Here is a 48,579-nt window from a genome sequence, read left to right as displayed (position 1 = left end):
AGCTCCTTCTGGATCAGGCCCTCCTGCAGGCCCACCAGCGCGGTGGCGTGCGTCAGGTTCGGGAAGTACCCGATCCGGACCTCGGACGCCGACAGCTTCTTGCCTTCGGCGGCCGCGACGTTGGTCTTGTCGTCTTCCTTCTTCGCCTCGGATCCGTAGCCGCAGGCCGTCAGGAGAAGGGGGAGGGTCGCGGTGAGGGCGATGGCGCGCAGGGTGATGAGCGGTCTTGCGGCAGACACGGAGGTGTCCTTTCACGGGTGGGTGTGTTCGGGGAAGCCGAAGTCGGAGAGAGCCGGGGAGCAGGTGCCGGCGACGCGCGGCGCGGGGCCGCCGGCAAGCGCGGCACCTGCGGGCGGCGGGTGGTGGGAACACGGCGTCGACGCGGAAGCGGATCGGCATGGTGTCGCCGAGGCCAGGGGGACCGAGGCCCGGACTGCCCCTACGGCACACGCGGAGCGCGACGGCAGGGGGGGCAGGGGAGGTCGGCCCGGGATCAGCCGTCCGGCAGGAGGAGGGCGAGCGGAGCGGACTGCGGGCAGTGCGTCAGACGGGCTGACAGATGGCGCTGGACGTACGGGCCAGGTCGATGTGCCGGCGGGTGGTGAGACGGGGCAGGGGCGGACCTGCGTGATGCGGCGTGCGCATGGTCGGTCACCTCACCCCTGTCATTCCTACTTTTCCTACCCGGCTGGTAGGCATAGTGGCAGACGACGGCATCCGCCCCAAGAGGTTGACCGCATTCTGGACACAGCTGTCTTACGGCGTGAGAAAGCGCAGATGAGGGGCTCCCCCGGGAAAGAGGCCTCGGCCGGGTCGTGCGGCTCGCGGTGCCCGGGGCCCGTACGCGTCAGGGATTGGTCCAGGCGTCCGGAACGCGGGTCAACGCCGACACCTCGGCCGGGAGCGCAGAGGCCGCGACGTCGGCCAGCGTCACTCCTTCGAGGATCTCGCGCACGTTGGACCGCAGGGCGATCCACAGGGGGAGCAGCGACTCGGCGGGCCCGGTGTACGACAGGTCCGGCGGACGGACGCCCCGCACCGAGACCAGGGGCCCGTCGACGACGCGGATGACGTCCGCGATGCTGATGGAGTCGGCGGGCTTGGCCAACCGGTAACCGCCGTTGCCGCCCCGCTGGCTGAGGACGAGGCCGCCGCGGCGCATGTCGTTGAGGATGCCCTCGAGGAACTTGTGCGGGATGTCCTGCGCGTCCGCGATGGCTTCGGCCTTCACGGGCCCGTCGTCCTGGGACGCCGCGAGCTGCAGTGCGGCCCGTACCGCGTAGTCCGCCCTGGCTGAGATCCGCATGCGCACATTATCCCGTACGGCTCCGGTCCGCGTCCCGCCGGTGAGCGGCGACCACCGGGCAGGCGCACGGCCCGGCGGTACGGAGGGTCCGCCCCCGGGCGGCGGCGCGGCCGCCCCTGTCGGGCCGCATGCACGTCAGTGGAAGGCCGCCGCCACCGCCCGGTGCGAGCCGTTGAGGTAGTGCTCGCCGATGGAGCGCAGGCGGTGCGCCGCCGGGCGGTGGGCCGTCAGGACGCGCGCGTTGCGCCAGAAGCGGTCCAGGCCGGGCGCGTCGGCGAGCTCCAGCACCCGCGTGGTGATGTGCAGGGCCACCCGGGACGTCACGGTCTCCGCCGTGGCCGCGAGGGCCGCGACCCGCGCGGGCTCCTCGGTGTCGAGGTGGGCCCCCGCCTCGAGAGCGCGCGCCAGCGCCTCGGTCGCCCGGTCGACCACGGCGATGGCCGTATGGGCGGCGGAGGCCAGTTCGCCGTAGGTGAGCAGGAGGTCCGGGTCCTCGCCGGGCAGCCGGTGCGCCCGCCCGCCCCTGCTGAGGTCACGTGCCTCGGTGAGTGCGCCCTCGACGATGCCGAGGGCCACGTGGCACAGGGCGAGCCGGAGCGTCGGCTCGGCCAGCGCGGTGAAGGGCGCCGTCGACTCCTCGTCGTGCGGGCGACGGCCCAGCACCTGGCCGGACGCCACGGTGACCCCGTCCAGGACGACTTCGCCCGCGCCGGCGGCGCGCTGGCCGAGGCGGTCGGGGGCTGCCTCCACGTGCACGCCCCGCGCCCGCGGAGGGATCCGGACCACCAGGACGTCGCCGGTCACGGCGCAGACGGCGTCCAGCACGATCTGGTCCGCCACGGCCACCGCGGTATCCACGGCGCGCTGCCCGTCCAGAACGTAGCCGGTGTTGCGCGGCCGCAGTGCGAGGTCCGGCTCGCGCCCGTCTTCCTCGGGCGCGGGCGGGCGTACGGCCCCGGTCCACAGCCACTGTTCGCGCACCGACGCCTCTTCGAGCACGGCGGCCTCGTGGTCACGCGCGTAGAAGCGGCCGCTCCAGGTGTGGACGTAGTGGCGCGCGAGCACGTCCCCCACGGAGCTGTCCGCGGCGGCGACCTCCCGTATGACGGCGCATCCGGTACGCCAGTCCGTGCCGCGGCCGGGCGCCGGCGGGGTGAGCGCCGCGAGCAGCCCGGCCTCGCGCAGCCGGGTCCGCTCGTCGGTGGGCGGCCGGCCTGCCTGCTCACGGGCTATGGCGTCCGCGGCGAGGTCGTCCGCCACGTCCCGGGCGGTGCGCAGGAGCGCGCGGCGCACGTCGCCCGGCCGCTGTGCCGTGCCGCCTGCGCCCGGTGGCGTCGGCACGGACGTCACCGACATGCCGGGGCGCCGGGGAGCGGTGCGGCGGTGGGGCGGACGGCGGGGCCATCGGGGACGGCGGTGGTCATCTGGGCTGCTCCGGAACGGTGTCGGGTGGCCTCGGCCGGTTGCCGGGCGCGGTTCGGTAAGCACGGTGGACCGGTCGTGAGGGGGGACGGGGTGTTCGGAGTGCGGCGGCACGGTACGGCTGCCGTTCGGCACCGGTGACGACGCACGTCAACCGGAGGGCACCCGACCCCGCTTTCCCTACTGGATTGATAGGAATGCTCGCCGAAGGTGGCCGCCTCGGCAAGGGTCCGCCCGCATCCTGGACACGTGCGTCTCGGTGGGGGAGACGTGCCCCGGCGCGGCCGTCGCGGCGTCAGGTCGGCGACTGCTCACCCGCGTTGCCGCCGCTGCCCCGGCCGCGCCCGGCCGCACCGTACGGGCGCAGATGGAACGGACCGCCGCGGGTAGGGGAAGAGGGACCAGGAGGCCGGAAGGGCCCAACACGAAAGGCGTACCGCGCATGAGCCAGGACACCGCGGCGGACGAACCGAACGCGCCGCACGAACCGACCCCTGAGGAACGCGCGGCCCGCGACCGGGTGCGCCGACGGGCGACGGGCATGACGCACCACCGCACGGCGCAGGCACTGGAGGCCGCCGAGGACGCCGCGGGCGACGTCGACGCGGCGGACCCCGGCACCCGCGCCGAGGTGGCGGAGTGGCGCCGCATCACCGATCTGCTCTTCGACCACGGCGGCCCCTACAGCCCGGACGCCGACGCCTACGTCCAGGGCCAGCTCACGGCCCGCAGGAACCACCGGGACCAGGAGCAGCGTCCTGCGTCCCGGCGGAGCTAGGGGGTGGTGCGAAGGTCCCGCACGGCGCCCACGGCGCCCGGCACGCACGCTCGCCGCACCGGCCGTAGCCCCGAGTACGCCCCGTACGAGGGCCTTCGCCCGGCACGCCGAGAGCACGCACCGGACACCGCGGGCACCGCACAGGACTTTCGCAACACCCCCTAGGAGCGGCGCAGGCGGGCGGCAGCCGCTTCCGCGTCCCGGACGACGCGGTCGGTGTCGATGCCGACCAGCCGGCCGTCGAGCTTGAGCGCACGGCCGTCGACGAACACCGCGTCGACGTTCTCGGGACGGCCGTTGAAGACGAGCTGGCCGACCCAGTCGAAGCGCGGTGCGAAGTTCAGGGCGGCCGGATCGACCACCACGACGTCGGCCCGCTTGCCGGGCGTCAGGGAGCCCACCCGGTCGGCGATGCCCAGCGCTTCCGCCCCGCCCAGCGTGGCCATCCGCAGGACGTCCGCCACTTGCGGGAAGACCCCGGCGTCCGTCGCACGGACGCGCTGCAGGCCGACCGCCGTCTTCATCAGCGCGTAGAAGTCCGAGCTGTCGTTGGTGCCGCCGTCCAGGCCGAGCCCCACCTTGACGCCGCGCCGTGCGCACTCGGACAGCCGCATGATGCCGGACGCCAGCCGCATGTTGCTCAGCGGGCAGTGGGCCGCCCTCACGTCGTGCTCGGCCAAGCGGGCGATCTCGGCGTCGGTGAGGTGCACGGCGTGGTTGATCAGCAGCCGGGGACCCAGCGCGCCGATGTCGGCGAGGACCCCGACAGGGTCGTCCGCGCGCTGTTCGGGGCGTTCCAGCACGTGGGAGTTGAGCATGACGCCCAGGTCGCGGGCGAGCTCCCAGTGGGCCCGGTTGAGGTCCTGGACGGACCGCGCCGCGTGCGTGGCCACCTGGAAGGAACCGAGGGGCACCGGGTCGACGAGTTCCTTCTTCACCTTCGCGACCAGCACCCCGTCGGGCCGTGGCGGGTACATGGCGTAGGTGAAGCGCACCCCGGTACCGGCCAGGGCCCGCAGGTAGCTTTCGACGAGGTCGAACGCGAAGATGTCCACCCAGTCGACCAGCGTGGTGACGCCGGACTGGACGGCGTCGAGTGCGGCGAGCCGTACGAGGCTGTGCACGGCCTCGGGCGTCAGCCGTCCGCGTTGGGGGTGGGTACACCCGGCGAACCAGCCGAACAGGTCGCGGTCCGTACAGCCGCCCCGGATCGCCGCCTGCCAGAGGTGGGTGTGGGTGTCCACGAAGCCCGGCATCACCACTTTGCCCGCGGCCTCCACCACCCGGGTGCCGGGCGGCCGCGGGAGGGACGGCCCGACGGCCGCGACGGCGCCGCTGCGCATCAGGACGTCGGCGTTCTCCAGCGCTCCGAGGGGGCCGCCGCTGCCGGCGGCCCGGTCCATGGTGAGGACGAGGGACGCCCCGCGGAGCAGGACCGCCCCGCCGTTCGGCGCGGGTCGGCCGGACGGGTCCTGCGGGGACGCGGAGCGGGCCGTGCTGCCGAGCAGGAGGGGTGCGGCGGCGGCCAGACCGAGACCGGCGAGGAGGTCGCGTCGACCGGGGGCCGCGGAGGGGGTGGAGGTGGACTGCATGGCGTGGTACCTCCCGAGAGCGCGAAACGGAAGGCCCGCCCGGGCGGCGCCGTGACGGGGCGTCGGCCGGGAGCGGGGGATCACACGCAGCATTCCCGGCGAACGGCTCCGCGATGGGCGGCAGCGGAAAACATTTTCCGTTGCGGACGGGCGCCAGACATGTACCGGCCATGTTGCAGTCCGCGCGACCGGGGCACCGGGTTGCGCCGTCGGGGTGTCGCAGGAGCGGAGGAGGGGCCGGACCCGTCATGCCGACGGGTCCGGCCCCTCCTCGGTCTGCCGCGGTTAGGCACGCAGGTCAGGACCTGCGCATGCCCTTCTTCGCCCGGTCGGCGGTCTCCGAGGCCGTCTGATCGGCCTTGCCGGCCATCTGTTCGGCGGTGCCCTCCGCCTGCATGCGCTTGTCGTCCATCGCGTTGCCCGCGGTCTCCTTGAGCTTGCCCTTGACCTGCTTGGCCTTGCCCTTTGCCTTGCTCATGACGAGGTACTCCTTGAGTGACTCGAGTCTCGGGTGAGGGGAATGCACTGCCCACCATGCGTCGGCCAGGAGTGCTCCGCAACGCGCGGTGGACCGTCCGGCGGGCCCTGCGCCTGTGCCCGGCAGGACGGCTTCCAATCCATTGCGGCGGATCGCGTACCGGCACAGATAAAGACGGCGTGAGGGGGCACACGGCCTGTGAAGCGCCACGGCGGACCCAACCGGTCCGCCGATACTCCAACGAGAACGAGGTAGTCATGATTGCCGTCGGTTTGATCCTCCTGCTCATCGGTCTGCTGACCGGGGTGTCCATCCTGTGGACCCTCGGGGTCATCCTGCTCGTGGTGGGTGCGGCGCTGTGGATCATGGGAACGGCCGGGCACGCGGTCGGTGGCCGCCGCCACTACTGGTAAACCCGGAAGTGTCCGAATCAGGCCTGTCCGGTCATCCGACCGGACAGGCCTCGCCACGTCCCCCGCTGTGGCTCAACGGCCCTGCCTGACCAGGTTGTAGAACAGGATCAGGATCGCGGCCGCCATGACGGCCAGGTGGACCCAGACGGGGGCGTCCACGACGCTGGCACTGGCATGGGCACTGGCACCGGTACTCGCGATCATCGCGGTAGCCTCCGTTCCCCGAACGCGTCGATCCGCTGTCGGCGTGTCTGCTTGCGTTGTGTCGTCATGTAGCGCGCCTGCCCGCCCTGTGCCCGACAACGCCCTGCGGAACCCGAATTCACGTCCGCCGCCCGCCCTTTGGGCCGCCCACCGCCCCCTCGGCCGCCCGCATCGACAGCGGCGGGACCCGGCCCAGCGTCACCAGCCGGTGCCGCACGGCCATGACGGCCACCGCCGCCGCGGCGATGACCGCCCCGCCGAGGCGCAGGACCACGTCGTAGGCCTCCTCGGGCGGTCGCTGCGGGGTCATCGCCGAGATCGCCGCCGCCGTCCCCGCCAGGGCGATCGCGCCCAGCGTGACCAGGAACGTCAGCAGCACGCCCGACGCCTCGCCGGCCCTCGACGGCGCGACGACCTGCTGCGTCGCCACGCTGGAGAAGGTCCAACCCAGCCCCAGGCCAAGGCCGCACCACGCGAACACCGGCACGTACAGCCACCAGGAGTCGACCCCGCCCAGCGCGTACATCCCCGTCCCCGCGACCGCCCCGGCCAGCGCCATCACCGCCGTCGCCTGCATGTGCCGCGCCAGCCGTGCGCCCAGGGGCCCGCTCAGCGCCACCAGCAGGGCGGGCGCGAGGAACACCGTGCCCGCCACGAGCGGCGAGAGCCCCCGTACGTCCTGGAGGTAGAGCGTGGCGAGGAAGACGGTGACGCCGTAGCCCATGTTCGTGAGCGAGCCCATGCCGGTGACCAGGACGTACGGGACGTTGCGGAACAGCCGCAAATCGACCAGCGGGTGCCGGGCGTACCGCTCCCGTACGAGGAACAGCGCGCCGGCCGCCACGGCCCCGGCGAAGCAGCCGAGCGTACGGGCGCTCTCCCAGCCCCAGGCGTCCCCGCGCTCCACGGCCAGTGTCAGGGCCGCCAGCGAGCACACGATCAGGGCGCATCCGAGCAGGTCGAGCTGCCGCGGCGCCGACGCGTCGCGCGAGTCCGGTACGTACACGAGGGCGATCAGCAGGGAGAGGAGGCTCAGCGGCGCCATCATCCAGAAGATCCACCGCCAACCGGGACCCTCGGTGAACCCCCCGCCCACGAAGGGCCCGAGAGCCGTCCCGATGTTGGCGACGCCGAACACCGCGCCCAGCGCCCCGGCGCGGGTCCGCTCGGGAAAGGTGTTGGTGATCACGGACACGGACACCGGGAAGACGAAGGCCGCGCCCACCCCCTGCGCGACCCGGCCCGCCACCAGCGGGCCGAGGCCGGGAGCCAGCGCGCAGGCCGCGGAGCCGGCCGCGAACAGGGCCGTTCCCGCGAGCAGCGTGCCCCGACGGCCGAATACGTCGCCGACCCGGCCGCCGACGATGAAGAAGCACCCGATGGCCAGCATGTACGCGGAGAGGGTCCACTGGGCGGCCGACACCGTGACGCCCAGCTCCGCGCAGATGCCGGGGACGGCGAGGTTGAGCGCGAAGAAGTCGAGCTGGATGCAGAACAGCGCCAGTGCGACCGCGACGAAGGCCCCTTTCCGGCGCGCGGCCGGCGAAGACTCAGCGCGCATGGGGGCGTTCCTCTCGCCGACGGAGCCCGACACGGCCGCGCGACCCCTACGGGGCGGCCGACCGCCGACCGGTACGCATCTCCTGCCCCCATTGTGGAACGGCCCCCGCCGCCGCGCAGTCCGGACCGGCGGCACCCGGGGTCGGTCCCGGCAGTTGCCGCCTGCCGGAGTCCGACTGCCGCCCTCAGTGCAGGACCAGGGCCCAGGCGAGGAGTCCGAGGGCGACCGTGCACAGCACGGCCCGCCACACGTTGGCGCGTACCCAGGGTGCTTCGAAGGCACGGCGCACCGCCGCCGGGTCACCGATGCGATCGACCGGGCCGGCCCGGTCCAGCGCGTTGTTCAGCGGGATGTTGATCCCGGCCGTCACGCCCATCGCCGCCAGGTACGCCACGAGCGCGCCGGCCAGCGGCCACAGCGCGTCCCGGCCGCCGCTCCCGACGGCGTGCAGGACCACGGCGGCCGCGGCGAAGACGAGGCCGCCCACGTAGCCCAGCAGGAACCAGCCGTTGAGGATGGCCGCGTTGATCCGCTGCATGGTCTCGACGGCCGTGCGGTCGGCGGCCACCCGCAGTCCGGGCATCACGGACACGGCGAAGCCGTAGAAGAGGCCGCTCATCCAGCCGATGGTGATCGTCGCGGCGATCGTCGCCGCCAACCGCGCCGTTTCCACAGGTGGTTCCCCCCGATCGACACCAGGTCGCGGACTGTCCTTCGAACGGTCCGGTCCCGGTGATCATAGGGTGCGGCGGCCCGGTCGGAGCCGCGTACGCTGGCCGCCGGACCGCACACCATCCCGCCGAACGGAGTCGCCCGCCATGCTGACCGCCCTCACCGGTGTCCACGGGGACCGCGCGGACGCCGTCACCGTCGCCGGCCGCACCGCCTCCTACGAGGAACTCCTGGGGGCCGCCCGCCACGTGGCCGCCGACCTCGCCGACTCGGGGACGCCGGCGTTCGCGGTCACCGCAACCGCCTCGCTGGAGACCGTGGCCGCCGTGGTCGGCGGGCTGCTCGCCGGCGTGCCCTGCGTCCCGCTGCCGCCGGACGCCGGTCCTGCCGAGCGCGGACACATCCTGCGCGACTCCGGCGCCCGCCTCCTCGACGTCGACTTCGCGCGCCGCTCGGACCGGACCCCCGCCACCTCCACGGCCGCCGACCACCCCGCGCTGATCCTGTACACCTCCGGTACCACCGGCGCCCCCAAGGGCGTGGTCCTCAGCGGCGCGGCGATCAGTGCCGACCTGGACGCGCTCGCCGAGGCCTGGCAGTGGAGCGCCGAGGACACGCTGGTCCACGGACTGCCGCTGTTCCACGTGCACGGACTCGTCCTCGGGGTCCTCGGGGCGCTGCGCACCGGCAGCCGCCTGGTACACACCGGCAGGCCGACGCCCGAGGCCTACGCTGCCGCGGGCGGAAGCCTGTACTTCGGCGTACCCACCGTGTGGTCGCGCATCGCCCGGGAACCGGACGCCGCGGCCGCCCTGTCGGGGGCCCGGCTCCTGGTGTCGGGCAGCGCTGCTCTGCCCGCCCCGGTCTTCCGGGACATCGAGCGGGCGAGCGGACACCGCATTGTCGAGCGGTACGGCATGACGGAGACGCTGATCACCGTGAGCGGCCGGGCCGGCGGCGACCTCCGCCCGGGTACGGTCGGCACCCCGCTGCCGGGCATCAGCACCCGTGTCGCGGCGGAGGACGGCGCCGACATCGGCGAACTGCAACTGACCGGGCCCACCCTCTTCTCCGGCTATCTGGGCCGGCCCGAGGCGACGGCCGCCGCGTATACGCAGGACGGCTGGTTCCGCACCGGCGACATCGCGGCCGTCGACGAGCAGGACGGCGTGCACCGGATCGTGGGCCGCGCCTCCACCGACATGATCAAGTCGGGCGGCTACCGGATCGGGGCGGGCGAGGTGGAGAACGCGCTGCTGGACCACCCCCGGGTCCGGGAGGCCGCCGTCGTCGGCGTCCCCGACGCCGATCTCGGCCAGCGGATCGTCGCCTTCGTCGTCGCCGAGGGAGTCGCCGGGGCCGAGCTCACCGACTTCGTGGCCGCGCACCTCTCGGTCCACAAGCGCCCCCGCGAGGTCCGCTTCGTCGAAGCGATCCCGCGCAACGCGATGGGCAAACCGCAAAAGCGCCTCCTCCTCGACGGCGCCACCCCCGAGGCGCCCCTGACACCTCCGACGCGACCGGCCGGGTGACCCCCGGCCCGCCGGCGGCCGCGTACGGGGCCTGCGGGCACGCCCGCGCGCGAGGATGCACGGGCTCGTTCCCCGCGAAGGAGGTCCACGATGCCGACCGAGGGTTCCGCGCAGCATCCCCGCACCGAACTCGACGCCCGCTACAGCTCCGCGCTCAACCCGCGCCCCGGGGCCGCCGACGTCACCGCCACCGACTGGGCACAGGCACGTCGGCAGCTGGACGCCGCCGAGATCTTCTGGCTGTCCACGGTCCGTCCCGACGGGCGCCTGCACGTCACCCCGGTGATCGCGGCCTGGCACGACGGGGTGATGTACTTCTCCACCGGCCCGGAGGAGCAGAAGGCCAGGAACCTGGCCCACGACGCCCACTGCGCCCTGACCACGGGCGGGAACTCGCTCACCGAAGGGCTCGACCTCGTGGTCGAGGGCAGGGCGCAGCAGGTCCGCGACCCGGCCGCGGTGGAGGAGGTGATCACGGCGTACGAGGCGAAGTACGGCGCCCACATCACCTCTCCGGAGGGCACCTTCCACGGCATCGGCGACGCGTTCCGGCAGGGTCACGCGGTGGTGTTCGCGGTGTCCCCGACCACGGCGTACGGCTTCGGGCGCGACGACGGTGTCTACAGCCACACGCGCTGGACCTTCTGACCGAGGAGTCCGGCGGTCCGGGGCCCTCCCGCGCCGCCCGGTGCCAGGTCACGCGGATCAGCGGGAGGGGGCACGGCAGCCGCGGACGCTGACGCGGTCCCCGGAGGCGACAGGGCGGGGCGGCTCGCCGCCGAGGGAGCGCCGGTGGCAGTCCACCACGGCGGCAACGACTCGGCCGCTGCGGAAACCGTGGCGCGGATCTGCGAAGCCGGCGGCCGGGCGTTCGCGGTGCAGGCCCGCTTCGGCGAGGGCGGCGCCCGTGGACCGGCTGTTCCAGAAGCTCATCGCCGGGCTGGCGGACGACGGCGCGGACGGCCTGGACATCCTGGTCAACAACGCGGGGATCCATTCCGTCAGTTCGATCGGACAGCTCACCGAGGACGAGTTCGAGCGGCTGCTGACGGTCGTCAACACGGGCTCCGCGGCCACCCGGATCGCGCAACCCGGGCAGATCGGTTGCACCGTCACCAAGGCAGCGCCGGCGGCTCTCGGACCGTCGCTCGCCAACCAGCCGGGCCCCCAGGGGGCGCGTACACGGGCGTCGGCGTCGGGCCGCGACCCAGGTGTTCGAAAACGCGAGTGCGGGTGCTCGGGCGGTCTGGGAGCATGCCCGGATGGCCCACCCTCTCGAATCCCTGGTGCTCCGACACACCCACCACCTCCCCGCCCCCTCCGGGCCGGCCGGGCAAGGCGGCGCCGCGGCGCGGCAGTTCGACGCAGCGCTGATGTCCGTGGGCTTCAAGCTCTCGGGGGACCTGTTGGAGCGCCTCTCGGGCCTGGCCGAGGAGACCGTCCTCGACACCGCGCAACGCACGCTCGACACCGTCCGCGCGATGGTCGGTGACCACGTCCAGCACAACGCCTACTTCGTCGACTTCCCCGCCAACGTGCCGGACACCCTCGACTTCTGGATCCAGTGCATCCGCGAGGCGCTCGACAGCGACGCCTCCCGGGCCGGCACCCTCGACCAGCTCCGGTCCGGTGTCATCGACCTGCTGACCCTCCCGACGTACGGCGACTACCAGCACACGTACGCAGAGATGCTCACCGCGCACGACGAGCTGATCGCCGCCGTCGGCGACCGCATGACGGTCCTGCACGCGGGCGGCACCCCCGAAGCCGAGGCCACCGCCCTCTACCTGGCCCTGGCAGGCAGTGCCACGCCGCTGGGCGAGGAGGACGTGCGCGACCTCGCGGTGCTCGCCGGGCACTGCGCCGACGGCCCCCAGCCCGCGCAGATCCCGGTCCGGGAGAACCGTGCCGTCGTCAACCGCGCCCGCCTCGACCGCGGCGCGGACCTCCTGCTGGACACCGTCACCGACGCCCTGCGCCTGGCCTGCGCCCTGTCCGACGGCGACGTGACCCTCGCCGAACCGACCCGCTTCCGGTCGCTGCCCCGGCCGGTCCGCCGCGCCCTCCTCGCCGGCCTCGACGCGGTCGTCGCCGCGTCCCCCGCCAAGCTCGCCGACGTCACCGCGCACCGCGAGGCGTTCAAGCGCCTCGGCGAGCGCCTCCACCCGCACGAGTACCCGCACTGGCCGCACGCCGCCGACGTCTTCGCCGTCGCCCGCGGCGATAAGGAGGCCCGGACCCTCGACAGCTGCGTCGAGGAACTGCTCGGTGCCGACGACGTCACGGGCGCGGCACTGCTGCTGGCGTCCGCCGCCCCGGGCAAGCTTCTGCGCTCCCTGGACCGGCTGCTGCGCGTCTGCCCCGGGCAGGTGGAACGGGACGCGGTCACGGCCGCCGCCGAGGCAGCGGCTCCGCAGGTCTCCGGCCGGGTCCTGCTGTCGGTACGCGAACACTTCCACAACCGCACCCGGGAGCAGGTACCGCGCCCGCGCCGCTTCTTCGTCAACCGCGGCGGCCGCGCCTGGGTCAGCGCGGACACCCGCCCGCCCGTTCCGGAGCCCGAGACCAAGCGCCTCGTCGCGGCCCTGGACGCCGAGACGCGGCGCCGGCTCCCGGAGCCGGGGCACCTGCTGGTCGACCCCGCCGTCCTGGACGTCGCACTGCCGCTCAGCGGCAAGGCGACGGCCGCCGGGTTCGGCGTACTTCCCCGCGGCTCCCTCTCCCCGGTCGACGGGGAGCTGCTGCGGTTCTTCGTCCACTGGCGGCAGACGCAGCGCAGCACCGACTTCGACCTGTCCGCGCTCCTGCTGGACGGGTCGTACGAAACGCTGACCTGGCTGTCGTACACGGCCCTGCGGGACCTCGAAGGCGAACACTCGGGCGACATCACCGACGCCCCGGCGCCCGACGGCGCCTCGGAGTTCATCAACCTGCGCCTGGACGCCGTACGCGGCGACTTCATCGTTCCGCAGGTCAACATCTTCTCCGGGGAGGGCTTCGAGGAGGTCGCCGAGTCGTTCTTCGGCTTCATGCTGCGCGACGCCGATCAGCAGGGCCGCCCCTTCGAGCCGCGGACGGTCCGCATGAAGTCGCAGATGCGGGGGACGGGCCGGGTCGCCCTGCCCCTGGTGTTCCTGCGCGGGGACGACGGCAGGTGGCGCGCCAAGTGGCTGCACCTGTACTTGAAGGGCAGCCCGAGCGCCAACCGGGTCGAGGGGAACAGGGTGTCGGTCGCCACCCTGGTGCGCGGCATCGTCGAACGCGAACAGCTGACGGTCCGGCACCTGGTCGGCCTGATGGCCGGCCGGGCCACGGCCACCACGTGGTGGGACGGTACGCAGCTCCCGAACGGGCCGGTCACGTACATCGGCCTGGAGCGCCCGGAAGGACTGCACCCGCAGTCAGTGGTGATCACCCCGGAAAACCTGCGCGCGCTGATCCCGGCCTGACTGCTACCGTTGGCCCCGGCGAGGCCATGGGCGGACTTCCTTCTCACCACTCCACTGAACTAGTCCCCCCGCTTTCCTCGCCGTCGACGGCGAAGCCGGGACGTCCTACGGGCGCCCCGGCTTCGCCGCTTCCCGCCCGACGGTCGGCGGCGGGTCCTGCGCAGGTCCGGCCTGCGCACGATGTGCCCGGTGCCGCCGCGCTGCCGGCGTCGGGCACGGCGAGCCTGCCCCGGCGTTCGGCGGCCGAGAGGCGTCGGCCCCCCTCCCGGAACCCGGTGAGTAGCGCGACTTCCGAGGGGTAGGCGCGCGTTACTGTTCGCGAGTGGAGGAGGACCCATGACGGCCCTGTCCGGCCCGGAGTACGGAGTACCGCCTCTACGCGACACCGTCCTGGGCGGCCGTTATCGGCTCCAGGGCCCCCTGGGGTCGGGCGGCACGGCGGACGTGTTCCACGGTGTCGACGAGGTACTGGGCCGCGAGGTGGCCGTCAAGGTGTTCCGCGCAGGCACGGACACGGTCACCGCCGACCGCTTCTGCGACGAGGCCCGCACGCTGGCCCGTCTCTCCCATCCCGCTCTCGTCACCGTTTTCGACGCCGGCCGACACGGCCAAGGCGCTTTCATGGTCACGGAGTTGATCCGCGGCGTCACCTTGCGCACCCGCATGGACGCGGGCCCCCTGGGACCCGTCCAGGTGATGCGGATCGGCGCCGACATCTCCTCAGCCCTCGACCACGTGCACGCCCACGGCGTCATCCATCACGACGTGAAACCCTCCAACATTCTCCTCGGCGAGGAGGGCTCGCCCCACCTGGCCGACTTCGGGCTGTCACGGACCGTCCACGAGCGCACCCGCAGCGCGCCCGACACCCTCGTCGGCACCGTCGCCTACATGGCCCCGGAACAGTTCCTGGGCGAAGGCGCGAGTACGGCCAGCGACATCTACGCCCTGGGAGTGACTCTCCTGGAGGCCCTCACCGGCCGGCGCGAGTACCAGGGGACTCCGATGGAGATCGGCACCGCCCACCTCCTGCGCCGGCCCCACATACCCGAAGGACTGCCGGAAGACCTCGCCCGCCTGCTCGCACGGATGACCGACTATGAGCCTGCGGCCCGCCCCGACGCTGCCGCAGTCCACCAATGCCTGCAGGACATGGCGAAGGCACCGCGACGCCGCACCCCAGTCGGCGCCACGCCCCACGGCACCACCACCCACCGCTCCCCCTTCTCGCCTGCCGCCGCTGCTGCCGTGCCAACGACCGATCCGGGCGGGGCTGCCCGAGGGCGCCGTCCGCTCTGGTGGACCCTCGCGGCGACGAGCCTCGCGGGCACGTGCGTGCTGGTGATGGGGGGCATGCAAGCGGGCAACAACCCACCCGCCACCGCTCCCACGCACGAGCAGCCCGAGGCCTCGAAGAACTCCGAGGTGACAGCCCCGACAGGGTCTTCACCAGCAGGGACGCCCGCGCCCCCGCTTCCCGCAGCCGTGACGTCCACCCCGCAGTCGCCGGCCGCAGCGCCCTCGACTCCAGAGGACCTCCAGAAGCCCACCGGTCCCTCTTCGGTGCTGCAGGTCGCAGAACACCCTTCGAAGGCTCCTGGGGCGGCGAAGGCGGAGGAGATCCCCGGAAAGGCCAAGGGCAGGAAGGGCAAGGGGCGGTGATCCACCGCCCCTCCGGGAGCCCCCCGGAAGCGCACCAATACGAGGAACTGCTGTGCATCCCCGACTGCTTGTGTCAGGCAGCCTCGTAGACCCGACGGAGCGTATCCGCGTGCGGGACCGCGGAACCCTCACCTGCTTCCCGCGCCCTGGCAAGCGGCCACGGCGGCGCCTGTGTGACTCCTGAGCGCGTCCGCGCCCGGCTCCACACAGGCGCCTCGCGCCCTGAGCGCTCAGCTGCTGACGCGCGTATAGGTGAGGAAGACCGCGCCGCTCTTGAGGACGGTGTGGTCTGCGAGTGCCCAGGTACGCGGGTCGAAGGCGGCCTTGTGGGAGAACAGCGGGATTCCGTTGCCGATGGTCAGCGGTCCGACCTTGACGATCAGCGTGTCGATCTCGGCATACAGTGAGCTCGCAAGCTGGGCGCCGCCGAGCAGCCAGATGTCCTTGCCGTCCTGCTGCTTGAGTTCCCGCACGGTCGCCACCGGGTCGTCGGAGACCAATTCGACGGCCGGGTCCGGGCTCTCGGTCAGGGTCCGGGAAAATACCAGGTGACGCAGGTGCGGGTAGGCGTCGGGGATACCGGCCGCAAGACCGATCTCGTAGCTGTGCCGGCCTTCCAGCACCGTGTCGAAGTGCGTGCCCTCCGCTGTGACGGACAGTGCCTGCCGCGCCTGGACGGGCAGCGTCTCCGGGTACTCGGCCACGAGGTGCTGTATGTAGTCCCCCGGTATGGGCCAGAAGCCGTTCGGACCGGTGGGGTCCCCGCCGTCCGGGCCTGCGATGAAGCCATCGAGGGTGGTGGCGATGTAGTAGACGAGTCTGCGCATGCCGGGTCCCTTTCGTCGGTCCTGCTGTCGGGTGCGGCCCGGGGCAGCACGGATGGCGTGCGAGGCGGGCCGCAGAGCGATCATGGCATCCGGCCGACGACGCGAGCACCGTCCCGTCACCTTTGGGCACCAGCTGCGGCTTCCGGGCCGCGCTCGCACGCTGGCGCGCCAGTAGGCTCTGATCGGCCTCGGTGGACAGCGGTAGGGGCGGTTGTCCGCCGAATGATCAAGGTTGGCCGGCGCAGTGGTCCACTCCACCGCTGAGGGCCTGACCGCCCCCGTTGTCCTCGAACAGGTCTCGGGTACGGCGCAGCAGCGCCTCCCGTACGCGGTCCGGTGACAGGACCCGCAGCGTGGTGCCGAGGCTGAGGAGGTATGTGACGAGCTGGTCGGTGTCGTTGCCGCCGATTTCGACGATGGTGGCATCGGGGCCGTCCGGGTGATGGGTGCCGATCGTGGGCGGGACCAGCCGGAGCGCCTGGTCCATGGGGCGCGCCAGCCGAACTGTGACGTAGAGCGGGTACACCACGCCCGCGGTGGATCGAGAGACGAAGAGCGCCGGGTCGGGCGGGTCGACGAGTTCGACGGTGTGTCCGGTCGGCTCTACCCGTACCACCCGGTCGGCCCGGAATGTCCGCCACTGCTCCTTGGCCACGTCCCGGGCGACGAAGTACCAGCGGCGGCCTGTGTGTACCAGGCGGTAGGGGTCGATGTCCCGGACAGTGGCCTTCCCCGCGTGGTCCCGGTACGAAAGGCGGGTGCGCTCGCCACGGCGGCAGGCGGCGGCCAGATCCGGCAGCACGCCGGGCGGGACCTGATGTCCTTCGGGCCTGGGGGTGTGGACGAAGGTCGCATCCATGTCCCTCAGCCGGTCCGCGATCCGGGGCGGTAGGACCTGCCGAAGTTTCAACAGCGCCGACAGCGCGGCCTGGTCGCTGCCCAAGACGCCGCTGAGCGCGGCCTCTCGCAGCGCGACGGCCACGGCAAGCGCCTCCTCGTCGTCGAGTATCAGCGGTGGCACCCGAGTGCCACCGCCGAGGCGGTAGCCGCCCCACGGACCGGGGTCGGACTCGATCCCGTAGCCGAGTTCCCGCAGCCGGGCGATGTCCCGCCGGACCGTGCGGTCGGTGACCGCCATTCGCTCGGCCAGCTCGCGGCAGGTCCACGTCGGTCGAGTGGACAGCAGCGAGACCAGTCGCAGCAGTCGGGCAGAGGTGCTGATCACATCCCGAAGTGTTCCCCATGACCAGGACCGGACCTGTCCTGGTCCCGTCCTAGCGTCCTCCCCATGAGTACCGAACCCACATCCGAACCCACATCCGGACCCGCGATCCGCCTGCTGTCCGTAGACTTCGACTGCCCCGACCCCGCCGAGCTGGCCCGCTTCTACGGCACCGCGCTCGGCTTGCCCGTCATCCACTCCAGCGACGACTTCATCCTGCTCGGCCGCGACGGGACCCCCGGACTGGGCTTCATCCGGGTGGCCGACTACCGGCGTCCGACCTGGCCGGACCCGTCCCAGGGCAAGCAGGCGCACATGGAACTGGGCGTCGACGATCTGGACGCCGCCCACGCGCGGATGCTGGCACTGGGCGCCTTGGAACCCTCCGTCCAACCGCACCCCGATCAGCGGAGGGTCTTGCTGGACCCCGCGGGCCACCCCTTCTGCATCTCCACGCAGGACTGAGCAACACCGGTCGGCCGACGCCGCCGTCGACGGAGCGCAACGCGAACCGTCCGTCGGGCCGGCGGATCCCGGACGAGGTGCTGCGCCGACAGCACGGCCTGGCACGAGCCGTCACGGGAAAGCTCCCTGATGCGAGCTCGGCCAGGCCCTCCCGGGCGGCGCGACTTGGTCGATCTACTCCGTGGGGGTTGCACCGGAAGGCTTCTGGACAACGCACACAGTGCCGGGACTACCGGGCAGCACCCACGGGAGTGGTCCGGTCGAACGGCCCGCTCGCCGCGGCTCCCCGCTCGTGCGCCACAGCGCCGCAGCGCCGCCCGGCCCACGGGACTCCGTCTCGGAACTGGACATGATCCTCCTGTGCTCGTCGCTCCCTGCCCGGGATCTCGCCCCCGGAGGAATCGGGCGGCTTTCGAGCCGCCGAGAAAGAAGAGGGCAGCCCTGGGCCGCTTCGTCGATGCTGTTCGCTCCTGCTCCTGAGTCGCGGGCCTGGCAGACCGAAGAAAGACGCCGGCGACGGAGAGCCCGGACAGGTGGATGGTGCGGTCCGTTCGTAGCGGGTGGCGATACCCCCCACTGCTTCAGGCGGTTGATGCAGCGTTCGACGGTGTTGCGCTGCCTGTACGCCTGGCGGATCACTCGGGGTGAGTAGGCCTGGTCGGCCAGGATTGACCAATCTGCTCGACCCGGTGACAGCCGGCGCTCACCCTGCTCACGGACGCAGGTCGATCCCGGCCCCGGCGAGGAGCGCGGCCAAGTCGTCGGGGATCGGCATCGGCGTGGTGAGTCCGGCCCGGGTGCGGCCGGTGTTGCCGTCCGGGTACTTGCCCGCCGCCGAACCGGGTCCGGCCACCACCATGCGCACGAGCTGGCCGAGGACTTCCCGCAGGTCCCGGTCCCGAACGGCGAGGCGGACCATCACTGCGTGGGTCCGGGTGTGGGCCATCGGCCAGGGCTGGGACAGGATGTGGGCCCGCTCCGCGGCCCGCCACCGCTCCCTCATCGGCCCCGGCGCGCGAGCGGAGGCCATCTCGGCGGTGAACGCGGCATGCAGGGCCAGGGACATCGGCACGCGGGGCAAGGCAGACCTCCAACTGTTCAGGATCCCGTGGATTCAAGCATCCGTGTATCGTTCTGTCCATGCCGACCCTCGCCACCGAGCTCGATGTCCTGACCCGGTTCGGCCGGGCGCTGGCCGATCCGATCCGCTGCCGGCTGCTGCTCGCCCTGCGCGAGGCACCGGCCTACCCGTCCGACCTCGCCGAGGCGCTCGGCGTCTCCCGCACCCGGCTGTCGAACCATCTGGCGTGCCTGCGCGACTGCGGCCTGGTCGTGGCCGTTCCCCAGGGCCGGCGGACCCGCTACGAGCTGGCCCACGAGCGGCTCGGGCACGCGCTGGACGACCTGCGCACCGCCGTGCTCGCGGTCGAGGCGGACAAGAGCTGCGTGGATGCCGCGGAGAAGGGCTGCTGCTGACCCTGGCCGGGTTGATGGTTTCCCGCCGCGGCGGAAGCGGATGAACCGTGGGCGCAAGGGCCTTGACCAGGCGCCATCCGAAGTGGCCGGGGGAGTTCGGCGCGTGCGGCCGCGTAGGGGGCGGCGCAGGGAGCGGTCGGACCCCTTCGATGGTGATCCGGCCGGGCCGGTGGTGGATGTCGAAGCCGGTGACGCCCCGCGTGCCGGATCGCGAAGGCGACGAGTTCGCTGACCACCGTCCGGCACCAGCGCCGGGGATGCGCCGCAGTCGCCCAGCACGCGGCGGGGCCTACTCCCTGGCCCGGCCGCAGCTCATTCAGGCCGGGGGGGACCCGGAGTGCTCGATCGGAGGCCCCGCAAGGTGTGAGGTTCGGCGAGGAGGCGCAAGGCGTCCGGCCGGGTGCGTCCCAGGACGGCGGCACAGGATGCGCCAGGCAGCATCCTGGCCCGATCCCGGCACGGGGCACTTGCTCTGGAAGGGTTTGGGGTCCGCGATCAGAACCATGGTGGCGATGCTGCGCCGGCCGCGGTATCCGGTTTCGGTCCCGGAGTAGGCCGGTCCGAACTTGGTATCGGGGCCCGAGCTCGGCCCGCCGTCCTCGGGCTTGGGGCTGACGGGGTCGCACGGGGTGTGGCCGTTGATGAAGCGGGCCGCAGCCGCCATGGTGCCGGCCTTGGGCAGCTTCTGGAACGCGGGTCCCGTCCTTCGGTGCGCCGCTGACTCCGCCGTTCCTCGTAGGGTTCTCCAGGGTGCCCTCCCATGGTGGTCGCCCGAACTGACGCCTTCTCTCGGGAAGGTGATCGGCTGAGCGCTCGGGGGATTCGTGGACGCAGAAGCGTCCGACCTGGGCTTGGACAGCCTCGTGACATTGGCGGTCGTACCGGTCACTATGCTGCCGGGATGACTGCGCAGTCGCCCCCTCCGCTGACCCTGGAAACCGCCAGGGATCTTCAGCGCATGCTCCGAGCCGAGATCGGGCCGGGCCTCAGCGAGCGGGAACTCGACGCGGTCGAGGCACCGTTCGGCTTCACCTTCTCGGCGGACCACAGGGTCTTCCTCGCCGCCGGGCTCCCGTACGGGTCACGAAGCTGGCCCGACTGGCGCAACGGCGACCCCGAGGACCTGGCCGAGCGGCTCGCCCAACCGGTCGAAGGTGTGCTCTTCGACGTCCAACACAACAACTTCTGGCACCCCGCCTGGAGTCCGAGGCCCGCAGAGACATCCGATGCGCTGCAGATCGCGCGGTGCGAGTTGGCGACCGTGCCGCAGCTGGTCCCCCTCTACAGCCACCGCTACCTGCCTGGCACAGCAGGCGAATGCGGGCACCCCGTGTTGTCCGTCCACCAGACCGACATCATCATCTACGGGAACGACCTCTCCGACTACGTACGGCACGAGTTCACCGGCCGCGCGAGCAGTCTCCCCGCCCACGCGACTGTCGGTTTCTGGTCCTACTTCGTCAACGGCGGCCCCGGCATCGACGTCACCGCGCCGACGCCGCACACCCCTTACGCCACCAGTGCTCAGGAGGCGATCGAGTACCTGGGGATGCTGGCTCTGGAGCGCCTGATCGGCCGACAGCACCACACGCACCAACTGATCGAAGCAGGGCTTACGGCACTGGTTCTCGGCGTCGAGACGGAGTCGCTTCCGCTCCTCGCCGGCCTATCGCGCACGGAGCATGAGAGCGCCGAGGCGCTCTTCGACCAAGTACTGGGCGAACTCGGTCTGCCCGAGGGCCTTCCCGGCGATGACACCGATATCCCGGGGGAGGCGGCACGCTGGGAGCTCGTGCGCTGGTGGCTCCGGCTGATCGTGAACGGGAGTCTGGCCCCCGGAGCCGGCGGTGACGTGATCACGTACGAGGGCTGGAGCGCATTGGCCAGGCCCCAGTCTCTTCAGCCGCTTGTCGACAAGGTCGACGCGTACAACGAATGGGGCGCCATCGGGCGCAGAACACGCGAGCAAGCGATCGTCACTGAAGCCGAACGGTTGCTCGCCGGTCCCTGGCCACCGCTGGACTGAACTCGGCCCCCGGCGGGCTGTCGCGCATGTCCGCACGATTCTGGGGCCGCTTCCGCCTGATGCGCCCATCCTGGAAGAGGGGCGACCGGTGAGGGAGGCCCTGTGACGCTGCGATCGCCCGGTGGAGTCGATGCCGGCGCAGGCGGCCGGCCGCCACGCTGTCGGAGGCGGTGTACAAGCAGAGGCTGGACGGTCACCGGGCGCTAGTCTTCAACACCGGGGCCCCCTGGCGGCCGCCTGGTCCTCGACGGCGAAGTCGTCGTCTGGGACAGAGAGGCCGAGCCTGTCCGAGGCGTTGCAGCGGTTGTCCGGCTGCCCGGCTACGGTGCGGGCATGGTGAATTTCGTGCTGGTTGCAGGTGCACGGCTCGGGGCGTGGGCGTGGGACGAGGTGGTGCCGTATCTGCGCGCGGCCGGCCACGGCGTCTATCCGTTGACGCTGTCCGGTCTTGCTGACAGGCGGGGTGTACCGGCGGGGCAAGCGACTCACGTCCAGGACATCGTTGCCGAGGTGGAACGCCAGGATCTGCATGATGTAGTGCTGGTGGGTCACAGCTACTCGGGCATCCCGGTCGGGCAGGCCGCGGAGCGGATCGGTGACCGACTGGCCCGCGTGGTATTCGTCGACTCAAGTGTTCCGACCGACGGCGAGTCGTTCGTCTCCGCCTGGCCGGACGGCGGGGCGGCAGTGGAGGCATCGATCGCCGACAACGGAGGGTTCTGGCCGCTCGCGCCAGCCGCTCATTACGACGGCGAAGGTCTCACCGATGAGCAGATCGCACGCCTTGTGCGTGGCTCGACGCCTCACCCAGGTGCCACGCTGACCGAGCCCGCTGTGCTGGCGGGGCCGCTCGGTGAACTTCCGGCGACGTACATCCTGTGCGTGATGCCGGGGGCCGAGCCTGACGACGCCGAGCCCGACGAAGTTGTGGCCGACCTGCTGAACAGCAAGCGCTGGCGGCTGGTCACCATGGACACCGGCCATTGGCCGATGTTCTCCCAGCCGTGCGAGCTGGCGCAGATTCTCCTCAATGCTGCCGCGGAGTGAGAGCCCCCCATGCCTGCGGGCTGGTCTCGGACGCACTTGTGTGCTGGTCGCAACCACGTTCGCCGATGGCCGCCCAGCGCACCTCCCCCAGCGGTTCCGCCGGCGCGGACGCCCACCACTGGCGCCGCCGGGCGCGAGGAGACTGGCACATGCAGGGACTTCCCACCGTACCCGCTGCCCCGTTTGCCCCCCGCCTTCGGCCCCGGAATGAAGAGCCCCCGGCACTGTGCGCCGGGGGTCTCACCTTGATGCCGGTCCGAAGGGCCGAGGGGCGCTGTGCGGTCCAGAGACGGCAGGCGGTGCGGCCGCAGCAGCCGGCTCGGGCCGCGGGTGCGTCAATGCCGGCTGGACTGCCGGACGCGGAGCAGCTCGGTCCGTAGCACAGGTGTGCCGTCGACCGGTGCCGGGTTCTCCGCGGTCGGCTCGATTCCTCCGGCGGCGGTTTTGTCGAGGGTCGCCAGGCCCTCGGGGCCGACTGTGCCGAACACCGTGTAGTTCGGTCGCAGTGCGGAGTCGCCGTAGACGACGAAGAATTGTGAGCCGTTCGTGCCCGGACCGGCGTTGGCCATCGCCAGCAGGCCGCGCCCGTACAGGCGGCGCGCGCCGGTCGGATCGGTCGGTGCGGGTGGCAAGTCCACCGGCAGCTCGTCCTTGTACTTGTATCCGGGTCCTCCCCCACCGGTACCGGTCGGGTCGCCGCACTGCAGGACCTTCAGCGTCGGATACGCCGTCAGGCGGTGGCACACCGTTCGGTCGTAGAAACCGTGCCGTGCCAGGTGCAGGAAACTCTGGACCGTGCACGGCGCCTTGGCCCGGTCCAAACGCAGCGGGAGCGGGCCCTGGCTGGTCGGAACAGCCATGTCGACGGTGCCACGGCTGGGGGTGCGCCGCGGGTCGGGCGGCAGTGGAACAGGGCGCGCGGCCGGTTCGTCCGGGGTCTGTGTGTACTGGCACGGGCCGTGCGTGGTGCGCGGCGGAACGCCGTCGGAAGCCGTGGCGGCACTTCCCCCGGACACGACCAACGTCACGGCCGCGAATGCACTGAACAGTGCGCGGTTCATCTTGCGCGCCCTCCTGATGATCGCCAGGTTCTGGAGCGGTCGAAGTCTAGGGCGTGGCCTGCCCGGCGGGAATGTCAACGGCAGGAGGCCGACGCGGTCTGACCGAAATCCCTGCCCTCCAGTGGCACGGCCGGCCCTTCGGCCGGCCTGGCGGATCCTTCCTGACGCCCCGGAGCCCCGGAGCCCCAGAGCCCCGGATCCCCGGACCCACTGCCCCCGCGCCCGCTGTCAGAGCCGCCTGGCAAGATCACACGTATGACCAGCAGCACCGGAGCTCCCGTCCCGCTCCCCGCCAATCACCGCATCTCCGAGACGTACGCCGACTGGGCACGTACCCAGGGACCGGGCGTCGAAGCCGCCGCCCGCGACACGCTGGAACGGGCGGGCAGCAGCCGGCACCGGGCCTGGGAGAAGCCCGGCCGGTTCGTGGACGACGCGGAGCGCCTGGCCCGGGGCCTGCCGGCCGCCCACCTGCCCTGGTTCTGGGACACCATCGGTCACTGGATGCTGGAGACGCACCGCCGCTCCGCCGCCCGCGCCTACACGCAGGCCCGCACCGCCGAACGCACCCACGCCCTGCCGGTCGATCCCGACTGGCGGCGGGCCAATCAGCTGCTGTTCGCCCGCTTCGGCGCCCTGCCCGCCAGCGAACTCAGCGGAGCGCCGGCCTGGTTGGCCGGCGTGCTCGAACCGGACGACGCGCACCACGAGTTCGTCCGCCTGCTGAACGCCTGGGCGGCATCCCCCGGCGAGCTTCCCGCCGATCTGGCCCGCCGCATCAGGGACTCGGCCCGCGCGGCCGGGCTAGGCAGCGAGGAGGAGGCCCGGGTGCTGGGCGGGGTGCTGGCCGCGGCCCGCGGCAAGGCCGTCCCCGACCGGCTGCTCGACGCGGCAGCCGGCCTGCTCGGTGACCACCCGCCCGCCGACGAGCAGGCCACCGCCCTCCTCGACCTGTTTCCCGAGTCGAAGAACGACGCGGCCGCATGGCTGCGGCTGCTCATCGCGTGCGGTGCCGCCGACGCGGCCGCGGCCGGGCGGATCACCCCGGAGGGCGGCCTCGGCGACTGGCTGCGCCGGTACGCCGCCGGATACTCGCACCGCACGGTCAGCGGCGGGGGAGTGACCCGCCAGCCCATGCCTGCGGAACTCTTCGACCTGGTGCGCCGGTTCGCGCCGCTGCTGCGCGCGCACAGCACTCCGGTCCACCTGCACGAGGACCGCTACCGGTGGCCGCATCTGGACGCCGACCTCCTCGACCTCTGCCTCGCCGAAGGCATACCCGTCCACGACCCCGGTGCCGCGATCCGCCTGGAGTTCTGGGGTGAGCACTCCCAGCGCGACCTCAAGGCACTCGCCGCCGATCCGGTGTTCGGCCCCCGGCTGGAAGGCACCGTGCACGCAGGCCTCCGCACCTGGGGCGGCGCTGCGATCAGCGGCACTGCGATCAGCCGGCTCCCGCACAATCCGGGCATCACGGCCGAGGTGCACGCCCGCGTCGAGAAGCTGCTCGACGCCCTGCGCGGCGGGGGGCTCGCCGCCGCCGACGAGGCCGTCGACGAGCTGCACGGCCTCCTCGACCGGCCCACCGCCATCGCGCTGGACGGCATCGAGGAGGCCCTCGACGCACTCGACCTCACCGGCCCGCTGGCCCGCTCCCTGCGGGCCGGGCTTCCGGAGGAGCTGGGCTGGCCCGCCCTGGACCAGGCCCTCGCCGCGTTCCGGCCCGACGGAACCGTGCACGTCACCTGCACCTGGCCGGTACTCACCGTGTACGGCGAGACCCGCGCCCTCGCCGTCGACCACGCCGGGCTGCGCGCCGACCACACCTTGGAGCTGCCCGACGGCGCACGCGGCCACACCGTGCACTGGGTCGGCGGCCAGTTCCTCGTCGCCTGGAATGAGCAGCACCAGGGGAACCCCGGTACCACCGCCTACTGGTCCGACCACCCGGGCGAGAGGTTCGAACCGGAGGAGACGTACGGACTGCGCCCCTACGGCGGCAGCATCCAGGGCGGCCTCGGCTACCAGTTCGAAACCCCGGACGGTGGCGGCCGGTTCGACGGCGAGCGCGTCCTGCGGGCCGGCGGCCGTGAGGGCATCGGCCACCGCGACTACCAGATGTACGACGGCCACGACTTCTGGAGCACCGAGGTGTTCAGCGAAGACCGTAGCGGCTGGAACCGCCTCGACCCGGCCACCGGCGTTCCCACCGCCGACCGCACCCTGCCCGCCTTCCACGACCCCGACCGGTCCCCGCCCGGCATGAAGCCCTTTCCCGACCACCGCATCCTCGCCGCACTGCCGCCCGGCGCTCCGCCCTCCCCGCTGGGCCAGGACGGGACGCTCACCGGCTGCCGGGTCGAATACCGCACCCCGTACGGGGGTCCCTCGCCCCGCGAGTTCGTGCTGGAGTGCATCGACGGCCGCACCGCCTCCTACCGCAGCAACAACTGGGGTCGGCGCCCGTGGGGAATCCTCGCCCTGCCGCTCGGCGGTGAGGACGCCGTCCTTGCTGGAGGAACGACCATCCGCTGCCATGCCGCCGGCGACAACTCGTTGCTCTGGCAGGTCCAGGGCTTCCCCGGCAGCCGCGACAGGACCCGGAGCCGGGCCACCCTGGGCGAACTGGCCGGGCCGGTGCCGCCACCTGCCTTCTGGCACTTCCTGACCCCGCGCGACGCACCCTCGTCCCATGTCCTGCGGACGGTCACGGACAGCGCGGTGCGCGAGCTGCTGCACCAGGGCACCGGGCACGCCCTGCCGGGAGTGACCGACCCGCGGGTCCGGGAGGGCGTCGACCGCGCCGTCCGGCTTGCCGCCGACGTACTGCGCCGCCGCAAGGAGTTGTCCCACCGGGTCGCCGTCATGCGGGCCGGGCCGGTCGTCGATCTGCCCGACCCCGCGCCGGACAGCCGGCTCGTCCCGGCCCTCCACGGCCTGCTGCCCCAGCTGCGCGGCTACGAGCAACGGCAGCCGCAGCCACAACCCGCTCTCCTCACCTCGGTCGCCGCCGACGGCCGGTACCTGCGCGGCGATATCGACGACGAGGTGCGGGTCCTCGCCCTGCCCGCGCCGCCTGCCGAGTGGGCGGTGCTGACCGGCCGGATCGATGCCGTGGCCTGGCGGACCGTCGTCGCGGCCACCCCCGACGAGCACCGCCAGGCGCTCGCGGCACTGCTCGGGGTATGGAGCCGGCAGCCGTTCGCGGAGGCCGAGAGTTCCTGGCGGACCGGCCGGGCCCCGGAGCAGCGGATCGCCGCACTGCGAGCGGACGGTTTCGCCGTGGCCTCCGGCCCGGAGCGCAGCGGCCTCGCCCCCTTCCTCCAGCGAGCCGCCGATCCGGTGCCCGACGATGCCGAGGAGTGCGCCACGCACACCGTCGCCGCCGATGACACCAGCCGGCTTCCCCGCCTGCTGGCCCTGCTCGCCGGACAGGGCCCGCTGCCGGTGCCCGAGGAGGCCGTGGACCTGTTCCGCTGGCGCACCGGGGTGCCGCGCCCGATCGCCGCCCTGGTCCTCGACGGTTTCGCCGGCAGCGACGACTACGGCGCGCACCGCAAGCTGGTCCGCTCCAAGCCGTACAGGGCCGACCAGAACACGCTCCACGCGTACGACGAGTTCCAGCGGCGGCTCGGGCCGGCCGGTCGGCGCACCGTGCTCGCCGCCGCTCTGCCCGGCGACCCGGCGGAGCTCTGGGCCCCCGGCGGGATGACCGCGGCCGCGCAACGCATGGCCGTGGCCTGGAGCCGGCTGCTCGGCGCCGGCCCGTACACCGATGACGGCAGCCATGCCGCTGCCCTCGCCGCGGACCACGGACTCCCGGAGATCTGGGCCACGGCCCTGCTCACCGGCCGCCTCCAGGAACCTCTGAAGGCCGACGGCATGCAGGCCGCCGCCACCGCTGTCGCCTGGGCTCTCGCCGAGCGCCCGGTGGGAGACCCTGCGGCGCAGGGTGCCCGCGTCCTGCTCGACGGGCTCACGGACCTGCCCGCCGACCTGCTCACCGCTCTGCGCAGGCTGGCCGACCGGTCCGCCACTACCCCCGTTCCCCCCGGCCAGTACGAGACCAACCCGCTGTTCAGCGTCCCGGACCTGGTGGACGAAGTGGCGGCGGCTCTCGGTGTCAGCCGGGACGCGGCCGCCCTCCAGCTCCAGCTGCACGCTCTCGACCGCCCGGCCGACCGCACCGTCCGCCGCTGGAACTCCTGGTCCATCGATCACCACCGCACCGTCCGCAAGGAGCTGACCGCCGCGAAGGCCCCGCGCCCCAAACCCGCCGCCCCGGCAGAAGCCCCCGCTGCGGTCCCGGCACCCGCGCACGAGCGGTTCACCCGCGCCTGGGCGCGGACAGGTGCGGCACGGCCGGAAAGGAAGGCGTGATGCCCTTCGATGCGGGGGCCTGATGGGTCGGGCACAGCGCCGTAAGGCAGTGAGCCGCGTACGGCCGACGGCGGTGGCGAACACGTCCGTGTTGCGCCGCATCGCTGCCACCGTCCTGGCCGCGGGCGGAGATCAGCCGGGTCCGGCCGGTGGGTCAGCCGAGCGTCCACTTCTGGTTGGCGGCGCCGGTGCAGGTCCAGGTCTGCAACCGGGTGCCGTCGGCGGAGGAGTTGCCCTTGGCGTCCAGGCACTTGCCCGCACCGGTGTTGGTGAGGTCACGGGCGGCGGTGTAGGTCCACTTCTGGGCGTTGGTGCCGTTGCAGGTGTAGAGCTGGACGACGGCGCCGTCGGTGGTGGAGCCGCCGGCGACGTCCAGGCACTTGCCGAGGGCGCGGACGGTGCCGTCGGCCCCGATGGTCCACTGCTGGGCCGCGTTGCCGGTGCAGTCGTGCAGTTGGATGGGGGTGCGGTCGGCGTCGGAGCCGCCGGCGACGTCGACGCACATGCCGCCGATGCCGCGGATCGGGCGTGCGGCGGGGGTGTCGGCGGCGGTAGCGCGGACGTAGTCGACGGTCATCGTCTGCGGGAAGGACGTGGAGGCGTCCGGGCTGCCGGGCCAGTCCCCACCGACCGCCAGGTTGAGGATGACGAAGAACGGGTGGTCGAAGACCCACTTGTTGCCGCCGGTGTCGGCCGGTGTGAGGGTCTTGTACGTGGTGCCGTCCACCGACCAGACGAGGGAGTTCGGGCTCCAGTCGACGGCGAAGACGTGGAAGTCGTCGGCGAAGGCACGACCGCCGGGCAGGTGGTACGCGGCGCCGAGGCCGCCCGCTCCGGAATAGCCGGGGCCGTGCACCGTACCGTGCACAGTGTTGGGTTCGCGGCCGATGTTCTCCATGATGTCGATCTCGCCGCTGTGGGGCCAGCCCACGCTGCCGAGGTCGTTGCCGAGCATCCAGAAGGCGGGCCAGATGCCCTGGCCGCGCGGGATCTTGATGCGGGCTTCGAAGCGGCCGTATGCCTGGGTGAAGGTCTTGGCCGTGTTCAGCCGGGCCGAGGTGTACTGGCACTGCCCGTACCAGCAGCCCAGGCCGGCGTCGGTGTTCTTCCGCGCGGTGATGACGAGGTTGCCCTGGCCGTCGAGCGCGGCGTTCGAGGTGCTGTTGGTGTAGTACTGCAGCTCGTGGTTGCCGAAGCCCGAACCGCCGGTCTCCAGCGTCCACTTGGCGGCGTCGGGGGCGCGGCCGGCCGGGCCGTCGAACTCGTCGGACCAGGTCTGCGCGAGAACTGCTGCGCCGGCGGGCGGGGCGACCGAGCGGGTGAAGGACATGAGCACCGCCGCGACCAGGGCGGTGGTCACGAGGAGCACCACTCCGCCGAGAGAGCGGCGGCGTGCGCGATGAGCAGCAGCCATGGGCATGTTTCCTTGTCCGGGTGGGGGAGGGGGAGGGGTGGGCCGGGCGAGCCGTGAAGAACGACAGGAGGGGGGAGAGCGCGCGTGATGCAGAGGTGTGTGCATCGGAGCCTCAGGCCTTCCGGGTGCTCGCGCCCGGAAGGACCTGGAATGGCATCGACCTTAGGCGGGTGCAGGGTCAGGCGGTGTGCAGCGTCAGGCCGTAGCGGCCGAGGATCTCGTTGATCGGCTGAAACCACGTCTGGCCGCCGGACGAGCAGTTGCCCCAGCCGCCGGAGGTGACGCCCTGGGCCTGGTCCCCGCTGAGGAACGAGCCGCCGGAGTCGCCTCCCTGGGCGCAGACGCTGGTCTTCGTCATCTGGTGGACGGCGCCCTGGCTGTAGTTGACGGTCTCGTTCTTGGCGAGGACGGTGCCGCAGTGCCAGTGCGTCGTGGACCCCGACCGGCAGATCGAGGCGCCCACGGGTGCCTCGGCGGAGCCGCGTACCAGCTGGTCGGGGATGGTGCCCCAGCCGAGCACCACCGGTACGGTCCACCAGCCGCTGTGGATGCCGACGTACGCGTAGTCGTCGCCGGGGAACGAGGATCCCCGGAAGGTGCCCATCGCGGACCCGTCCCAGCCGCGCACGGCGGCCCCCGCCTGTCCGCAGTGCCCGGCCGTCACGAAGCCGCCGTGCACGGAGAAGCCGATCGAACAGCGCACGTTGCCGGTGTAGTACGGGTCGCCGCCGACCGTGCCCGCTGCGTACGTACGGGGCGCCTGCGCCGTCTCGGCGACGGTGACGGGGCCGCCGGCCCGGGCCCGCTCGACGAACGCCCGTACGGCGGGGGCTTCCTGCTCGGTACGTACGACTGTGACGACGACGCTGTTGGTCCGCGGGTCGACGTGCCAACCGGCCACCCCGGGGGGTGCGCCCAGGGTGTCCAGGCGGGCTTTGGCGCGGTCCAGCGCGGCGGCGCTGTGCCGGACGAGGCGGGTGTCGGCGCCCAGTGCCCGCACCGCGGACTCCTCCGCGCGGTCGGTCACCGCGACGACGAGCCGGCCGGTGGACGGCTCGTACCAGGAGCCGCCGTATGCACCACCCGCGGCCTGCCGTGCGGTCTTCTCCAGGGCCGCGGCGGCCTTTTCTGCGCTCAGCCGTTCCTCGGCCTGGGAAGCGGTGAGCCCGAGGTCCCGGCGCATCGCGTCGAGCAGTCCGGCCGAGGCGGACGGCGCTGGGGCGGACGATGCCGCGGCGGGTTCCGCGAGCGGGACGGCACTCGCCGCGCCGGTGTGGGCGGCGCCCAGGCCGACGGTCAGGAGCAGGGCGGCGACGGCGGCCCGTAAGGGGGTGGTGTGGGGCACGAGACCTCCTGGTGTGGGGGGATCGAACGCTTGAGAGCGCTCTCAGAGATGTCGGGCGCTACGCTAGCGGACCATTATTTGTCAGGTCCATACCAGGTTCCGCTTCTGCTGCGGCGGGCCTGCGCGACCCCCTGGCCGCGCTGGGGCCGGTGCCTGCCCCGACGAGCCGGCGCGGCCTCGCCCGGGACGGCGTCGGCGCGGCGCCCGCACCGTGCCGCTGCGGCGGGGGCGGAGCGGGCGGCCGCTTCCGGGTGCCGGCCCCACTGACGGGGGCGGTCCAGGGCGGCGCTGCCCGCATAGCGGACGGAATGAAAGCTTCCGCAGGAACATGATCACGGATGAGCCTTTTCGGCCAGGATGGAATCAGTTACTCAGGGTAAGGGTCGCCGCTTCACCTCCTCGTCCACCCCTGGCGCACCCCTGACCCCCCTTGGCCCACTCGCCTCCCACCGCCGTGGAGCCGACCTGGAATTTACGTGCCGGTACCCCGGGTAGCGCGAAGGATTTCCCGAGCCGTGTCCGTGGAGCCGCAAAACAAGACCGAAACTGACAGGTTTGCTTTGACTGTTGCGCGATTAATCGGTGAATGTCGTTCACATGTCCGACACAAACCGCGCCGCTCCCGGTGGCACCGGTGGCCCCCTGCGCTTGCGTGACTTCCGACTGCTGCTCGCGGGAGCCGCCACCGGACAGTTCGGCGCCCAGGTGACTCTGGTGGCGCTGCCCCTGGTGGCCGTCCTCGAACTCGACGCCCCCGCCTTCCAGGTGGGGCTGCTCACCGCCGCGGAGACCGCCGCCTTCCTGCTCGTCGGGCTGCCCGCCGGCGCACTCACCGACCGCTTGCGCAAGCGGCCCCTGATGATCCGCGCGGACCTGGTGCGCGCCGCCGCCATGGCGAGCATTCCCGCGGCCGCCCTCGCCGACGTCCTGACCATGGTCCAGCTCTACGCCGTCGCCCTCGTCACCGGTGTGGCCACCGTGTTCTTCGACGTCGCGCACCAGAGCTACCTGCCGCAGATCCTGCCCCGCGACCAGCTCGTCGCGGGCAACGGCGCACTGGAGACGGTCCGTTCCACCGCCCACGTCACCGGGCCCGGCATCGGCGGCGGGCTCGTCCAGCTCGTCGGCGCGCAGTTCGCGGTCGTCGTCGACGCCGTCGGCTACCTGCTCTCCGCGCTGTTCCTGCAACGTGTCGGGCGGACCGAGGAGGCACCCGGGCCCGCCGCGGCCGGAACCTCGCTCCGCAAGGAGATCGGCGAGGGCGTCCGCTTCGTCTTCGGCCATCCGCTGCTCCGCGTCATCGCCCTCACCACCGGCCTCGCCAACCTCTGCACGGCCGTCCTGATGGCCACCCAGACCGTGCACCTCGTCCGCACCGTCGGCCTGGGGGCCGGCGGGCTCGGGCTGGTGCTGTCCGCGTCGGCCGTCGGCGGCCTCCTCGGCGCACTCTGCGCGGGCCGCCTCGCCGCCCGGCTGGGGCAGGCACGGGTCATCCTCCTGTCCCTCCTGGTCACCGGCCCCTTCGCACTGGCCTGGCCCCTGTCCGGGCACGGCCTCACCGGGGCGGTCCTCTTCGCCACCGGATCCGCGGTCGTCTCCTTCGGCGCCGTCGTCTACAACGTCGCGCAGGTCAGCTTCCGCCAGTCGATGTGCCCGCCCCGCCTGCTGGGCCGGATGAACGCCACCCTGCGCTTCCTGATGTGGGGCACCCTGCCGCTCGGCGCGCTCATCGGCGGAGCCCTCGCCCAGACCTACGGGTCACGCGCGGCGCTCGCCTGGTGCGCCGCCGGCATCATCGCCGTACCCCTGCCGCTGCTCCTCTCCCCGCTGCGCCGGATGCGGGACCTGCCCGGTCCACAGGAGGGCGGCGGCCCGGACGGTGCGGGCGCCACGGACGGCACCCCCGGCACCGACGGCACCGACCGCACCGCGCAGGCCACGGCCCGCGCCGACGACGGCGAAAGCCCGGCCCCCGCATCCACCCGCTGAACCTCACCCGCGCCACCGACCACACCGTCGCGCGCGGCCGCCGCCGCGGCCACGACGAATGAGGACCCCGTGCTCAGCATCACCAGCCAGTACCTGTCCCGCCACCGGCGGCTCGCCGCCGACCACCCCGACACCCTGCTGCCCGTCACCGGAGCCCAGCGCCGCTTCATGCTGGTGCGTTCCCTGGACCCGTCCGGTCGCCCCGACGTGGTCCCCATGTTCTTCGCGTTCCCGTCCGGCACCATCGACCCCGAACGCCTGCGGTCAGCGGCCCACCGGCTCGCAGCCCGGCACACCGCGCTGCGTTCGCGGCCCGAGATCGTGCGGGGCACCCCCCTCCTGCGCGTCCCCGACCCCGGCGCCCCGAACGACCCGGACACTCCCGACGCCACGTTGACCCGGCCCGCCCCCACCCCGGGCGAACAGCCCGCCGACACGCTCCGACGCGCGCTGGCGGCCTGGGAGCCGCAGGGTCCGCCGATGCGCCTCTTCCTCGTCCCTGACGTGCAGCGCGACGAGGACGTCCTCGCCGTCGCCCTGGACCACGCCGTCTGCGACGGCCGATCGCTGGCACGGATCGTCGACGAACTCGGAGCCGCCTACGGAGAGGACGCCACCGACCCCCACGCGGCAGCGGCGGAGACGACCGCCGAACTCGCCGCCTACCGGGACGCCGTCCTGCGCCAACTCGCCGCCGAGGAACGAGCGGAGACACCCGAGGCGGCCGCCTACTGGGCCCAGCGACTGCGCTCGGTGCACACGCACGCTCCGGCACCCCTTCCGGCGCGGTTGCCCCACGGTGCACACCCCACCGGCGCGGCGCAGGCCCGGCTGCCCGCCCACGACGGCGGCGTCTCCTTCCCCGAACTGCTCGACGCCTGCCGCTCCGCAGCCCGGGAGCTGTACGGCCCGGACCGGGCGGTTCCACTCGGCTACCCCTGGGGCGGCCGACCCGCGGAGGCGGAGCCCGTCGTCGGCTGCTTCCTCAACACCCTCGTCTTCCCCGCCGACACCGGCCGCGGCCCCGGCTCCGAGGCGACGGCCGACGCCTGGTGGGACGACCTGGACCGGGCCGACGTACCGTTCGACGCGGTCGTGACCGCGGCCCGAGCCGCCGGAGGGGGCTGGAGCGGCGGCCTCGACGGACTCCTGACCGTGGACGACGACAGCCGTCGACCGCCCCTGGTCCTGGCCGGTGTCGAGGGACGGGAGGTACACGTCGACGGCAGACCCGTCCGCGGCCCCTTCGCCGTCTCCGTCACCCAGGGGGCGGAGCTCCGCCTGCGGATGGTGTGGGACCGCGCCGTCCTCGACGACGAGACGGCGCACCGGGCCTTCGCCGCCCTCACCCACGCGCTGCGCCCCCGGGGGCTGCCCGCGACGTAGCGCAAGCCCGCCCGGCAGGACGGCGGCGTACCGCGTTGCGGCCGTCCGCCGCCCGCCGCCGGACACCGGGCCTCGGCGTCGACGCCGCCCCTCCGCGTCGACACCGGCCTCCGCCCCTCGGTCCACGGGCCACACCGCCCGGGCTTCCGGCGTGCCGGGGCGGTGACCCGCCGCGCAGTGGGCCCAACCGGCCCCCACGCAACATCCGGCCCACGCCGAAACAGCGACTTCCGCACCCCGGCCCCCACGCCGACCCGGCCCCCCATGCCGCCCCGGCCCCCCCCGCCGGCCCCGGGACCCCGCCCGGCACCCCAGCGCGCGCCCACACCGCCGGGCCGCGCCCCCGAGCATCCCCCCACAGCACAGCACGCCCCCCGCACGCCCCGCAGGGCACCGGCACCGCGCGACCCGCGAAGCCGCCCGCACCACCGCCGGACACGACCGTGACCGGCACCGGAAACCGACCCGACAACCTCAGGGATCGCCCATGCTCCCCCTCTCCTCCTCGCAGGAGATCGTCTGGCTGCACGAGCAGATGCAGCCCGGCAGTCGCGCCTACAACTTCACCGCCTCACTCGACCTGTGGGGCACGCTCGACCCCGAGGCCCTCCACCGCGGACTCGCCGCCACCCTGGCGCGCCATCCCGGCCTGCGCCTGCACCTCGTCGCCACCACCGGCTCCGTACCGGAGCAGCAGGTCGCCGAGCACTGCACACCGCGGCTGCACACCGTCGACCTCAGCACGGCGGACGACCCCGAGGCGGCGTTCGCCGGCCTCCTGCGCACCGAGGCCGAGACACCGCTCGACACCTTCGAGGCGCCGCTGATCCGCTGGACGCTCGTCCGGCTGGCCGAGCACCACCACCGGCTGGTCCACGTCGAGCACCACCTCATCCACGACGGCCACTCCTTCGCGATCCTGCTCGACGACGTCTTCCGCGTCTACCGCGCCCACGTCCTCGGCGAGCCCCTGGAGCTGTCGCCCGCATCCTCCTACGCCGACCACGTCCGGGAGCGGGCCGAGGCCGGGTACGCCCCCGCATCGCTCGACTTCTGGCGCACCGAACTGCGCGACCTCCAGCACGACATGCCGCTGCCCGGCGTGACCCGCCCGGGCGCCCGGCGCAAGCACCACGGCGGACAGCTGCGCCAGACCATCGGCGCCGACCTCGCCGAACGCCTGCGCACACACGCCCGCACCCGCGGCCTGACGCCCTTCTCCACGCTCCTCGGCCTCTTCGCGGAGCTCCTGCGCCGCCACAGCGGCCGCTCCCGCATGGTCATCGGCACCGCTGTCGGCAACCGCCCCCTCGGCTACGAGGACGCCGTGGGCATGTTCGTCAACACCATCCCGCTGCCGCTCGCCCTGGACGCCGCCCTGCCCGCCCAGGACACCATGGACGAGGTCACCGACACCCTCATCCGCGCCCTGCCGCACCAGGACGTACCCGTCCAGGAGCTGACCCGGGCCCTCGGCATGCACACCTCCGGTGCCGACAACCCGCTCTTCTCCGTCATGTTCAGCGCCCACGACGCGCCGCTGCCCGAGATGGACGTACCCGGTCTGGACATCACCCTCTTCGAGGGCTTCAACACCGGCACCACCCGCTTCGACCTCGACGTGGTGCTCCTCCCGGACGACCGGCGCGGTGTCACCACCCGCCACGGCGCACCCGGCATGACGCTCGTCTGGGACTACGACGCCGACCTGCTGGGCGAGGACGTCGCCCGGCTGCTCTCCGGCCGCTTCCTGGACCTGCTGCGCGCCTACCTCGACAGCCCCGGGTCGCCGCTGGCCGATCTCGCTCCGGCCGCGGTGGAACCGGCCGCCGAGCCCGTACCCGTCCCGGCCGGCCGTGATCCGCTGGACCCCGTGGGCCACCACGACCCCTCGCTGCCCGCCCTGTTGTGCGGCGCCCGCCGGCTGACCTACGGCGAACTCGACGAGCGCGTCGCCTCGCTCGCCGAGCGCCTGAAGGCCGCCGGAGTGACGCCGGGCCGGCCCGTGGCGGCGGTCCTGCCCCGGGGGACGGACTCCGTCGTCGCCCTGCTCGCCTGTCTGCGGACCGGCGCCGTGCACACCCCGCTGTCCCCGTCCGATCCGCCGGCCCGGCTCGCCCTGCTGCTGGAGCGGCTCGCCCCGGCCCTCGTCCTCACCTGCGACGCCACCCCGGCCCTCCCGGGCGACCTGCCGACCGCCCGGATCGACGCCCCCGTACTGCCCCCGGCCCGTGACGGCGCCGTCCTCGCCGACACCGCGTACGTCATCCACACCTCCGGCTCCACCGGCACGCCCAAGCCGGTCGCCGTGGGCCCCGGCGCCCTCGTGCACCACATCACGGCGACCGCCGACCGGTTCGGCCTCATCACCTCCGACCGGGTCCTGATGTTCGCGCAGCCGTCCTTCGACGTGGCACTGGAGGAAGTGCTGCCCACCCTGTACGCCGGGGCGTGCCTGGTACTGCCCGAGCACGAGGTGCCCACGGGCGCGGAACTCACCGAGCTCCTGGCCTCCGCCCGGGTCACCGTCGCCAACCTGCCCACCAGCTACTTCCTCGCCACCCGCGAGGACCTGCGTCCCGCCCTGCGCGACGGCAGCTGGGCGCCCAGGCTCCTGGTCCTCGGCGGGGAGCGCCTCCCGGCGCAGGCGCTGCGCGGCGTCCTCGCCGACACCGACGCCACTGTCCTCAACGCCTACGGCGTCACCGAGGCCGCGATCAGCTCGACCGTCCACGAGATCGCCCGCGACGCCCTCGCCGAGGGCGCCGAGATCCCCCTGGGCACCGAACTCCCGGGCGAGCGGATCCACGTGCTCGACGCCCACCACCGCCCGCTGCCCCCCGGCGCGGTCGGCGAACTCGCCATTGCCGGGCCCGGCCTCGCCCAGGGCTACGCGGGCAACGAAGAGGTCACCGCCGCCCGGTTCGTCACCCCCGCCGCTCTCGGCGGAGAACGGGTCTACCTCACCGGCGACCTCGGATACCGCGGCCTGGACGGCCTGCTGTACTTCCTGGGGCGGCGCGACAACCAGGTCAAGCTGCGCGGCCACCGCATCGAGCTGGAGGAGATCGAGGCCGCGGCGTCCGCGGTGCTGGGCGGCCGGTCCTGCGCCGTCGTACTCGACCGGGAGGGCCCCGGAGGGCCCCGGCTCGTCGGCTTCCTCGAACAGGGCGCCGACGGAGCCGACTTCGACGAGAAGGCGCTCCACACCGAGCTGGGCCACCGCCTGCCCGGGCCGCTCGTGCCCGCCCGGTGGGCCTCACTGGACGCCATGCCGACCCTGGCGGGCGGCAAGCCCGACCGTACGGCCCTGGCCCGCCGCGCGGCCGCACTCGACACCGAGGCCGGCGGCGACACCGGCGACACCGGCTCCGGCGGCGGCACTGCCGGAACCGGAACCGGAACCAGCCAAGAGGTCGGGCCCGCTGCCACCGGCGCGCCCGACGACCCGATGACGGCGCTGCTCCGCGAGGGCTGGAGCAAGGTGCTCGGCCACAGCCGGTTCGACGCCCGTTCCCACTTCTTCCACAGCGGGGGCCACTCCCTGCTGGCCGCCGAGCTGGCCGCCTGGCTGGAGCCCCGGCTGGGCACCCGCCCGCCCCTGCGGGTGCTCTTCCGCAACCCCGTCCTCGCCGACCAGGCCGAAGCCCTCGCCGCGACCGCCCACCCCACCGCCCTCTCCACGGAGTCGTGATGACCCTGTCCCAGGCCGCCCCCGTCATGCCCGCCCTGCCGCCCGACGCCGACACCCTGCCGAGCGTCGCCCACGGCCCCGCCGCCGAACCGACCAGCGTGCTGGCCCGTTTCGAGGACTGGGTCCTGCGCACCCCGCAGGCGCCCGCCGTGATCGACCGCGACCACGTCCGCACGTTCCGGGACCTCGACGCGGCGGCCCAGCAGGTCGCCGCCGCCCTGGGCGAGCGCGTCCGCCCCGGCGACCTGGTCGGTGTCTGCCTCGACCGTTCCACCGCCCTGGTCGTGACCGCCGTCGCGCTGGCCCGGCTGGGCGCCGTCTACCTGCCGCTGGGGCCCCGCCCCGGCGAACGCCGCACCCAGGCCGTGACCGAGGACCTCGACGTCGCCTGCCTCATCGGCGACCCCGGTGTCCTGCCCGCGGCGCACCGCGTCGGCGAGCACCTTCCCGTTCCCCTGCCCACCGACGGCGTGAACGCCCCGGCCACGGTCGTGGCGGCCTTCACCGACACCGCCCGCGGCACCCGGCGCGCACCCGACGGCGCCCTGTACGCCGTCCTCACCTCCGGTTCCACCGGCCGCCCCAAGGCGGTCGCCGTCGCCGAGGCATCCCTCTCCGTCGCCCTGGACTGGTACCGGGCCGAGACCGGCCTGGCACCGGGCGACCGCCAGTCCCTGCTCATCGGCGTCGCGTTCGACCCGCACCTGCTGGAGCTGTGGGCCGGCCTCACCTCGGGAGCCGCCCTCGTCCCGGCACCGGACGACACCCGGTGGGACTCGAACGTCCTCACCGACTGGTGGCGCGACTGCGCCCTGACCCACGCCGTGGCGGCCACTCCCACCGTCGAGCCCCTCCTGGACCGGCCCTGGCCCCAGGACCTGCAGCTGCGGCACCTCGTCGTCGGCGGCGACCGCATGCGCCGCCGCCCCGGCACGGACGTCACCGCCACCGTCCACAACGCCTACGGGCCCGCCGAGGCCACCGTCGTCACCACCACCCACACCATGCGCGCCACCGACGCGGACTCCGGCGACCCTGCCCCGCCGCCCATCGGCAGCGCCCTGCCCGGCGTCACCCTCGTGGTCACCGACGACGCCGGCCGCCCCGTCCCGCGCGGCCAGGACGGTGAACTGCGCGTCGGCGGACACTGCCTGGCACTCGGCTACCTCGACCCCGAACTCACCGCCCGCCGGTTCACCCCGCCGCCCACGGAGCCGGCCCTGCCGTCCGTCGACCGCCTCTACCGCACCGGTGACCGGGTACGGATGAACCCGGACGGCAGCATGGACTTCCTCGGCCGCCTCGACGACCAGGTGAAGATCAGCGGCGTACGCATCGAACCCGCCGAAGTGGAAGCCGCCTTCGAGCAGGACCCGCGGGTGCGCACCGCCGTCGTCACCGTGCTGCGCGACAGCTCCGGCCACGGCCGCCTCGTCGCCCACGTGCGGCCCGCCGACGCCGCCGCACCGACCGCCGGGGAGCTCCTCGAAGCCGTCCGCGGCTGGCTGCCGGAGCAGGCCGTCCCCGGCACCGTACGGCTCGTCGACGGCTTCCCGCTCGACGCCAACGGCAAGGTGGACCGGGCCGCCCTGGCGGCCGACGTCCCGGAGTCCGGTCCGCCGCGCACTGACCGCGGGAGCGACTCCGGGCCCGACGGGCACGAAACCGCCGCCACCGCCACCGAACGGCTGGTGCTGGCGACCGTACGCGACCTCCTCGGCCGGCCCGGTACCGGTCTCGGGGACAACTTCACCGACGCCGGCGGAACTTCGATCATCGCGGCCCGGCTGCTGGCGACCGTCGAACGCGAGACCGGAGTCCGCCTGCGCGCCCCGGAACTGCTGCGCAGCACCGACCTGCGCACCTTCGCCGCCCTCGTCGACGAGCGCCTGACCCGGCAGCCGGAAGGAGCCTGACATGACGACCACCATCCCGCAGCCGGCCGATCTCCGGACGACTGGTCCCCGGCCCGCCGACCCGGCGCACGGCACCGCCCTGCCCGCCCTCGTCGCGCGGCACGCCGCCCTCACCCCCGACGCCCTCGCCGTCGTCGACGGCGACACCACCCTCACCTACGGCAGCCTCCTGCAGGCCGGCCACGCCCTCGCGGCGCGCCTGCGCGCACACGGCGTGACCCGCGGCGACCGCGTCGCGCTGCTGACGGCCCGCTCGTCCCGTACGGTCGTCGCGCAGCTCGGGCTGTGGCTGGCCGGAGCCGTGTGCGTACCGCTCGATCCGGCCCAGCCGCGCCCGCGGACCGACGCGATGATCGCCGACGCCGAGGTGACGCTCACCGTCGGCGACGCGAAGCTGCTGGACGCGGCCGCGCCCGCCGGCCCCGTCCTCGCCCTGCCCGAGGAGCCGCTCACCAACGGCCGTCCCCTCGACGAGTCCGACCCGGACAGCGCGGCGTTCATCATGTTCACCTCCGGCTCGACGGGCCGCCCCAAGGGCGTCCTGGTGCCGCACCGCGCCGTCGCCGAGCTGGTCACGGCACCCGACTACGGCACCGTCACCGGACGCGACCGCGTCCTGTTCCACTCGCCCATGACCTTCGACGCCTCGACGTTCGAAGTCTGGGCAGCGCTCGCCAACGGCGCCGCCGTCGTCGTGTGCACCGAGCAGCGGCCCACCCTGGAGGACCTCGCCCGGCACGTCGAACGGCACGGCGTGACCGTGGCGTTCTTCACCACCGCGCTCTTCCACCAGCTCGCCGCGCGCCGCTCCCGCGTCTTCGCCCAGCTCCGCTCGGTCGTCGTGGGCGGCGAGGCGATGGGCGCCGCCCAGGCCCGCGAGGTGCTCACCGCCTTCCCCTGGCTGGAACTCGTCAACGGCTACGGGCCGACCGAGACCACCACCTTCGCCACCGCCCACCGGGTCACGGCGCGGGACTGCGCGGGGCCCGTACCGATCGGCCGGCCCGTCTGCGGCGCCACGGCGCACGTCCTGGACGCCGACGGCCGCCCGGTGGCCGACGGCGACCGGGGCGAACTGTGGATCGGCGGCAGCAGGCTCGCCCACGGGTACACCGGCCTGCCCGAACTCACCGCCGAACGGTTCGTGGAGCACCCGGCCGCCGACGGCGGGCGGCTCTACCGTACGGGCGACGTCGTCTCCCTCCGCCCCGACGGCGTCCTGCAGTTCCACGGCCGCAACGACGACCAGGTGAAGGTCCGCGGTTTCCGCATCGAACCTGCCGAGGTCGAACACGCCCTGCGCGAGCAGCCGGACGTGGACGACGCGGCCGTCACCGTGGACGGCGCCGGCACCCCCGAGGCCCGCCTCGTCGCCTTCGTCGTGCCCGCGCCCGGACCCGTACCTTCCGGCTCCGCGCTGCGCGAGCGGCTCGCGGCGTTCCTGCCCGCCCACCTCGTGCCCGACGCGGTCACCGTGCTGGAGCGGCTCCCCCTCACCCCGGCCGGCAAGGTGGACCGGCGGGCGCTCACCGCCCGCGCACACGGCGCCGACGGCCGGTCCGCCGAAGGGTCGGCGCCGCCGATGACCCCGCTGGAACAGGCCGTCGCCGACGTGTGGGCCCGGGCACTGGGCACCGACGTCCCGCACGCGGACGCCGAGTTCCTCCTGATCGGCGGGCACTCCCTGCTCGCCCTCGTCGTCACCGAGGACCTGCGCGAGGAACTGGGCGTCGAGATCACCCTCGCCGAATTCTTCGCCGCCCCGACCGTCGCCGCACAGGCCGCGCTGGTCGAACGCGTCCTCCTCGCCGCTCACGCGGACCTCCACCCCGACACCCCGGAGCCCAGCGATGTCCACTGACGCCGACTCCGCGCCCCACGAGCAGCGACAGCAACTCCAACGGGAACTGCTGCGCCGGGCCCGCGCCGGCACGGCCGGGCGCGCCCCGACCACCGGGTCCCCGGCGGCGGTCGGGGACCCGGGCCGGGACACTCCCGCGCCGCAGTCCGAGGACGTGCCCCTCTCCCGCGCCCAGCGCCGCATGTGGCTGATGGAACGGCTCGGCGGCGCCGGGGACTCGTACCACGTCCCGTTCGCCACCCGGCTCCGCGGCCCGTTCGACGTGGCCGCGTTCGCCACCGCCCTCACCTCGCTGGTGGCCCGGCACGCCATCCTGCGCACCCGCTACACCGAGCACGGCGGAGAGCCCCGCCAGCAGGTGCTGCCCACCCCGCGGACCGTCCCCGTGCACGTCGTCGACACCGGCGAGGCGCAGGCAGCGGGGCTGCTGCGCCGCGAGGCGGCCCGGCCGTTCGACCTCGCGGCCGGCGACGCCGTACGGGCGCTCGTCCTGCGCCACGGCCCGCAGGACCACACGCTGCTGCTGACGTTCCACCACATCGCCGTGGACGGCGCCTCGCTGGAGACCGTCGCCGGGGAACTCGCCGACCTGTACGCGGCGGCCACCGGAGGCACATCCAGGAGCCCCCTCGCCCCGCCGCCGCAGTACGCCGAGTACGCCCGGCGCGAGCACGACGCCCTGCCCGCCGTGGCCGAGGAACTGGACCGCTGGAGCGAGCGGCTGGCCGACGCCGTACCGCCGCGCCTGCCGCAGCCCGCGGCGCCCGCGCCGCCCACCGCCGTGCGATCCGCGGCCGTCCGTACCGTCCCCCTCGCGGCCACGGTGCCCGAGGCGCTGCGGACGCTGGGCGCCGAGCGGCAGGCCACGCTGTTCACGGTCTCGCTCACCGCGGCCTTCGCCGCGCTGCACCGCCTCACCGGCGACGACGACCTCGTCATCGGCGTGGCGGGCACCCACCGCAGCGGAAGCGCCATGCGCGGCCTGGTGGGCCTGTGCGTCAACACCTTGCCCGTACGGGTGGACCTCTCCGGTGCCCCGTCCTTCACCGAACTGCTGCGCCGGGTGAGGGCGGCCCTCCTCGAAGCCCAGCAGCACCGGCACATCCCCTTCGACCTCGTCCTCGAACGCCTCGGCGCCGGGGCCCGCGGCTCGGACGGCACCGGGCTGGTCCGCGTCACCTCCGACGTCCTCGGCGAGCCGACCGTGCTCCGGCTGCCGGGCACATCGGCCGAGTACGTCGATGTGCCCTCCGACGGCGCGAAGTTCACCCTGTCGTACGGCCTGGCCCTGGGCGACCCGGCCCGGCCGCGGGCACTCGTCCAGTACGACGCGACCGCCCTGGACAACAGCGTCGCGGAGGCGGCCGCCCGGGACTACGCGGCCCTGCTGCACGCCGTGGCGGACGACCCGGCACTCGCCCTGGACGGGCTGCCTGCGGCCCGGCCGGACGATGCCCCTCCGCACGAGGACCACGGTTCCCCGGACCACCGCGACAGCCATCCGGCCGCTCGGGCCCTGCTCGCCCACCCGCTGGTCGCGGACGCGGCAGTGGTCCGGCCCGAGCAGGGGCCCACTGTGGCGTACGCCGTCCTGAAGGACAGCGCCGGCCCCTCCGGCCACGAACTCCTGGGCATGCTGCGCCGAACGCTGGCACCCGAGGCCGTACCGGCCGCGGTCACCCTGCTCGACGCACTGCCGCGCACCGCCGCCGGACCGGCCGACCGGGCCCGGCTGCCCGGGCAGCCGCCCGCGCCGCCTGCGCCGGACCCGGCAGCCGGCGGCCGGGCCCAGGCGGTCACCGGGGCCTTCGCCGCCGTGCTCGGCCCCCGTCCGTCGCCCGACGAGGACTTCTTCGCCCTCGGCGGCCACTCCCTGAAGGCCGTGCAACTCGCCGAACGGCTGCGCGCGGAGCTCGGGCTGCCTCTCACCGGGCTCGACGTGCTCCAGGCCCGCACCCCCCGGGCGCTGACCGCGCTCCTGGACGAACGGGCGGCACGGCAGAGCGCGGCGAAGGCCGTGCCCAGGCCGGCCCCCCGCTCCCGGGACCTCCGTCCCGGCACGGTGCTCGTCACGGGCGCGACGGGCGGTGTCGGCGCGTTCGTCGTGCGCGAACTGGCCGCGCGGGGCCGCCCCGTGCTGGCCCTGGCCCGGCCGGAGTCCGCCCACCTCGTCGCTGCCGACGGCGTCGACGTGATCGAGGGGGACCTCACCGACCTGGCCGGGCTGCGGGACGCCGTCGCCCGGGCGGACGCGGTCGTCCACGCCGCCTGTACCTTCACCCGGCACGACGTGGACCTGGCGGCGATGGAGGCCATGGTCGACGCCTGGCGGCGCGGCCCGTTCGTCTTCGTCAGCAGCGTCGACGCCTACGGGCATCCGCCGGCCGACCGGGTCGCCGAGGAGTCGGCGCCCCACGGGCCCGTCAGCCCCTACGGTCGGGCCAAGCTCGACTGCGAGGCCCTGGTGCTGCGCGCCGCCGGGACCCGGGGCCGCGGCGGCGCCAGCGCCGTACGGTCGCCGATCGTCTGGGGTGCGCACGACCGGCTGCGCGAACAGCTGCGCTGGGGCGCCATCGGCACGCTCTACCAGGCCGCTCGAGAGGGCCGGCCGATCGAACTGCCCCGACCCGGGACCGGCGGACACGACTGGTACGGAGCCGCCTGGGTGCACGCGGCCGCACTCGCCCGTGCGGTGGCCGAGTGCCTCGACCGGCCCGTGCACGGGGTCGCCAACGCCTGCAGCGGGCACGTGTCCTGGCACGACTTGGCCCTCGACCTCACGGAGCTGCTCGGTGCCCGCGCCGACCTCCGCGAGACCGGCACGGTGCCGCGGGACCTCGATCACCGCTGGCACTACGACAGCGCCCGGCTGGCCCGCGCCCTGCGGCCCCTGCCCGGCGAGGACCGCCGCACCGTACTGGCCGAGATGATCACCACCATGGCGCAGCCCGGCGGCTGACCCGGCAGGTCCCCGGGCGGCCGTCCGGGGCCCGCGGAGCGAGCCGTCCCGGCGTGCGGGCGGGGCCGGCGGCAGCGCCGCCGGCCCCGCCCCTCATCGGTGCGGATCAGCAGGTACCGGCCGGCCGCTCCCGGACCACCAGGTCGGTGGAGCCGGTCGTCGCGTCCAGCCAGGCGACCTGGCGGCCCGCGCCGGCCGCCGGGTGGCTCTGCTCACCGCGGTTGCAGGACACCCGCTCCCGGCGGGAGCCGTCGGTGGTCAGCTGCCACAGCTTCGGCAGCGACTCGTTGCGGTACCGCGTGTCGGGCGTCCGGGCGACCAGGGTCAGCGCGTCCTGGGAGACCGTCAGGTCGGAGGCCATGAAGGCACCCGGCTTGCGTTCGCTGCTGACGAGGAAGGCGCCGCGGCCGTCCAGCCCGGAGCTGACCACCGATACCAGTCCGCCGTCGTTCTCGTCGCTGTCGGCCAGCCAGAAGACGTTCTTGCCGTTGATTCCGGTCTGGCCGAGGCTCACCGGCTCGTCGAGCTGCTCGGTCATGACCGCCGTGCCGGTGGCCAGGTCGACGACCTCCACACCCAGCCGGTAGGTGCCGCCCTGCGGGTACAGCTTGGCGTAGGCGATCCTGTTGCCGCTGATGGAGGGCAGAGCGGTGAGCGTGTTCCACTTCTTCCCGTCGGTGAAGACCGGCGCCTTGTCCGCGGGCCGCTTGTAGCCGACGTGCCGGCCGCCGAGGACGTCGTACTCCTCGAACACGACCGTACCCTTCTCCACCCGCAGACCGGCGACCCCGGTCGCCGAGCTGTGGAGCGTCTTGACCGGGCCGCCCGCCACCGGCCGGGCGAGCACGTCGACCGAGGTCGGGCCGTACGCCGTCCACACCACGGTGCTGCCGTCCGTCGCCGGGGCCGTGTGGTAGCGGCCGTCGTTGGGGCTGACCACCTTCGGCGCACCCCTGCCGTCCAGCCGGCCGGCGTAGACCGAGTAGGGCTCGGAGCCGTCGTCGTTGGACTTCGAGGCCGCCCACCAGCCGCCGCCCGCGCCCACCCCGGAGTCCGTGGTGTTCAGGGTGCCGAAGAGGGTGTCGCTGTCGACCCCGAGGGCCTGCTCCCAGCCGGGGACGATGCCGTGGGCGTTGAAGGAGCGCTTGACGGTGTTCTGCTGCGCGGAGGACGCGCCCAGCGCCTTGGCCGCGGCGAGCACCGCGCCCCGGGCCTCGGTGAACCCGTCGATGGGAGTCATGTACTCGGTGACCGCCTTGTAGACGATCCTGTCGGCCAGTTCACCGCCCAGGTCCTCGCGCATGTCCCACAGCGCGCCGGAGAAGATCGTCGAGTTCAGGTGCACGCCGCCGTTGTCGGTGGCGAAGGACACGCCGAGGAAGCTCTTCGAGGTGGTGGCGCCGTCGTTGAGGTCGCGCAGCGCGCAGTCGGCGGCGGCCTTGGTGCGGCACAGGTCCTCGCCGATCAGGCCGGCGGCCGGGTCGCCCATCGGCGTCCCGCTCGCGGTGACGTCGATCGCGTTGCCGAAGTAGTCGGCGAGGGCCTCGTTGAGGGCGCCGGACTGGCCGGCGTAGACCAGGTTCGCGGTGTGCTCGATGACGCCGTGGGTCATCTCGTGGCCGACGACGTCCGTGTCGGCCGACATCGGCTTGAACTCGTCGTCGCCGTTGCCGTACACCATCTTGGTGCCGTCCCAGAACGCGTTGGCGTAGGGGAGGCCGTAATACGTCACGCCGACCAGGGAGTTGACGGCTCCGCCGCTCCCGTCGAGGCTGTCGCGGCCGAAGTTCTTCTTGTAGAAGTCGTAGACCTGCCCGGCGTTCCAGTGGGCGTCCACGGCTCCCGAGTCGGTCGCCGCCCCGCCGAAGGCGGTGGTCGGGGAGGAGAACATCGTGATGCCGGAGGGCCACCTCCCCGACGTCTCCGACACCGATTTGCCTCGGGCGTCCCACGTGGACAGCAGGCTCTTGGACGTGGCGCGCATCCGGCCCGGGTCCGCGAGGAGGTAGTGCCCGGCCGCCGGGTCGTAGGCGATGTCCAGGGGGGCCGCGGCGCCGCCCAGCCGGGCACCGGAGCCGGTTTCCGGGACCAGGTTCGCGGGAGCCGGCGGCGGCCCGTCCGCCGTCGGGCCGTCCGCGGCCGCGCCGGCGGTCCGCGCGGCTGCCGCCGGGGCCGCAAGCGTCTTCAGCGCGCTGTACTGGAGCGCCGGGTATCCCGACCGGGCGTCCACGTACACTTCGTCCACGACCGGCGCACCGGTACCGGGCGCGGTGCCGCGCACGGTGACGCGGTGGGCGAGGACGCCGCCTCCCTTGGGCAGGACGACGAGCCCCCTGGCCTCGCCGGTGATGCCGGTGGCGGCCGGACCAGCCGACTCCGACTGCGGCGCCCGGCGCTTGTCGAGGGTCGCCGCCAGCCGGCGGGCCGTGGCGGCCACCGCGCGGCGGACCGCCACGTCCTCGGCGACCTGCGGGGTGACGTCGGTGTCCAGGGCGGTGAAGTAGTGCCCCGAGGTGCCGGTGACGACCCGCTTGCCGTCCTGCTTCTGCATGCGGACGACGTACTGGCCGCCCAGGACGTCGACCCCGCGGTGCTTCTGCTGCAACCGGACCGTCTCGTCCTTGGCGCCGGCGGTCGTCGCCGACAGGGGGACGAGGTCGGTGCCCGCACGCGGGATCCGGTAGCGGCTCTTGTGGGCCGCGAGGTGCCCGCGGGCCGCGTCGGCCGGGGCGGCCTCGGCGTCCACGGACTCCCGCAGCCCCTCGACGAGCACCGGGGTCGCGGTGTCCTGGCCGGGGAGGACATGCGAGGGACCGGGGTCCGCGGCCCACGCCGGCGACGCCTGCAAGGTCATTGCGGCGGCCAGCAGAACCGCGATTCCTCCGGCGGACCGGAGTTCTTTCCGCCATATCCGTGGTCCGGCCGGGGTCCGAGCCGACGAACCTGCGCTGAACTTGGGCAAGGGGTCTCCTCCACCATGAGTGCCTGATGTGTTGCTGTGAGTCGCCGCCATGCAAGCGCCGCAGGTGGCTCGCGGCCAGAGCCGGGACCCCCTCAGAAGTGGCCATGCACAGTTGTGGGGGCCCTGTGAAGGCGGTCAAAATCCCCGGCATGATCGAGACCGACTCGCACGACCGGACTCCGGCCCGCACCGAGGACGACACCAGGTCGCCGGCCCACACGGCCCCCGCACCGGCCGCGCCGGCCCCCGCACCGGCCGCGCCGGCCCCCGCACCGGCCGCGCCGGCCCCCGCACCGGCCGCGCCGGCCCCCGCGCCGGCCGTGGACGCGGCCGCCGACCCGGCCGAGGTACTGCGCGTACTCATCCGGCGGCGCCAGGCCCTCCTGCACCGGGAGTCCGCGGACCTGAGGTCCTTGCGCACCTACGCCGACCGGCTGGCCCACGAACTGCCGCCGCCGTCCGCCTTACCGCCCGACCCCCCGGCCGGCATGGAGGTCCTCACCGGCGCCGCAACGGTCGAGGCCCGCCTCGATGCCATGCTCGATGCCGCCGAGTCGGAGGTGCTCGTACTCGACGGCGGAGAGGCCGTGGAGGGCGGCCTCGGGGACCGGATCCGCCGGCTGCTGACCCGCGGCCTCACCGTACGGGTCGTCACCGACCGGCACGGCACGGACTTCCCCGGACGGGCCGGCGAGCTGATCGCCCTCACCCGCCTCGGACTCCAGGCCCGGATCGGACAGCCCCTGCCCACGGGGCTGGTCCTCGTGGACCGGCGCACCTGCTTATTGCCCCCGCCCCCGCCGGACGACGGCCGGACCGACGGGGCGGCCCTGGTGATCGGGGACTCGCTGCTGCACCGTGCCGCACTCCCGCTGTTCGAATCCCTGTGGGCCCGGGCCACCCCGGTGGGCAGCCCCGGCGGCCCCCTCTCCGCGGACCAGCGCGCACTCCTCGGGATGCTCGCCTCCGGCTTGAAGGACGAGACCATCGCGCGCCGCCTCGGCGTCCATGTGCACACCGCACGGCGCCGCATCACCCGGATGCTCGCCGACCTCGACGCGGACACCCGCTTCCAGGCCGGCGTCCAGGCCGCCATCCGCGGCTGGCTGCAGCAACCCCCGCCTCCGCGCGTATGACCCTGCGCGTTCAGCGGCAGGTGGGCCGTCCGCGAGGAGGTGGATCTTGGTCATCCGTCCGCTGCGGGAGCGTCCGAGGGCATGGTCGGGCGGCTCGCCGCCCGGGGCCCCTTGTGACGGGCCCCGGCGGCGTGCTGACGGGCACGGACGATCGTGGAGTCGACCGCGACGACCCACTACAGGTCATCTTCGGCGTCGGCCTGCGCGAGCAGGGTGGTGAGGACCTTCGGTCGACGCGCCTTGCTACGTGTCGATGTTGATGGCGGCGAAGATCGCGGTGCCTTCGGCGTTGGTGACGATGGCAGGGCCGGCATTGCGGGAGCCCGGGTACGTCAGGGCTTTTC

Annotated in this window: 34 protein-coding genes and 1 pseudogene; 18 read left to right on the top strand and 17 right to left on the bottom strand. The window is 73.6% G+C overall.

What is annotated here, in order from left to right; genetic code table 11:
* From IF89_RS0129200 to IF89_RS0129190, 4 genes and pseudogenes are all read right to left on the bottom strand, one after another.
* Positions 1 to 239, bottom strand: a pseudogene (locus tag IF89_RS0129200) (sulfate ABC transporter substrate-binding protein); the annotation flags it as partial.
* Between the two features lie 304 nt (positions 240 to 543).
* Entirely contained in the window at positions 544 to 645 is a 102-nt protein-coding gene (locus IF89_RS49660) for a putative leader peptide (protein WP_420706978.1), read from the bottom strand.
* Positions 646 to 847: 202 nt separating this feature from the next.
* Positions 848 to 1,306 (bottom strand): RrF2 family transcriptional regulator, encoded by a 459-nt coding sequence (locus tag IF89_RS0129195; protein WP_030774457.1) that lies wholly within the window; start codon positions 1,304 to 1,306, stop codon positions 848 to 850.
* A gap of 135 nt (positions 1,307 to 1,441) precedes the next feature.
* Complete coding sequence (locus tag IF89_RS0129190) at positions 1,442 to 2,647, bottom strand: acyl-CoA dehydrogenase family protein (RefSeq protein ID WP_051807794.1); 1,206 nt, start codon at positions 2,645 to 2,647, stop codon at positions 1,442 to 1,444.
* A gap of 523 nt (positions 2,648 to 3,170) precedes the next feature.
* On the opposite strand from IF89_RS0129190, the gene IF89_RS38405 reads away from it, so the two are divergent.
* Complete coding sequence (locus IF89_RS38405) at positions 3,171 to 3,506, top strand: hypothetical protein (RefSeq protein ID WP_051807790.1); 336 nt, start codon at positions 3,171 to 3,173, stop codon at positions 3,504 to 3,506.
* Positions 3,507 to 3,667: 161 nt separating this feature from the next.
* Here IF89_RS38405 and IF89_RS0129180 read toward each other — a convergent pair whose 3' ends face one another.
* Both IF89_RS0129180 and IF89_RS0129175 read right to left on the bottom strand, forming a co-directional pair.
* Positions 3,668 to 5,098, bottom strand: coding sequence for an amidohydrolase family protein (locus IF89_RS0129180; protein ID WP_234327906.1), 1,431 nt, complete (start codon positions 5,096 to 5,098; stop codon positions 3,668 to 3,670).
* 298 nt (positions 5,099 to 5,396) lie between these two features.
* Positions 5,397 to 5,576, bottom strand: coding sequence for a CsbD family protein (locus tag IF89_RS0129175; RefSeq protein WP_030774450.1), 180 nt, complete (start codon positions 5,574 to 5,576; stop codon positions 5,397 to 5,399).
* A gap of 257 nt (positions 5,577 to 5,833) precedes the next feature.
* Here IF89_RS0129175 and IF89_RS47130 point away from each other — a divergent pair, with 257 nt between their 5' ends.
* Entirely contained in the window at positions 5,834 to 5,989 is a 156-nt protein-coding gene (locus IF89_RS47130) for a DUF6131 family protein (RefSeq protein WP_199820578.1), read from the top strand.
* Positions 5,990 to 6,061: 72 nt separating this feature from the next.
* Here IF89_RS47130 and IF89_RS49115 read toward each other — a convergent pair whose 3' ends face one another.
* The 3 genes from IF89_RS49115 to IF89_RS0129155 all read right to left on the bottom strand — a co-directional run bounded on the left by IF89_RS49115 (position 6,062) and on the right by IF89_RS0129155 (position 8,427).
* Positions 6,062 to 6,193: a hypothetical protein gene (locus IF89_RS49115; protein WP_267882110.1), complete on the bottom strand. Its 132-nt coding sequence runs from the start codon at positions 6,191 to 6,193 to the stop codon at positions 6,062 to 6,064.
* 118 nt (positions 6,194 to 6,311) lie between these two features.
* The gene (locus IF89_RS0129160) at positions 6,312 to 7,754 is read right to left on the bottom strand and encodes an MFS transporter (RefSeq protein ID WP_051807788.1); all 1,443 of its coding nucleotides are present in this window, start codon (positions 7,752 to 7,754) and stop codon (positions 6,312 to 6,314) included.
* A gap of 184 nt (positions 7,755 to 7,938) precedes the next feature.
* Positions 7,939 to 8,427, bottom strand: coding sequence for a DUF1772 domain-containing protein (locus tag IF89_RS0129155; RefSeq protein WP_030774445.1), 489 nt, complete (start codon positions 8,425 to 8,427; stop codon positions 7,939 to 7,941).
* Positions 8,428 to 8,572: 145 nt separating this feature from the next.
* Between IF89_RS0129155 and IF89_RS0129150 the strand changes: the two genes are divergently transcribed.
* Positions 8,573 to 9,958: an acyl-CoA synthetase gene (locus tag IF89_RS0129150; RefSeq protein ID WP_030774443.1), complete on the top strand. Its 1,386-nt coding sequence runs from the start codon at positions 8,573 to 8,575 to the stop codon at positions 9,956 to 9,958.
* A gap of 90 nt (positions 9,959 to 10,048) precedes the next feature.
* Positions 10,049 to 10,606: a pyridoxamine 5'-phosphate oxidase family protein gene (locus IF89_RS0129145; protein ID WP_030774440.1), complete on the top strand. Its 558-nt coding sequence runs from the start codon at positions 10,049 to 10,051 to the stop codon at positions 10,604 to 10,606.
* Positions 10,607 to 10,663: 57 nt separating this feature from the next.
* On the opposite strand, the gene IF89_RS46170 is transcribed toward IF89_RS0129145, so the two are convergent.
* Entirely contained in the window at positions 10,664 to 10,891 is a 228-nt protein-coding gene (locus IF89_RS46170; RefSeq protein ID WP_158717938.1) for a hypothetical protein, read from the bottom strand.
* Between the two features lie 329 nt (positions 10,892 to 11,220).
* Here IF89_RS46170 and IF89_RS0129135 point away from each other — a divergent pair, with 329 nt between their 5' ends.
* Both IF89_RS0129135 and IF89_RS0129130 read left to right on the top strand, forming a co-directional pair.
* Entirely contained in the window at positions 11,221 to 13,407 is a 2,187-nt protein-coding gene (locus IF89_RS0129135; RefSeq protein WP_030774435.1) for a TerD family protein, read from the top strand.
* 336 nt (positions 13,408 to 13,743) lie between these two features.
* Positions 13,744 to 15,069 (top strand): serine/threonine-protein kinase, encoded by a 1,326-nt coding sequence (locus tag IF89_RS0129130; RefSeq protein WP_051807787.1) that lies wholly within the window; start codon positions 13,744 to 13,746, stop codon positions 15,067 to 15,069.
* A 230-nt stretch (positions 15,070 to 15,299) separates the two neighbouring features.
* On the opposite strand, the gene IF89_RS0129125 is transcribed toward IF89_RS0129130, so the two are convergent.
* Complete coding sequence (locus IF89_RS0129125; RefSeq protein WP_030774430.1) at positions 15,300 to 15,896, bottom strand: dihydrofolate reductase family protein; 597 nt, start codon at positions 15,894 to 15,896, stop codon at positions 15,300 to 15,302.
* A gap of 226 nt (positions 15,897 to 16,122) precedes the next feature.
* Complete coding sequence (locus IF89_RS0129120) at positions 16,123 to 17,121, bottom strand: helix-turn-helix transcriptional regulator (RefSeq protein ID WP_051807785.1); 999 nt, start codon at positions 17,119 to 17,121, stop codon at positions 16,123 to 16,125.
* A 63-nt stretch (positions 17,122 to 17,184) separates the two neighbouring features.
* Here IF89_RS0129120 and IF89_RS0129115 point away from each other — a divergent pair, with 63 nt between their 5' ends.
* Positions 17,185 to 17,583 (top strand): VOC family protein, encoded by a 399-nt coding sequence (locus tag IF89_RS0129115; protein WP_030774426.1) that lies wholly within the window; start codon positions 17,185 to 17,187, stop codon positions 17,581 to 17,583.
* A 712-nt stretch (positions 17,584 to 18,295) separates the two neighbouring features.
* Here IF89_RS0129115 and IF89_RS0129110 read toward each other — a convergent pair.
* Positions 18,296 to 18,649: a DUF3703 domain-containing protein gene (locus tag IF89_RS0129110; protein WP_030774423.1), complete on the bottom strand. Its 354-nt coding sequence runs from the start codon at positions 18,647 to 18,649 to the stop codon at positions 18,296 to 18,298.
* 74 nt (positions 18,650 to 18,723) lie between these two features.
* Between IF89_RS0129110 and IF89_RS0129105 the strand changes: the two genes are divergently transcribed.
* The 3 genes from IF89_RS0129105 (at position 18,724) to IF89_RS0129095 (ending at position 22,132) form a co-directional block, all read left to right on the top strand.
* Entirely contained in the window at positions 18,724 to 19,059 is a 336-nt protein-coding gene (locus IF89_RS0129105; protein WP_030774420.1) for an ArsR/SmtB family transcription factor, read from the top strand.
* Between the two features lie 901 nt (positions 19,060 to 19,960).
* Positions 19,961 to 21,085 carry a hypothetical protein gene (locus IF89_RS41060; RefSeq protein WP_234327905.1) on the top strand — a complete coding sequence of 375 codons (1,125 nt, stop codon included), beginning with the start codon at positions 19,961 to 19,963 and terminating at the stop codon, positions 21,083 to 21,085.
* Between the two features lie 333 nt (positions 21,086 to 21,418).
* Entirely contained in the window at positions 21,419 to 22,132 is a 714-nt protein-coding gene (locus IF89_RS0129095) for an alpha/beta fold hydrolase (RefSeq protein ID WP_030774414.1), read from the top strand.
* 335 nt (positions 22,133 to 22,467) lie between these two features.
* Here IF89_RS0129095 and IF89_RS0129090 read toward each other — a convergent pair whose 3' ends face one another.
* Positions 22,468 to 22,992 (bottom strand): peptidylprolyl isomerase, encoded by a 525-nt coding sequence (locus IF89_RS0129090; RefSeq protein ID WP_234327904.1) that lies wholly within the window; start codon positions 22,990 to 22,992, stop codon positions 22,468 to 22,470.
* Positions 22,993 to 23,448: 456 nt separating this feature from the next.
* Between IF89_RS0129090 and IF89_RS0129085 the strand changes: the two genes are divergently transcribed.
* The gene (locus IF89_RS0129085; protein WP_051807783.1) at positions 23,449 to 27,573 is read left to right on the top strand and encodes a hypothetical protein; all 4,125 of its coding nucleotides are present in this window, start codon (positions 23,449 to 23,451) and stop codon (positions 27,571 to 27,573) included.
* A gap of 154 nt (positions 27,574 to 27,727) precedes the next feature.
* Here IF89_RS0129085 and IF89_RS0129080 read toward each other — a convergent pair whose 3' ends face one another.
* Positions 27,728 to 28,987, bottom strand: coding sequence for a glycoside hydrolase family 16 protein (locus IF89_RS0129080; protein ID WP_030774408.1), 1,260 nt, complete (start codon positions 28,985 to 28,987; stop codon positions 27,728 to 27,730).
* Positions 28,988 to 29,165: 178 nt separating this feature from the next.
* Entirely contained in the window at positions 29,166 to 30,332 is a 1,167-nt protein-coding gene (locus tag IF89_RS0129075) for a S1 family peptidase (protein ID WP_030774405.1), read from the bottom strand.
* 597 nt (positions 30,333 to 30,929) lie between these two features.
* Between IF89_RS0129075 and IF89_RS0129070 the strand changes: the two genes are divergently transcribed.
* The 6 genes from IF89_RS0129070 to IF89_RS0129045 all read left to right on the top strand — a co-directional run bounded on the left by IF89_RS0129070 (position 30,930) and on the right by IF89_RS0129045 (position 44,137).
* A complete protein-coding gene (locus tag IF89_RS0129070; RefSeq protein ID WP_078628585.1) occupies positions 30,930 to 32,321 on the top strand; it encodes an MFS transporter in 1,392 nt (463 codons plus the stop codon).
* 69 nt (positions 32,322 to 32,390) lie between these two features.
* A complete protein-coding gene (locus IF89_RS0129065; protein ID WP_030774399.1) occupies positions 32,391 to 33,707 on the top strand; it encodes a condensation domain-containing protein in 1,317 nt (438 codons plus the stop codon).
* Positions 33,708 to 34,194: 487 nt separating this feature from the next.
* Entirely contained in the window at positions 34,195 to 37,401 is a 3,207-nt protein-coding gene (locus tag IF89_RS0129060) for a non-ribosomal peptide synthetase (RefSeq protein ID WP_030774397.1), read from the top strand.
* Positions 37,401 to 39,317, top strand: a complete 1,917-nt coding sequence (locus tag IF89_RS0129055) for a non-ribosomal peptide synthetase (RefSeq protein WP_234327903.1) — start codon at positions 37,401 to 37,403, stop codon at positions 39,315 to 39,317. Before IF89_RS0129060 ends, IF89_RS0129055 begins: the two co-directional genes overlap by 1 nt.
* 1 nt (position 39,318) lies before the next feature.
* Complete coding sequence (locus tag IF89_RS0129050; protein WP_043194544.1) at positions 39,319 to 41,178, top strand: non-ribosomal peptide synthetase; 1,860 nt, start codon at positions 39,319 to 39,321, stop codon at positions 41,176 to 41,178.
* Entirely contained in the window at positions 41,168 to 44,137 is a 2,970-nt protein-coding gene (locus tag IF89_RS0129045; protein WP_030774391.1) for a condensation domain-containing protein, read from the top strand. The genes IF89_RS0129050 and IF89_RS0129045 overlap by 11 nt, the downstream gene beginning before the upstream one ends.
* A 106-nt stretch (positions 44,138 to 44,243) precedes the next feature.
* On the opposite strand, the gene IF89_RS0129040 is transcribed toward IF89_RS0129045, so the two are convergent.
* On the bottom strand, positions 44,244 to 46,991 hold the full coding sequence (locus tag IF89_RS0129040) for a M4 family metallopeptidase (RefSeq protein ID WP_199820577.1): 2,748 nt from the start codon (positions 46,989 to 46,991) through the stop codon (positions 44,244 to 44,246).
* A 257-nt stretch (positions 46,992 to 47,248) separates the two neighbouring features.
* Between IF89_RS0129040 and IF89_RS0129035 the strand changes: the two genes are divergently transcribed.
* Complete coding sequence (locus IF89_RS0129035; protein ID WP_158717937.1) at positions 47,249 to 48,235, top strand: hypothetical protein; 987 nt, start codon at positions 47,249 to 47,251, stop codon at positions 48,233 to 48,235.
* The last annotated feature ends 344 nt before the right edge of the window (positions 48,236 to 48,579 follow it).

This window comes from Streptomyces sp. NRRL F-2664, from assembly GCF_000719345.1.
Lineage (GTDB): Bacteria > Actinomycetota > Actinomycetes > Streptomycetales > Streptomycetaceae > Streptomyces.
This window is presented reverse-complemented; position numbering and strand designations above follow the sequence as displayed.

Excerpts from the sequence above, each read along its gene's own strand:
- IF89_RS49660 (WP_420706978.1), bottom strand. The coding sequence starts at position 645 with ATGCGCACGCCGCATCACGCAGGTCCGCCCCTGCCCCGTCTCACCACC.
- IF89_RS0129195 (WP_030774457.1), bottom strand. The coding sequence starts at position 1,306 with ATGCGGATCTCAGCCAGGGCGGACTACGCGGTACGGGCCGCACTGCAG.
- IF89_RS38405 (WP_051807790.1), top strand. The coding sequence starts at position 3,171 with ATGAGCCAGGACACCGCGGCGGACGAACCGAACGCGCCGCACGAACCG.
- IF89_RS0129180 (WP_234327906.1), bottom strand. The coding sequence starts at position 5,098 with ATGCAGTCCACCTCCACCCCCTCCGCGGCCCCCGGTCGACGCGACCTC.
- IF89_RS0129175 (WP_030774450.1), bottom strand. The coding sequence starts at position 5,576 with ATGAGCAAGGCAAAGGGCAAGGCCAAGCAGGTCAAGGGCAAGCTCAAG.
- IF89_RS47130 (WP_199820578.1), top strand. The coding sequence starts at position 5,834 with ATGATTGCCGTCGGTTTGATCCTCCTGCTCATCGGTCTGCTGACCGGG.
- IF89_RS49115 (WP_267882110.1), bottom strand. The coding sequence starts at position 6,193 with ATGATCGCGAGTACCGGTGCCAGTGCCCATGCCAGTGCCAGCGTCGTG.
- IF89_RS0129160 (WP_051807788.1), bottom strand. The coding sequence starts at position 7,754 with ATGCGCGCTGAGTCTTCGCCGGCCGCGCGCCGGAAAGGGGCCTTCGTC.
- IF89_RS0129150 (WP_030774443.1), top strand. The coding sequence starts at position 8,573 with ATGCTGACCGCCCTCACCGGTGTCCACGGGGACCGCGCGGACGCCGTC.
- IF89_RS0129145 (WP_030774440.1), top strand. The coding sequence starts at position 10,049 with ATGCCGACCGAGGGTTCCGCGCAGCATCCCCGCACCGAACTCGACGCC.
- IF89_RS46170 (WP_158717938.1), bottom strand. The coding sequence starts at position 10,891 with ATGAGCTTCTGGAACAGCCGGTCCACGGGCGCCGCCCTCGCCGAAGCG.
- IF89_RS0129135 (WP_030774435.1), top strand. The coding sequence starts at position 11,221 with ATGGCCCACCCTCTCGAATCCCTGGTGCTCCGACACACCCACCACCTC.
- IF89_RS0129130 (WP_051807787.1), top strand. The coding sequence starts at position 13,744 with ATGACGGCCCTGTCCGGCCCGGAGTACGGAGTACCGCCTCTACGCGAC.
- IF89_RS0129125 (WP_030774430.1), bottom strand. The coding sequence starts at position 15,896 with ATGCGCAGACTCGTCTACTACATCGCCACCACCCTCGATGGCTTCATC.
- IF89_RS0129115 (WP_030774426.1), top strand. The coding sequence starts at position 17,185 with ATGAGTACCGAACCCACATCCGAACCCACATCCGGACCCGCGATCCGC.
- IF89_RS0129110 (WP_030774423.1), bottom strand. The coding sequence starts at position 18,649 with ATGTCCCTGGCCCTGCATGCCGCGTTCACCGCCGAGATGGCCTCCGCT.
- IF89_RS0129105 (WP_030774420.1), top strand. The coding sequence starts at position 18,724 with ATGCCGACCCTCGCCACCGAGCTCGATGTCCTGACCCGGTTCGGCCGG.
- IF89_RS41060 (WP_234327905.1), top strand. The coding sequence starts at position 19,961 with ATGACTGCGCAGTCGCCCCCTCCGCTGACCCTGGAAACCGCCAGGGAT.
- IF89_RS0129095 (WP_030774414.1), top strand. The coding sequence starts at position 21,419 with ATGGTGAATTTCGTGCTGGTTGCAGGTGCACGGCTCGGGGCGTGGGCG.
- IF89_RS0129090 (WP_234327904.1), bottom strand. The coding sequence starts at position 22,992 with ATGGCTGTTCCGACCAGCCAGGGCCCGCTCCCGCTGCGTTTGGACCGG.
- IF89_RS0129085 (WP_051807783.1), top strand. The coding sequence starts at position 23,449 with ATGACCAGCAGCACCGGAGCTCCCGTCCCGCTCCCCGCCAATCACCGC.
- IF89_RS0129080 (WP_030774408.1), bottom strand. The coding sequence starts at position 28,987 with ATGGCTGCTGCTCATCGCGCACGCCGCCGCTCTCTCGGCGGAGTGGTG.
- IF89_RS0129070 (WP_078628585.1), top strand. The coding sequence starts at position 30,930 with ATGTCCGACACAAACCGCGCCGCTCCCGGTGGCACCGGTGGCCCCCTG.
- IF89_RS0129060 (WP_030774397.1), top strand. The coding sequence starts at position 34,195 with ATGCTCCCCCTCTCCTCCTCGCAGGAGATCGTCTGGCTGCACGAGCAG.
- IF89_RS0129055 (WP_234327903.1), top strand. The coding sequence starts at position 37,401 with ATGACCCTGTCCCAGGCCGCCCCCGTCATGCCCGCCCTGCCGCCCGAC.
- IF89_RS0129050 (WP_043194544.1), top strand. The coding sequence starts at position 39,319 with ATGACGACCACCATCCCGCAGCCGGCCGATCTCCGGACGACTGGTCCC.
- IF89_RS0129045 (WP_030774391.1), top strand. The coding sequence starts at position 41,168 with ATGTCCACTGACGCCGACTCCGCGCCCCACGAGCAGCGACAGCAACTC.
- IF89_RS0129040 (WP_199820577.1), bottom strand. The coding sequence starts at position 46,991 with ATGACCTTGCAGGCGTCGCCGGCGTGGGCCGCGGACCCCGGTCCCTCG.
- IF89_RS0129035 (WP_158717937.1), top strand. The coding sequence starts at position 47,249 with ATGATCGAGACCGACTCGCACGACCGGACTCCGGCCCGCACCGAGGAC.